The sequence below is a fragment of the Methanobrevibacter thaueri genome, from assembly GCF_015062915.1.
Taxonomy (GTDB): Archaea; Methanobacteriota; Methanobacteria; order Methanobacteriales; family Methanobacteriaceae; genus Methanocatella; species Methanocatella thaueri_B.
Genome location: NZ_SUTJ01000003.1, coordinates 115,343 through 173,013, shown reverse-complemented (window position 1 = coordinate 173,013; position 57,671 = coordinate 115,343). Strand labels below are relative to the sequence as shown.

General features: G+C 37.8%; 59 protein-coding genes and 1 tRNA gene (2 of these 60 running past the window's edge). 28 read left to right on the top strand and 32 right to left on the bottom strand.

Annotated features, from left to right (window positions below):
- The 8 genes from argJ to E7Z78_RS03355 all read right to left on the bottom strand — a co-directional run.
- On the bottom strand, window positions 1-358 hold the beginning of the coding sequence (gene argJ, locus E7Z78_RS03390; RefSeq protein WP_303723778.1) for a bifunctional ornithine acetyltransferase/N-acetylglutamate synthase. 866 nt of this gene lie to the left of the window's left edge; 358 of the gene's 1,224 nt are visible here — the first part of the coding sequence; its start codon is at window positions 356-358; its stop codon lies off the left edge, out of view.
- 15 nt (window positions 359-373) lie between these two features.
- A complete protein-coding gene (locus tag E7Z78_RS03385; RefSeq protein ID WP_303723777.1) occupies window positions 374-796 on the bottom strand; it encodes a hypothetical protein in 423 nt (140 codons plus the stop codon).
- Window positions 797-820: 24 nt separating this feature from the next.
- Entirely contained in the window at window positions 821-2,023 is a 1,203-nt protein-coding gene (locus E7Z78_RS03380; protein ID WP_303723776.1) for a hypothetical protein, read from the bottom strand.
- Window positions 2,016-3,041, bottom strand: a complete 1,026-nt coding sequence (locus E7Z78_RS03375) for a Zc3h12a-like ribonuclease (protein WP_303723775.1) — start codon at window positions 3,039-3,041, stop codon at window positions 2,016-2,018. Before E7Z78_RS03375 ends, E7Z78_RS03380 begins: the two co-directional genes overlap by 8 nt.
- A 67-nt stretch (window positions 3,042-3,108) precedes the next feature.
- Window positions 3,109-3,852: a metallophosphoesterase gene (locus tag E7Z78_RS03370; protein ID WP_303723774.1), complete on the bottom strand. Its 744-nt coding sequence runs from the start codon at window positions 3,850-3,852 to the stop codon at window positions 3,109-3,111.
- 5 nt (window positions 3,853-3,857) lie between these two features.
- Window positions 3,858-4,208, bottom strand: a complete 351-nt coding sequence (locus E7Z78_RS03365; protein ID WP_303723817.1) for a nascent polypeptide-associated complex protein — start codon at window positions 4,206-4,208, stop codon at window positions 3,858-3,860.
- Window positions 4,209-4,272: 64 nt separating this feature from the next.
- On the bottom strand, window positions 4,273-5,415 hold the full coding sequence (locus tag E7Z78_RS03360; RefSeq protein WP_303723773.1) for an aldo/keto reductase: 1,143 nt from the start codon (window positions 5,413-5,415) through the stop codon (window positions 4,273-4,275).
- 17 nt (window positions 5,416-5,432) lie between these two features.
- Entirely contained in the window at window positions 5,433-6,518 is a 1,086-nt protein-coding gene (locus tag E7Z78_RS03355) for an acyltransferase (protein ID WP_303723772.1), read from the bottom strand.
- A 61-nt stretch (window positions 6,519-6,579) separates the two neighbouring features.
- On the opposite strand from E7Z78_RS03355, the gene E7Z78_RS03350 reads away from it, so the two are divergent.
- On the top strand, window positions 6,580-7,116 hold the full coding sequence (locus E7Z78_RS03350; RefSeq protein ID WP_303723771.1) for a DNA-3-methyladenine glycosylase I: 537 nt from the start codon (window positions 6,580-6,582) through the stop codon (window positions 7,114-7,116).
- A 54-nt stretch (window positions 7,117-7,170) separates the two neighbouring features.
- Here E7Z78_RS03350 and E7Z78_RS03345 read toward each other — a convergent pair whose 3' ends face one another.
- From E7Z78_RS03345 to modA, 3 genes are all read right to left on the bottom strand, one after another.
- Window positions 7,171-8,205, bottom strand: a complete 1,035-nt coding sequence (locus E7Z78_RS03345; protein WP_303723770.1) for a sulfate/molybdate ABC transporter ATP-binding protein — start codon at window positions 8,203-8,205, stop codon at window positions 7,171-7,173.
- Between the two features lie 17 nt (window positions 8,206-8,222).
- Complete coding sequence (gene modB, locus E7Z78_RS03340; RefSeq protein ID WP_303723769.1) at window positions 8,223-8,897, bottom strand: molybdate ABC transporter permease subunit; 675 nt, start codon at window positions 8,895-8,897, stop codon at window positions 8,223-8,225.
- 90 nt (window positions 8,898-8,987) lie between these two features.
- Entirely contained in the window at window positions 8,988-9,818 is an 831-nt protein-coding gene (gene modA, locus E7Z78_RS03335; protein WP_303723768.1) for a molybdate ABC transporter substrate-binding protein, read from the bottom strand.
- A gap of 329 nt (window positions 9,819-10,147) precedes the next feature.
- On the opposite strand from modA, the gene E7Z78_RS03330 reads away from it, so the two are divergent.
- On the top strand, window positions 10,148-10,555 hold the full coding sequence (locus E7Z78_RS03330; protein WP_303723767.1) for a pyridoxamine 5'-phosphate oxidase family protein: 408 nt from the start codon (window positions 10,148-10,150) through the stop codon (window positions 10,553-10,555).
- A gap of 13 nt (window positions 10,556-10,568) precedes the next feature.
- On the opposite strand, the gene E7Z78_RS03325 is transcribed toward E7Z78_RS03330, so the two are convergent.
- The 4 genes from E7Z78_RS03325 to E7Z78_RS03315 form a co-directional block, all read right to left on the bottom strand.
- Window positions 10,569-11,288, bottom strand: coding sequence for a carboxymuconolactone decarboxylase family protein (locus E7Z78_RS03325; RefSeq protein WP_303723766.1), 720 nt, complete (start codon window positions 11,286-11,288; stop codon window positions 10,569-10,571).
- 91 nt (window positions 11,289-11,379) lie between these two features.
- Window positions 11,380-11,493 carry a symporter small accessory protein gene (locus tag E7Z78_RS09730; protein WP_368660200.1) on the bottom strand — a complete coding sequence of 38 codons (114 nt, stop codon included), beginning with the start codon at window positions 11,491-11,493 and terminating at the stop codon, window positions 11,380-11,382.
- Window positions 11,493-13,103 carry a sodium:solute symporter gene (locus tag E7Z78_RS03320; protein WP_303723765.1) on the bottom strand — a complete coding sequence of 537 codons (1,611 nt, stop codon included), beginning with the start codon at window positions 13,101-13,103 and terminating at the stop codon, window positions 11,493-11,495. The genes E7Z78_RS09730 and E7Z78_RS03320 overlap by 1 nt, the downstream gene beginning before the upstream one ends.
- Window positions 13,104-13,212: 109 nt before the next feature.
- A complete protein-coding gene (locus E7Z78_RS03315; RefSeq protein ID WP_303723764.1) occupies window positions 13,213-14,010 on the bottom strand; it encodes a lipopolysaccharide assembly protein LapB in 798 nt (265 codons plus the stop codon).
- 208 nt (window positions 14,011-14,218) lie between these two features.
- Between E7Z78_RS03315 and E7Z78_RS03310 the strand changes: the two genes are divergently transcribed.
- Entirely contained in the window at window positions 14,219-15,517 is a 1,299-nt protein-coding gene (locus tag E7Z78_RS03310; protein WP_303723763.1) for a phenylacetate--CoA ligase family protein, read from the top strand.
- Window positions 15,518-15,529: 12 nt separating this feature from the next.
- Window positions 15,530-15,961, top strand: a complete 432-nt coding sequence (locus E7Z78_RS03305; protein WP_303723762.1) for an amino acid-binding protein — start codon at window positions 15,530-15,532, stop codon at window positions 15,959-15,961.
- A 76-nt stretch (window positions 15,962-16,037) separates the two neighbouring features.
- On the opposite strand, the gene E7Z78_RS03300 is transcribed toward E7Z78_RS03305, so the two are convergent.
- Genes E7Z78_RS03300 through iorA form a run of 3 tightly spaced genes read right to left on the bottom strand, consistent with a single transcriptional unit; the run spans window position 16,038 to window position 18,854 of the window.
- Window positions 16,038-16,316 (bottom strand): hypothetical protein, encoded by a 279-nt coding sequence (locus E7Z78_RS03300; protein WP_303723761.1) that lies wholly within the window; start codon window positions 16,314-16,316, stop codon window positions 16,038-16,040.
- A gap of 56 nt (window positions 16,317-16,372) precedes the next feature.
- On the bottom strand, window positions 16,373-16,957 hold the full coding sequence (locus E7Z78_RS03295) for an indolepyruvate oxidoreductase subunit beta (RefSeq protein ID WP_303723760.1): 585 nt from the start codon (window positions 16,955-16,957) through the stop codon (window positions 16,373-16,375).
- Window positions 16,958-16,961: 4 nt separating this feature from the next.
- Entirely contained in the window at window positions 16,962-18,854 is a 1,893-nt protein-coding gene (gene iorA, locus E7Z78_RS03290; protein WP_303723759.1) for an indolepyruvate ferredoxin oxidoreductase subunit alpha, read from the bottom strand.
- Window positions 18,855-18,960: 106 nt separating this feature from the next.
- On the opposite strand from iorA, the gene tfrB reads away from it, so the two are divergent.
- From tfrB to glyS, 5 genes are read left to right on the top strand one after another with little or no spacing between them, the layout of a single operon-like run.
- A complete protein-coding gene (gene tfrB / locus E7Z78_RS03285) occupies window positions 18,961-20,436 on the top strand; it encodes a fumarate reductase (CoM/CoB) subunit TfrB (RefSeq protein ID WP_303723758.1) in 1,476 nt (491 codons plus the stop codon).
- Window positions 20,437-20,446: 10 nt separating this feature from the next.
- Window positions 20,447-21,364, top strand: a complete 918-nt coding sequence (locus tag E7Z78_RS03280) for a TrmJ/YjtD family RNA methyltransferase (RefSeq protein WP_303723757.1) — start codon at window positions 20,447-20,449, stop codon at window positions 21,362-21,364.
- Window positions 21,351-22,181, top strand: coding sequence for a DUF362 domain-containing protein (locus E7Z78_RS03275; protein WP_303723756.1), 831 nt, complete (start codon window positions 21,351-21,353; stop codon window positions 22,179-22,181). The genes E7Z78_RS03280 and E7Z78_RS03275 overlap by 14 nt, the downstream gene beginning before the upstream one ends.
- Window positions 22,182-22,208: 27 nt before the next feature.
- Window positions 22,209-22,793, top strand: a complete 585-nt coding sequence (dcd, locus tag E7Z78_RS03270) for a dCTP deaminase (RefSeq protein WP_303723755.1) — start codon at window positions 22,209-22,211, stop codon at window positions 22,791-22,793.
- Window positions 22,794-22,809: 16 nt separating this feature from the next.
- Window positions 22,810-24,504, top strand: coding sequence for a glycine--tRNA ligase (gene glyS / locus E7Z78_RS03265; RefSeq protein ID WP_303723754.1), 1,695 nt, complete (start codon window positions 22,810-22,812; stop codon window positions 24,502-24,504).
- A 9-nt stretch (window positions 24,505-24,513) separates the two neighbouring features.
- Here glyS and E7Z78_RS03260 read toward each other — a convergent pair whose 3' ends face one another.
- Window positions 24,514-25,290 (bottom strand): winged helix-turn-helix domain-containing protein, encoded by a 777-nt coding sequence (locus tag E7Z78_RS03260; RefSeq protein ID WP_303723753.1) that lies wholly within the window; start codon window positions 25,288-25,290, stop codon window positions 24,514-24,516.
- A 185-nt stretch (window positions 25,291-25,475) separates the two neighbouring features.
- Here E7Z78_RS03260 and E7Z78_RS03255 point away from each other — a divergent pair, with 185 nt between their 5' ends.
- Together E7Z78_RS03255 and E7Z78_RS03250 are read left to right on the top strand one after the other, a co-directional pair.
- Window positions 25,476-26,231 (top strand): TatD family hydrolase, encoded by a 756-nt coding sequence (locus E7Z78_RS03255; RefSeq protein WP_369693464.1) that lies wholly within the window; start codon window positions 25,476-25,478, stop codon window positions 26,229-26,231.
- Window positions 26,232-26,237: 6 nt separating this feature from the next.
- Window positions 26,238-27,137, top strand: coding sequence for a TDT family transporter (locus tag E7Z78_RS03250; protein ID WP_303723751.1), 900 nt, complete (start codon window positions 26,238-26,240; stop codon window positions 27,135-27,137).
- Window positions 27,138-27,162: 25 nt separating this feature from the next.
- Here the strand turns inward: E7Z78_RS03250 and E7Z78_RS03245 are convergent, their stop codons facing one another.
- Both E7Z78_RS03245 and E7Z78_RS03240 read right to left on the bottom strand, forming a co-directional pair.
- Window positions 27,163-27,726, bottom strand: a complete 564-nt coding sequence (locus E7Z78_RS03245; protein ID WP_303723750.1) for a cell division protein SepF — start codon at window positions 27,724-27,726, stop codon at window positions 27,163-27,165.
- Between the two features lie 5 nt (window positions 27,727-27,731).
- Window positions 27,732-28,784, bottom strand: a complete 1,053-nt coding sequence (locus E7Z78_RS03240; RefSeq protein WP_303723749.1) for a DUF1611 domain-containing protein — start codon at window positions 28,782-28,784, stop codon at window positions 27,732-27,734.
- A 198-nt stretch (window positions 28,785-28,982) separates the two neighbouring features.
- Here E7Z78_RS03240 and E7Z78_RS03235 point away from each other — a divergent pair, with 198 nt between their 5' ends.
- Together E7Z78_RS03235 and E7Z78_RS03230 are read left to right on the top strand one after the other, a co-directional pair.
- On the top strand, window positions 28,983-29,927 hold the full coding sequence (locus E7Z78_RS03235; protein WP_303723748.1) for a 3H domain-containing protein: 945 nt from the start codon (window positions 28,983-28,985) through the stop codon (window positions 29,925-29,927).
- Window positions 29,920-30,501, top strand: a complete 582-nt coding sequence (locus tag E7Z78_RS03230) for a ZPR1 zinc finger domain-containing protein (protein WP_303723747.1) — start codon at window positions 29,920-29,922, stop codon at window positions 30,499-30,501. Before E7Z78_RS03235 ends, E7Z78_RS03230 begins: the two co-directional genes overlap by 8 nt.
- Window positions 30,502-30,566: 65 nt before the next feature.
- Here E7Z78_RS03230 and E7Z78_RS03225 read toward each other — a convergent pair whose 3' ends face one another.
- Both E7Z78_RS03225 and E7Z78_RS03220 read right to left on the bottom strand, forming a co-directional pair.
- Window positions 30,567-31,004: a hypothetical protein gene (locus E7Z78_RS03225; RefSeq protein ID WP_303723746.1), complete on the bottom strand. Its 438-nt coding sequence runs from the start codon at window positions 31,002-31,004 to the stop codon at window positions 30,567-30,569.
- A gap of 266 nt (window positions 31,005-31,270) precedes the next feature.
- Window positions 31,271-36,118, bottom strand: coding sequence for a hypothetical protein (locus E7Z78_RS03220; RefSeq protein WP_303723745.1), 4,848 nt, complete (start codon window positions 36,116-36,118; stop codon window positions 31,271-31,273).
- Window positions 36,119-36,663: 545 nt separating this feature from the next.
- Between E7Z78_RS03220 and E7Z78_RS03215 the strand changes: the two genes are divergently transcribed.
- Both E7Z78_RS03215 and E7Z78_RS03210 read left to right on the top strand, forming a co-directional pair.
- Entirely contained in the window at window positions 36,664-37,797 is a 1,134-nt protein-coding gene (locus E7Z78_RS03215; protein ID WP_303723744.1) for an adhesin, read from the top strand.
- Window positions 37,798-37,831: 34 nt separating this feature from the next.
- Window positions 37,832-38,515 (top strand): MIP family channel protein, encoded by a 684-nt coding sequence (locus E7Z78_RS03210; RefSeq protein WP_303723743.1) that lies wholly within the window; start codon window positions 37,832-37,834, stop codon window positions 38,513-38,515.
- Between the two features lie 23 nt (window positions 38,516-38,538).
- Here E7Z78_RS03210 and E7Z78_RS03205 read toward each other — a convergent pair whose 3' ends face one another.
- On the bottom strand, window positions 38,539-39,231 hold the full coding sequence (locus E7Z78_RS03205; RefSeq protein ID WP_303723742.1) for a nitroreductase family protein: 693 nt from the start codon (window positions 39,229-39,231) through the stop codon (window positions 38,539-38,541).
- A 76-nt stretch (window positions 39,232-39,307) separates the two neighbouring features.
- Between E7Z78_RS03205 and pyrH the strand changes: the two genes are divergently transcribed.
- From pyrH to E7Z78_RS03180, 5 genes are read left to right on the top strand one after another with little or no spacing between them, the layout of a single operon-like run.
- Window positions 39,308-39,985, top strand: a complete 678-nt coding sequence (gene pyrH, locus E7Z78_RS03200) for a UMP kinase (RefSeq protein ID WP_303723741.1) — start codon at window positions 39,308-39,310, stop codon at window positions 39,983-39,985.
- 10 nt (window positions 39,986-39,995) lie between these two features.
- Entirely contained in the window at window positions 39,996-40,784 is a 789-nt protein-coding gene (locus E7Z78_RS03195) for a TatD family hydrolase (protein WP_303723740.1), read from the top strand.
- A gap of 12 nt (window positions 40,785-40,796) precedes the next feature.
- On the top strand, window positions 40,797-40,988 hold the full coding sequence (locus tag E7Z78_RS03190) for a DUF2116 family Zn-ribbon domain-containing protein (RefSeq protein ID WP_303723739.1): 192 nt from the start codon (window positions 40,797-40,799) through the stop codon (window positions 40,986-40,988).
- A 7-nt stretch (window positions 40,989-40,995) separates the two neighbouring features.
- Window positions 40,996-41,319: a YbjQ family protein gene (locus tag E7Z78_RS03185; protein WP_303723738.1), complete on the top strand. Its 324-nt coding sequence runs from the start codon at window positions 40,996-40,998 to the stop codon at window positions 41,317-41,319.
- A gap of 2 nt (window positions 41,320-41,321) precedes the next feature.
- Window positions 41,322-42,173: a hypothetical protein gene (locus tag E7Z78_RS03180; protein WP_303723737.1), complete on the top strand. Its 852-nt coding sequence runs from the start codon at window positions 41,322-41,324 to the stop codon at window positions 42,171-42,173.
- Here E7Z78_RS03180 and E7Z78_RS03175 read toward each other — a convergent pair.
- Window positions 42,166-42,525 carry a lipopolysaccharide assembly protein LapB gene (locus tag E7Z78_RS03175; protein ID WP_303723736.1) on the bottom strand — a complete coding sequence of 120 codons (360 nt, stop codon included), beginning with the start codon at window positions 42,523-42,525 and terminating at the stop codon, window positions 42,166-42,168. The genes E7Z78_RS03180 and E7Z78_RS03175 overlap by 8 nt on opposite strands.
- A 9-nt stretch (window positions 42,526-42,534) precedes the next feature.
- A complete protein-coding gene (locus E7Z78_RS03170; RefSeq protein ID WP_303723735.1) occupies window positions 42,535-43,344 on the bottom strand; it encodes a sulfite exporter TauE/SafE family protein in 810 nt (269 codons plus the stop codon).
- 39 nt (window positions 43,345-43,383) lie between these two features.
- Between E7Z78_RS03170 and E7Z78_RS03165 the strand changes: the two genes are divergently transcribed.
- The 3 genes from E7Z78_RS03165 (at window position 43,384) to E7Z78_RS03155 (ending at window position 47,711) form a co-directional block, all read left to right on the top strand.
- Window positions 43,384-44,466, top strand: coding sequence for a hypothetical protein (locus E7Z78_RS03165; protein ID WP_303723734.1), 1,083 nt, complete (start codon window positions 43,384-43,386; stop codon window positions 44,464-44,466).
- A 7-nt stretch (window positions 44,467-44,473) separates the two neighbouring features.
- A complete protein-coding gene (locus E7Z78_RS03160; RefSeq protein ID WP_303723733.1) occupies window positions 44,474-45,364 on the top strand; it encodes a DMT family transporter in 891 nt (296 codons plus the stop codon).
- A gap of 451 nt (window positions 45,365-45,815) precedes the next feature.
- A complete protein-coding gene (locus tag E7Z78_RS03155) occupies window positions 45,816-47,711 on the top strand; it encodes an MJ1255/VC2487 family glycosyltransferase (protein ID WP_303723732.1) in 1,896 nt (631 codons plus the stop codon).
- Window positions 47,712-47,802: 91 nt separating this feature from the next.
- On the opposite strand, the gene E7Z78_RS03150 is transcribed toward E7Z78_RS03155, so the two are convergent.
- The 3 genes from E7Z78_RS03150 to E7Z78_RS03140 all read right to left on the bottom strand — a co-directional run bounded on the left by E7Z78_RS03150 (window position 47,803) and on the right by E7Z78_RS03140 (window position 49,921).
- Window positions 47,803-48,762: a transcription initiation factor IIB gene (locus E7Z78_RS03150; RefSeq protein WP_303723731.1), complete on the bottom strand. Its 960-nt coding sequence runs from the start codon at window positions 48,760-48,762 to the stop codon at window positions 47,803-47,805.
- 17 nt (window positions 48,763-48,779) lie between these two features.
- Window positions 48,780-49,067: a Gar1/Naf1 family protein gene (locus tag E7Z78_RS03145; protein ID WP_303723730.1), complete on the bottom strand. Its 288-nt coding sequence runs from the start codon at window positions 49,065-49,067 to the stop codon at window positions 48,780-48,782.
- A 110-nt stretch (window positions 49,068-49,177) separates the two neighbouring features.
- Window positions 49,178-49,921 (bottom strand): RraA family protein, encoded by a 744-nt coding sequence (locus E7Z78_RS03140; RefSeq protein ID WP_303723729.1) that lies wholly within the window; start codon window positions 49,919-49,921, stop codon window positions 49,178-49,180.
- A 434-nt stretch (window positions 49,922-50,355) separates the two neighbouring features.
- On the opposite strand from E7Z78_RS03140, the gene dnaG reads away from it, so the two are divergent.
- The 5 genes from dnaG (at window position 50,356) to E7Z78_RS03115 (ending at window position 54,077) form a co-directional block, all read left to right on the top strand.
- Window positions 50,356-51,603 carry a DNA primase DnaG gene (gene dnaG, locus E7Z78_RS03135; protein WP_303723728.1) on the top strand — a complete coding sequence of 416 codons (1,248 nt, stop codon included), beginning with the start codon at window positions 50,356-50,358 and terminating at the stop codon, window positions 51,601-51,603.
- Window positions 51,604-51,685: 82 nt separating this feature from the next.
- Entirely contained in the window at window positions 51,686-52,288 is a 603-nt protein-coding gene (locus E7Z78_RS03130; protein ID WP_369693463.1) for a biotin transporter BioY, read from the top strand.
- Between the two features lie 51 nt (window positions 52,289-52,339).
- Window positions 52,340-52,726 (top strand): DUF1284 domain-containing protein, encoded by a 387-nt coding sequence (locus tag E7Z78_RS03125; protein ID WP_303723726.1) that lies wholly within the window; start codon window positions 52,340-52,342, stop codon window positions 52,724-52,726.
- A 68-nt stretch (window positions 52,727-52,794) separates the two neighbouring features.
- Window positions 52,795-52,866: transfer RNA gene (locus E7Z78_RS03120), tRNA-Gln, on the top strand.
- 26 nt (window positions 52,867-52,892) lie between these two features.
- Window positions 52,893-54,077, top strand: coding sequence for an ATP-grasp domain-containing protein (locus tag E7Z78_RS03115; RefSeq protein WP_303723725.1), 1,185 nt, complete (start codon window positions 52,893-52,895; stop codon window positions 54,075-54,077).
- A gap of 268 nt (window positions 54,078-54,345) precedes the next feature.
- On the opposite strand, the gene E7Z78_RS03110 is transcribed toward E7Z78_RS03115, so the two are convergent.
- The 3 genes in view from E7Z78_RS03110 to E7Z78_RS03100 are tightly spaced (at most 27 nt apart) and all read right to left on the bottom strand, a layout consistent with a single transcriptional unit that may run on beyond the window.
- Entirely contained in the window at window positions 54,346-55,029 is a 684-nt protein-coding gene (locus E7Z78_RS03110) for a V-type ATP synthase subunit D (protein ID WP_303723724.1), read from the bottom strand.
- A gap of 27 nt (window positions 55,030-55,056) precedes the next feature.
- Complete coding sequence (locus tag E7Z78_RS03105) at window positions 55,057-56,448, bottom strand: V-type ATP synthase subunit B (protein ID WP_303723723.1); 1,392 nt, start codon at window positions 56,446-56,448, stop codon at window positions 55,057-55,059.
- A 2-nt stretch (window positions 56,449-56,450) separates the two neighbouring features.
- Window positions 56,451-57,671 carry the 3' portion of an ATP synthase subunit A gene (locus tag E7Z78_RS03100; RefSeq protein WP_303723722.1) on the bottom strand. It continues 522 nt past the right edge of the window, so 1,221 of the gene's 1,743 nt are visible here — the last part of the coding sequence; its start codon lies beyond the right edge, outside the window; its stop codon occupies window positions 56,451-56,453.

Genomic DNA, 57,671 nt, shown 5'->3' with positions numbered 1-57,671 from the left:
CTATTGGCATTTCACGGCCAATCACACCGGTTGAAGAAATTGCAATTTCATCAGCAGGGACTTTCAAATCCTTTGAAACCAATTCAACCAATGTTTCACAATCCTTAATTCCCTGTTCGCCTGTAAAACAGTTGGCGTTACCACTGTTTACAAAAACTGCAGAGATTATTCCTTTCTTTAAAACGTTTTTAGTATATTTTACAGGAGCTGCCACAACCTTGTTTGAAGTAAAAACAGCAGAGGCAGTACTGTTTGGAGATACAATGATGCTCACACCGTACTTGCCTTCACGAGCTCCTGACACTTTAAGATTTTCAATAACGGAAAATCCTCCATCAAGATCTTTAATAAAGTCCATAAAAATCACAAAAAGTTAGTTATTAGAATTATATTGGCCCTGAACGTTCAGCTGTGAAGTATCATTTGCATTGTAATCCACAGCATCAGTTGCTTTGTCATAGTAAACATCTTCAGTTTCATTTAAATTGGAAGTCATTTCCTTAGTAACATTCTCAAAATGAGGGCCTTCATCAACATTATTATTTTCAAAACTCAATGAAACGCCAATTCCTGCACCGATAACAAATGATATTAATGCAATTATCACGACAATCATTACAGTTTTACTAGATTTCCTTTTCTTTCGATTCTGTCTGTAATGAGGAGTTTGAGGAACCATTGGACGACTGTTAAACCTATTATGGTTATTGTTTCTTCTAATTCTTCTTTTTGAAGAATTATTTTGACGACCATTTCCCGCCCTTAAAACTCTCTTATTGTCTTTTTTTCGTCTCATGTTATTTTTCTCTGTTATAAATTATTAAGCTACTAAAGCATAAACAAGAGCCAAAATGACTCCAATAAAACTAAATGCACCTAAACCAACAATTGATAATAGATATGCAAATATAAATACGAATGCAAATACACCAATTAGTTTAGGTTTCTCATTTTCAACCAAGTTGATTAATGTTCTTGTAAATTCGCTAGGAATATTGTAAGCATACAATCCATTGGCCAATTCGAAAATAACCAATGACAATGGAGCTGCCGCATCAATATCATCAACCATTTGAGCACGTTCACCAGCTTCTCTTCTGCTTCTACCAATTCCTGCCCTGATTTTGGCACCGTTATCCAGTGCAAACCATGCAGCATCCAATCCTGCACGAATGGCCAAATCCTTTGATGGGAATTTAGCGATGAAATCATCTCCACCTTCACGATATCCTTCAAGCTCTCCGTCACATTCGGTTTCGATGAAGCTCTTAATGCCGTTCATCAACTCGACAAGCTGTGTCCTGCCGTTCTTATCGATGAACTTGGTAGAGTCAATTAAATCAATGAACAGGTAATTTTCCAAATCCACTGGTCTTGATTCCTTAAGCAAGAATGGTGAATCAAATACCAATGCATATTCTCCACCTAATTTGGTGAATGCAATGCCTGGAAAGCTTCCAACGTTTTGAGTGTAGTGAATTGCTCTTTCAATAGAAGCCGCACCGGTCATTCCCACTGCGGAAATGACTTGGATTCCTTCGGATAATCCTATTCCGATCAATTCAATAGCTACCCTTATTGCATCGTTTTTGCTCAGCATCCTTGCAACCAGTTCGGTAGCTGTCTTTTCGACAATTTCTCCTTTTTCATTTTGAATGATTTTAACGAATATATCGATTAAGCGTGAAGGGTGTGGAAGTTCAATGTAAAAATAACGGTCACTTCCCATAATGATATTACTTACCAATGCGTATTCCTCGATTCTGTTTTCCGCAGGTTTCAATTCATGAAATGTGTAATCCTTTGGAAGGTTTTCCGCACCGACATCACGAATCAGATTCTGTAGAATTGTATCTGAAGTGATTTCTGCCTTTTCAATCTCAAACAGGATGGTCTGTGTATAGTTAAATAATTCCACATACTCTGTTTCAAGAGAGTTTGTTGGAAAGAACTTAGTTCCCACAGCGATTGGATTGAGCCTTGTTGAGAATTTGATGAATGATTTAGTGAGTGGATTAACCATCCAAGTCTCCTCCTTTTTCAAGTTCTATTTCAAATTCTCCAGGTTTTTCCAAGAGCATGTCTGGTTTGACGGATACGAATGGGAATTTCCAGGATCCTAATCTTCCAGCAATGGTACTTGCAATATTTCTGGAATTTCTTTTAATGAACACTTCATCGTGTTCACTGACACGAACAAGCACATTGTATGGCGCTGCCTGAGTCACCTCATCAGCCAAGAGTATATTCAATTCAAATGTGCCTGGTTTTGTGAATAAGTCGTTACGCACTGCAATCAGAGGTTTTTTCTCAAGACCTAACCTGTCTGCAACTGTAACTGAGATGTTGCCCGCATTCTTTACGGCAACTTTATAATCTTTAGGATGTACTAATACGAAAATCACATATGGAGCTGCGATTTCAACATCATCAACCATCTCTACAATCTTATTGAACATTGGTATTTTTGAAAAGATGTTTTCAAGTTTGGATTCAGCATTGTTTTCATTGTCAATGCGTATGATTGCTTGTTTTGCAATGTTCAATGGGGAAATTTCAAGTCCTTCCTTTCCAGTGTATATTTCCCATTTCTTGAAGTTCAATTCTTTAATGATTTCATCACAGATGTGTTGAAGGATGTTCTTGTCCTTTTTAGGTTTTTTCGGCCTTCCAAATGTGAGTCTGCCATTGTCTATAATGAATGGAATTCTCATGGAAGCTATGTTTCTGAATTCAGCAGCATAATCTCTGAACTTATCATTTGACAAAACTTTAGCTCTTTCACGAGAAGCAATATCTAATATAAAATGATCTGCATCGTTACCTGCAGGAACTTCTTCCACATTCTCATTTTCCAGCAGTTTCAAGAATTTTTCTTTATCATCAATATCATGACGAAGTGATGCATCGGCAATGATTACAAATTCATCTTCACTTTCTTCTAATGCTTTTACAGCAGCAAGAATATTTGACATTTGAGGTTGTCCGTTTTCATTTTTGACATGATGAGCTACATTAGAAGCATCTACGACCACTTTCATAATATCACCTAAAAATATAATTCAATTCAGTATATTATATTTATTCTATTCAATATTTAAATGTAATTTATAATTTATTGCGAGGATATTTTCCAAACAGGAATTTTTCTCCATTGACATCATTTAGATATATTTCGATTTCCTCGTCGGTAATGTTGTATACATTGTATGAGTTTTTGTTTTTGCCCCTAAGCTTAGTGGAACATAGGGAACCTGCATTTACGATTAAGGTATTGTTGATTTTCCAGATGTTTGGAACGTGCTTGTGCCCGGACAGGACCAAATCGACTTCATGGGTTGTCAAGGTCTTCAATATGTCGCCTGCATCTGATAGGACATTGCGTTCCCTTCCGGTTTGCGGAATGGATACGACATGATGATGCAATGCAACAATGGTGAAGTTATCATTAATTACGCACTCGTCTAACTGATGCTCCAGCCACATGTGCTGGGGAGTTCCAATATGCCCCCTATTTTCATCTGGGGAACTGCTGTCCAATCCAATGACGGTGAATTCATCATCCATGGTCAGTTTCCAACTTCTCTCTCCTACAAGTTCCTCAAAGGTTTGGTAACCTAAATTTCGAGAGTCATGGTTTCCGGGAACTGCAAATAATGGTGGCTCAAACATTTCCAAGTATCTTTTGGCTTGTTCGAATTCCACATAATATCCATTGTTTGTTATATCCCCTGTTAGAATGACCATGTCCGGCTGTAAATTGTTGATTTCACCTACAGCCTGCATGAACACTTCTTCATCAAAATCTGATTTTGAAACGTGCAAATCAGAAACATGTGCAATTAAAGACATAGTATCTATTGGTTTAATTTCATTATTGCTTCAGCAAGATCTCCTTTGCATTCTTCAAGAGCTGCTCTTGCTTCATCTTCACTTACATTAGCGGAATTTGCCACCATTTCAACGTCTTCATCTGGAATCTCAATTTCATATTCCAATTCAACTTCACGGGCTTTACCGTCAATTTGGTAAGTTTCTTGTCCCATAACATTCATTAAACTTACGCTAGGCTCATCAATGATTAATTCTTTATCGTCAAAACGGATAATAACTTCACGGACACCTTCAAGGTCTTCCATTTTCATACCCATCTTTTTCATTTGTCTTTCCATCTGTTTCATTTGTTTTTTGTTCATTCCAGGTATCATATCTAAAACCTTCAATATCGTTTAACTATTTGTAAATATATTGTTAATTGTTATTATAATTAACTTAATTTTCAAATCCATAAATTTCAGTTTCGAAAGTTTTGGCAACATCCTTGAGGACTTCCGGAATGTTAATCTGTTGAGGACATTCCTCTATGCAGTTTTCACATTCAATGCAGTCAGAAGCTATTCCAACGCCGTCAAGCTTTGAATAATTTAAGTATGCGTTACCGAATTGAGTCCAATCCTCTTTTTCAAGAAGTTTATGCTTGTTGTATAAGTCAAATATCTTTGCAATGTCAATTTCTTCTGTACATGAATCGACACAGTACCTGCATTTGGTGCAGTCAACGGTAATGTTACTGTTGATGATTTCGGAAACCTCATCAAGAATTGCAAGTTCCTCATCATTTAACGGGTCAGCATTTTTGAACTCTTCAATGTTGCTTTCAAGCTGTTCGAAGTTGCTTGCACCTGTATACACTACGCATACGTCGTCAATGTTGGCTACAAATCTCATTGCCCATGAAACTACTGACCTGTCCGGATTATAATCTTTCATGAGTTTTTCTGCCTCTTGAGGCACATCAGCCAAAAATCCTCCTTTATAAGGTTCCATGATCATTACTTTCTTGTTGTATTTCCTTGCAACTTCCCAGCATTTTCTTGATTCAATTCCCTCATCGTCCCAGTCAAGGTAGTTGATTTGGAGAAGTACAAATTCAAGTTCAGGATGCTCAAATAGGATTTCCTCCAAAAATTCCGCGTTTCCGTGAGTGGATATTCCAATGTGCTTGATGTAGCCTTCTTCTTTTTTCTTTTGGATGAATGAGTATAAGTCAACGTTTTTCCAAGCGTTTTCTGTAAATCCGCTTACATTATGCAACATGTAATAGTCAAAGTAGTCCACACCGCAGTTTTCAAGCTGTTGTGCGAATAAAGGTTCCAGTTGTGACTCCTCATTGATTACGAATAAAGGCAACTTGGTTGAAACCTTGAATGAATCCCTTGGATATCTTTTAACTACGGATTCCCTGAATGCTGCTTCACCCACTCCTTCATGGTAGACGAATGCTGTGTCGAAGCAGTTGAATCCTGCATCCATATATAAGTCCACCATCTTGTTTACCTGTTCCATGTCAATGCTTGTCTGGTCGTTTTCATCAACCAGTGGAAGTCTCATCATTCCCATACCTAATTTAGTCATTATTATCTCCTCTAAAATCATTTTGCTCCAATTACTTTATTGATATATGGCACTTTTTCCAAAATATACATTATTATCATAGAAGTTATGAGAATCAATAATACCATTTCTATAAAAGTACTGCAGTATCCGCAATATGGAACTATGTCCCTATAAATACAAAGGAACAATCCCTGTATTAGATAAATGCCATAACTGTATTTTGCAATCATGAAAATAAACTTTTTAACCATTTTGGTCAATCTTTCACTGAAATTTAAATTAATATTGAATTTATTGAAATTCCTGAAAAGCAGGAAAACCGCCATCACCTCAATGCACAACAGGATGGAATACCTGTCAAAGAGGTACATCTCGGAAGCTGTTGAAAGATATGTCGCTAGAATGACAGTGATTGCTGATGATAAGATCAACAGCACCAATGCGAAGTAAGGATTGGTTAAAATCTTTCTTTGTGTGTGCCTTAAGTAATATCCTGCTACAACCAAACCTATTGGACATGTGAAATAGGATAACTTGATTGGAAAAGTCATGCCTAATGTATTGTCAAAAAGACAGGTTATCAACCAGAAAACCAAAAAGTATTCGGCTTCCACAAGGTCTGAATGCAACAGCCACTTGTTGAATATCGGCATGATGAGGTAAGTTCCCAAAATCATCCAAAAGAACCAGTATGGCTCATAACCTACTGAAGTGGCTAAAAAAACACCCTTAAAGAAATTCAATATTGAATATGTGTCAAAATTGTTGACAAATGGAAATCCATAATAATACGATATGATTACTGCAATAGCACCTGTTACAATCCCCCAGAATACAAAAGGACCAACAATACGAGGGATTCTCTTTCCTAGAAACTCCCTTATCGTCCATACCCTGCCCAATGACAATGCTCCTGCCAACATAAGGAACAAATCAACGCCAATTCTGAAGCAGTTTCCTGTAAATTGTGAAAATATCCAATCAAATGATGGAATAACAGCATAATCCACCATGACATGCATTCTAGTGACTGCATAAACATGAACAACAATAACGCAGATGATTGCAAATGCCCTTAAAGCATCAAAATAGAATATTCGCTTAGATTTCGCAATAGTCATAATAAAATTTACCAAAATAGATTAAAAATATATTTAAATTAAGTTAATGATAAGTATTTTCATGAACACTAACAGATGCAATTGGGCTGGAGACGATGAAACCTACATCAAATACCATGATGAGGAATGGGGAGTTCCAACCCATGACGACAGGGAACTATTTGAAATGCTAGTTCTGGAATCATTCCAAGCGGGATTGTCATGGATCACCATCTTAAAAAAGCGTGAAAACTTCAGAAAGGCTTTTGATGACTTTGATGTTGAAAAAGTTGCCGAATACGGCGAAGATAAAATTGAAGAGTTGCGCTCAAATGAGGGGATAATACGCCATAAGGGCAAAATCACCTCCTCAATCAGTAATGCTCAGGTTTTCATTGAAATACAAAAAGAATTTGGAAGCTTTGATGAGTATATCTGGGGATTTACTGACGGTGAAATAATCAAGGCAGAGTATTTAACTGAATCTGACTTATCCAAAAGCATTTCAAAAGACTTGAAAAAAAGAGGAATGAAATTTGTAGGTCCGACCATAATATACTCCTATCTGGAATCCATTGGTGTGATTGACAACCATCAGGAAGACTGTTTCAAATATTGAATTATGCAATTATGGCAAAATTAAAAAAAGAATATATAAAATAACTCTTTAAAATTATTCTTCCAATAAAATAATGTTTTTAGGATCCACTTTTAAAAACTCAGGAATGTCGAATTCATGGTCACGAATCTGCTTTTCAACCTTCCACCACAAGCCGTTTCCCAATGTCACTTCCCATTCGAAAGGCATTTCCAATTTCTTTGAATTTGCAGCGCTGAACACGTTAACATCATCTTTTGTAGCAGGTGAAAAATCATGCGCCCTTATTCCGATATGAGTGATGTTTGGAGAAATCTTTTCGGAAACTTCAAATTCAAGGCCCCATTCCAAAGCTTTAAGATGATAATCATCAATGACTTCAATCTTTGAAATGTTCTTGCATCCTGTAATTCTGGCGATTTGGACTTTCTTTGGATTTTCAAATATGTCATAGGTTTTTCCTTTTGCTACGATTTTACCTTCATCAAGTATTATGAGCTCATCACAGAACTGGAAGGCCTCGTCACGGTCGTGGGTGACCAGAACGGAAAGTCCATCAAAATCCTTTAGCATGTTTGCAAGTTCCATTTTTAATTTTTCCTTTAATAAAGTGTCCAAAGCACTGAAAGGCTCATCGAACAATATAACGTCAGGACCATATGCCAATATCCTTGCCAGAGCCACCCTTTGCTGTTGGCCCCCTGACAACTGCCTTGGATATCTTTTCTCAAGTCCTTCAAGATGAAAACGCTTGATCATTTCAGATACGATTTTATCATCATCCTTTTCCAAACCCACAGCAACATTTTCTTCAACTGTCATGTTTGGAAACAGGGCGTAATTCTGGAATAAGTAACCTACATTTCTTTTTTGAGGCTTTAGGTTAATCTTTTTGTCAGAATCAAAATAAGTGGTTTGCCCGTTCATGTTTAAGCTTATTATGCCTTTATCCGGGTCGACAATACCTGCAATGGATTTAAGGGTCATACTTTTGCCGCATCCTGAGGGACCAAGAATACCTAAGCAACCTTTTTTCAATTCAAAATTAACATCCAAGTCGAATTCCTTAAGTTTCTTATGGATATCCACTTTCAACAGTTTATTACTCATAATTTTCCCCTATTTATTTATCTCCATTGCTTTTCCTTTCGTATTGAAACATAATCCATGATAAAGATGGCTATGAATGATATGAAAATGATTACTATAACATAATCAAAGGCACTTCCCATATTTCCTGCGGCCACTTCAGAGTAAACCGCCATAGGAAGTGTCCTGGTTTGTCCTGCAATATTTCCTGCAAGCATGGCTGTTGCACCGAACTCACCTAATCCCCTTGCATAAGCGAGTATTCCTCCACTGATGATTCCTGGCAATGCGTTTGCAAATAACACTTTCCAGAAGATTTTCCACTCAGACATTCCCAATGTACGTCCGGCATCCAATAGGTTAGAATCGACCTGTTCGAATGCTCCTCTGGCGGAACGATACATCAATGGAAATGACATGACAACTGCCGCAATGACTGTTGCAGGCCATGAAAATGCAATCTTATAAGCAAAAAATTCTACAAAAAAGCTTCCAATCGGTCCTCTAACACCGAAAATATACAATAAAAAGAATCCTACAACTGTAGGTGGAAGCACTAAAGGTAATGTGAAAATACCGTCAAGCACAATTTTTATTGAATCGTTTTTAATCTTGATGATTCCCCATGCAATAATCAAACCCATAAAAAAGGTTATGAGAATTGACAAGGATGCAGTTTTCATTGAGATTAAAACAGGTGACCAATCCATCATGTGCTATCTCCACAATATTCCTAATAATTCATATAGACAATATGATATTAAAATTTTTTCAAAAAAAATAGTTGTCATGAATAGGAGAACCTATTCATGAAGAGTAAATCCGTAATCAACAAAAACATCTTTAGCTTCTTTGGTTTGTAAGAAGTCCATAAATTTGTTTGTAGCGTCAGTATCGTTGGTGTCTTTAATTGCAGCTATTGGGTAAATAACTGGAGTGTTTAAAGCATCTTCAGGAGCTTCACAGATAACTTTTACGTCATCAGTGGATTTAGCGTCAGTAGCGTATACAATACCACATTCAGCAGATCCTTGAGCTACTTGGTTTAATACTGCAGTTACATCAGTACCTAAGGATAATTTGGATTCAACATCATCCCAAATTCCAGTGTTGTTCAATACTTCTTTAGCGTATTGTCCAGCAGGTACGGATTCAGGGTCTCCGATAGCGATGTTTCCTTCAACATCTTTTAAATCATCGAATGATGAGATGTTGGAGTTGGAATCAGCAGGCACAATTAAAACTACTTTGTTTTCCAAGAATTGGAGGTTGGTAGAGTTGTCGATAATGCCTTTTTCTACTAAAGCATCCATTTGTTTGTTAGCAGCTGACATGAATACATCTGTTTCCAAACCGTTTTCAATTTGGGTTTGTAAATCTCCACTTGAAGCGTAAGTTGGAGTTACTTTTACACCAGGATATTGTTTTTCAAACATTGGTATTAATTTATCATCAAAAACATTTTTTAAACTAGCAGCAGCAGCTAAGTTAACTTCTTTTCCGTCTAAGCTAGTGTCGGTTGAATTAGTGTCTCCCCCGAGGAAGTCAAATAATCCTGCGGAAACTGAACCTACACTGACAATAACTACAGCTGCTAAAATAGCAACAAGTAATAATTTTTTCATTGATCTCATAGTTATTCTCCCTTTGAATGTTACTAACAGACATTATTCCAAAAATTAGGATTAATGGAAAAAATCAATATGAAAATTATTTTAATTCAATGCAATAAATTTTTTCCATCAATTTTTTAAATAACCTAAATTCTGAATAATAAATCATTATTAGCAATATTAACTATAATAACAATGATATATAAATGTTTTCAATTCGATGTAAACCAATTTACATCGAAAAAAATAAGCCAACAACATGATTTTCAATAATTAACTCGAAAAAATAAACAAAACCTTGTAACATTTATATAAGATATGACAAATAAAATAAAAACAAGGTGAAAAAAATGTCAAATATTGAAAAAGTAAATGATATAATCACAAAAGCAGAAGTATTCTACCTTTCAACAGTAGACGGCGACAAGCCAAAAGTAAGACCATTAGGATTCCACCTCTTGCAGGACGACAAAATCTACTTTGGAGTCGGAACCTATAAGGACGTTTATAAACAAATGGAAGCTAATCCTAATGTTGAAATAGCTGCATGGGATGGTGAACACTTCCTCAGATATTACGGAACTGCTGATTTAAGCAAAAACGAAGAAATAGTTGAAAAATGTTTTGAACTCATGCCTGACATTGCCGAAGCATACAAGGCAAACGGCTGGGAAATGGGCATCTTTTTCCTTGACAACGCCACAGCCGAAATCAGGAACATGATGGAAATTGAAGAATCCTATGAATTTAAGTATTAAGGGTGAAAAACCCTTAATCACAAATTTCATTTATTATTGCCAATGCATTAAGACTTCTTGGAAAACCAATATACGGCAGCATGACTGTTACTGCTGAAACTAATTTTTCCTTATCATTGCCAACACTTAAATTGCCCTGGGTATGGCCCCTTAACTGATTTTCACAACCGCCTAAAGTTGCAATGAATGTAAATGTTATCAGTTCACGTTGTTGATCGTTTAAACCGTCACGAGTATAGAAATCACCGAAACAGTAGCCTTCAAGGAATGTGTTGAAGTGTTTTTGCCCTTCAGGAGCATTGTCGTTCATTGCCTGAATCATTTCAACGCCAAAATATCTGTCCTGGATTTCACGGCCTTTTTGATACCTGTCTTCAGCGTTTGTGTTTGATCTGTTTTCTAAAGGCATTTCAATTCCCTTTTTGTCGAATACCTTAATGACAACACCGAAGAAATTGTGTGCACGGCCAAAGCCGACATATGGAACGGATTGGTAAAGCAATTCCTTAACTTCTTCAGGAGTTATGTATTTGTTGATTGCTGATAATAATATCTTTTTAAACGCTTTAGGAGATTGGCATGCAATTAATGATGCTAATGTCACTAAAACAGAATCTTTTTCATCTAAGGTAGAATGCTTGTAGACTTCATCATATGCGAAGTTTTCAAATATCTCATGAAATTCAGGATCATTTTTCTCTATTCTTCCAAAATTATCGAATAATTGTCTCATTATATCACTTATATCATACATTTGTAATAGGAGATATTTAAATGTTGAGTATTACAACAATTAATGATTTAAAAAAAATAAAATAAAGGAGTTAATCTCCCTTATTCCAGTTTACAATACCATATACAATACATAAAAGTGTGGATAAGATAATTCCAACATAAACTCCCCAAATCAATGGGTCTTCTATTCCTAAAACCATCATTATGCATCACTTCCTTTTGTATCGATGTTTTTAAATGCTTTGTCAATTACCTCATCAGCAGGAGGTTTGGTAAGTAAACTTACTACGATTGTGAATATTGCAGAAACCGGCACTGCTATCAACATTACATCAATGAACGGCCATGGAGCAGCCGGAAGTAATGTTTCCATACCGAATATGAATTTACAAATTCCAATGCCCACTGCAGTTTTCTTGAATACGAAAAACAACCAGAACAGGCTTACGAATGTTCCAGACAATATTCCTGCAATTGCACCAAGTCTTGTAATTCCTTTCCAGTAAAGAGCTCCCAAGAACACTGGCAGGAATGCTGCAGCACAAATTTCAAAGAACAGGCTTGTTCCGAGTGCAACCACACTTCCCGGAAGGGAGAATGCCATTACCAATGCCAATATGATAGCTATCAGGATACCTACTCTTGAAATGCTGACTTGGTCGAGTTTTTGTTTGGATTTGTCTCTTATTGTACCGTAAATGTCCACACCGAATGCAGTACCTTGAGTGTGCAGTTGTGAGGATATTGTTGACATTGCAGCTGCAATCAGGGACAATAGGAAAATGTATACAAACCATTCAGGCAATGCCATTGTGATGAATGTCGGAATAATCTTATCGATGTTTCCTCCAACAACGTCGACTGCAATCTTGCCTAATTTATCAAAGAAGTATACATTGGACAGGGATCCGACAATGTATGCTGTTGTTGGCATGATTGCGATGAATATTCCGCCAATTAAAACTGATCTGTTGAGTTCCTTATCGGATTTCACAGTCATGAACCTTACGATTAATGAAGGTTGTGCGAGCACCCCAATACCTACACCGATTAATGTAGAGGATACAAGTGACCACCAGAATGGTGTTCCGAACTCCGGAAACGAAGTCCAACCCGTTCCGCCCGTTGCCATGGCATCTGCCGGGTACAGATGACCCATGTTGGTAAGTGCAACGTTGGCTGTGTCGACTCCTCCAAGCAACCAATATACAAATACAAGCAGGAACAGCATTGCAACAACCATGATGGTTCCTTGAAGCGCGTCTGTATACATTACACCACGGATACCACCGAAAAGCACATAGAATGTGATGATAATGGATAAGATTAACAATGCGATACTGAAATCAATCAGCAATGAAGATTCCAAGAATCTTGCAGCACCAATCAATACCACTGCCGCATAAAGGGGCATTGCACAGAAAATGATTAATCCTGAAACGTAATGGATGAATTTTGAGTCAAAACGTTTACCTAAAAATTCCGGAAATGTCAAGGATTCCAGAGCGTGTCCCATACGACGAGTCCTTTTTCCTAAAAATACAAATGCTATAAATACACCAATAATAATATTTAAAAATGCTAGCCATAATACACTCATTCCATATTGGCCTGCAACTCCACCAAAACCTACGATTGCTGCCGTTGAGATGAAAGTAGCACCATAACTCATTGCCATGATGAATGGGTGAGTGTCCTTACCCGCAATCATAAAGTCTTCAGAGGAATTGGTTTTTTTGTAAGCGTAGTATCCCACGAATACTAAGGCAAATATGTAAACAATAAATATTATTGCCAAGATCATAACGTTCATAAATAATTACCTCTAAAAAAATATTAAATTACTTTAATATTACAATAATTATTTTAATGAAAAAGTTATATAAAGATTACTATAATACATCGATGTACTTTTTTGTACATTATAATATGAAATACTGAACCCCCGCAATTTCCCCGTCAGTCTTTCCGGTCTCAACAAAGTCAATCAATGCTCCGAGCGCATCATCAATTGATAAGTTTTCCTCATTAACCACCAAAAGGGCCACACTGTGCTCCCTACAGATTTGATTGTAGACAATGCCCTTAAGCATTCCAACATGCTCCTCATCGAACTCATTCAAATCGCTTTTTTCTATCAAGTCCACACAGGCCGCATAATCCTTTGAAAACAGCTTAAGCAGGAATGCAGGCATCAGACTGAACAGGTCACTGTCTGAAAGACCCAAAAACTTCTCTGAAATCTCATCCAAAGCCTTTGAGTCATCATTTCTCATTGCTATAAATGATTTTTCATACAATGCCTCCCTAAACTCCCCATCAATCTCCAAGGCCATGTTGCAGTACCTCAATGCATCATCATAGCAATGCAGTAGTTTGTATAGCTTGGCGAGAAAGACAAGATCATACTTGTCACCCATGTCCACGACACTGATGACATCATCCATAATGTTTAGCGCATTCTGTTCATCATCGGAGAAGATATAGCACAGTACCTTATTAAACCAGGCCAGCTTATTATATGGATTTTGCAAAATCAAAACGTTAACTATTTTAAGGGCATCATCATATCTTTTAAGCTCCATTAGGCAATTTGCGCAGAACAATTGAGCGTACCCATAAAATTCATCATCCTCACCAACATTTTCAAAGTGACCTAACGCTTTCTCATAATTGCCATTATTAAACTCTTGTTTACCTTTGATAATTTCATCATTCACGATTATCACCAAGTAAAACTACTATTGAAAGCCATTTAAATAGTTTTATCAAGCAATAAGTAATTATTGATTACAGTTTGTTATTTTACGTGCTTAACTCAATATTTATGTTAACGTGAAGTGAAAAATTAAACAGTATGACAAAGTTTTAAATAAATTAACTACAAAAGATAAACACGTTAAAAAAATTTTTATATATAGGGATACTATGTTTTGGAATGAGAAAGCAGAATGTATGAACAAAGAAGAGAAAGAAGAACTTCAACTTAAAAGACTACAAGAAACTGTGAAATTAGCATATGAAAATGTTGAATTTTACAAGAAAAGATTCGACGAAGCTGGTTTAAAACCAGAAGACATCAAAACATTAAAAGACATCGAGAAAATTCCATTCACAACAAAAAGTGACCTAAGAGAAGCATATCCATTAGGATTACTTGCAGTTCCTCGTGAAGAAATCGTAGAAGTGCACGCATCCTCTGGAACAACCGGAAAACCAACAGTTACCGCATACACCCAAAACGACTTGGACATTTGGGGAGAATGTATTGCACGTGGACTTAAAATGGCTGATGTTGAAGAAGACTACATCATTCAAAACGCATATGGATACGGATTGTTCACAGGCGGATTCGGTATACACCACGGTGGAAACAAGATGGGTGCAATTACAATCCCTATTTCAGCCGGAAACACCCAAAGGCAACTTGACACAATGGTTGATTTCCAAAGTGAAGTGTTAACATGTACCCCTTCCTATGCAATGTATCTCGGAGAGTCCAGGGAAAAGGCTGGAATTCCACTTGAAGACATTAACCTAAAAGCTGGAATTCACGGAGCTGAAATGTGGACTGATGAAATGAGAAAAAGAATCGAAGCATCATTAGGCATAAAAACCCACAACATTTACGGATTAACCGAAGTAATGGGTCCTGGTGTTGCACAAGAATGTAACGAGCAAAACGGAATGCACATTCAAGACGATCATTTCTACCCAGAAATCATAAACCCTGAAACCGGCGAAACCTTAGATTACGGTGAAAAAGGAGAACTTGTATTAACATCATTAACCAAAACCGGAATGCCTATCTTAAGATTCAGAACCAAAGACCTGACCTCACTAATCGGTGAAAAATGTGAATGTGGAAGAACCACAGTAAGAATGACAAGAATCACAGGTAGAAGCGATGACATGCTTAAAATCAAGGGAGTTATGGTTTTCCCATCCCAAATTGAAAAGGCATTGCTCAAAGTCACAGGCGCAAGCCCTAACTACATGATTCATGTAACCAGACCGGACATTTTAGATGAAGTGGAAGTTAAGGTAGAAGCATCCAAAGAATTGTTCTCAGATGAAATGAAGGAAATGGAAAGAGTTGAAAAACAAATCCAAGCATCAATCAGATCCGAAGTCGGAATCAGAGTTGATGTAACAATCTGTGAACCTGAATCACTCCCAAGAAGTGAAGGTAAAGCTGTTCGTGTAATCGATGAAAGGAACTTATAAAAAGGTGATAAAATGACCGTGAAACAAATTTCAATTTTTGTAGAAAACAAGGAAGGAAGAATTAAAAAGGCAATTGATGCATTAGCAAAAGCAGGCATTAACATCCGTGCTTTATCAATTGCAGACACAACAAAATATGGAATTTTAAGATTAATCGTTTCTGACAATGAAAAAGCAATTGAAGCACTTGAAAAAGATAATTTCATTGTAAAGGAAAATGAAGTAATCGTTTTAGCAGTTCCTGATGAACCTAACGGATTGAATTCCACATTATCAATCTTTGATGAACAAGACATCAACCTTGAATACTTATACGCATTTGTAAGTAGCAACAGCGATGAGGCTATTGTGGCAATGAGATTGGAAAACATGGAAAAAGCTATCGCAGCACTTGAAGGCAGCAATGCTAAAATCTTAAATGAAAACGATATTAAAAACTTATAGAAAAGAGTAACATCTTTTCTAAACTACTTTTTTTTTGAAAAATATTTAAAAAAATAAGAAAAAAGAATTGAAATAGCTAGAATTCTTTTAATAATTTAGCTATATCTTCTCTTGAATAACCTAAACGTACGAAAAGGCTTTTTAGTGGTTCATTTTCCGGAATGACACCTAATTCTCTCCAGCTTTTGAAATCATTTTTAAGGATACCATTAATTAAAAGTTGAAGGGTAATCAAATCGTCACTTTTAACAGCAATAAATGCATCTTCATCCTTGAAAACGTTTTCCGGATCAATTAATGTTACTCTACCATTCCTATCTTTTTTTACAATAGCATTGTCAATTCTGTACGCCATAATACCACAACTCAATTATTAATTATATTTTTAGTTTAAATATTATTTAAATATATTTAACCTCTGATAGATTTGTATCCACTTTCAATTGCCTTTAAATTCATGTCATGGAACTTAGGTTTTAAATTGTTTTTCATCGCTTCAATGACTGATTCCTTTGTGAGAGGGAACTTGTCATCAGCTGTGACCGCACCAAGAAGAACCATGTTCAAAGCAAGAACGCTTCCGGCATCAATGGCCAATTGTGTTCCATCAATCGGAAGAACATGCTTGAAATTCTCCTTCAATGTTTTTGTAATGCTGTCAACACTTGGATAAGCCTTGTTTGTTGATGAAGGAATAATCGGATGTGTATTGTAAACGATTTTGGTTTCAGAGTTTACCTTATCCAATCCTCTTATTGTTTCAATCGGTTCAAAGGAAAGCAGCATGTCTGCACCCTGTTTTGGAATGATTGATGAATTGTATCCTCCAATCTTCAATTCTGTGGAAACTGATCCTCCTCTTTGAGACATTCCGTGAATTTCACTCATCACTACATCCAAGCCCTGATTCATTGCAGCTTCTCCGATGATTGTGGAGGTTTTGATGATTCCTTGGCCTCCAACACCACAAATATAAATACTATAATGATTATCCATTTTTTCACCTACCTGCCTCTAATGCGCCATATTTACATACCTGAATACATACGCTGCATCCGTCACATTGCGCTGTGTCAACTGTGATTTTTCCATTGATTTTTGAAATCGCAGGACATGCCAATTCGCTTACACACTTATCACAGTTATTACAGTTTCCTTCAATAAATTTAACTGGAGGTTTTTTCTCCAATCCTTTGATTAATGTACATGGAGCTTTTGAAATAATTACTGCTGTATCATCCCTCTGCAAAGCTTCCTTATAGGTCTTGACAACCTGATCAAGGTTGAATGGATTAATTACACGCACATAATCACATCCGCAGGCAAGAGCCAATTTACGAATGGACACTTCAGGTGCCTCGTCACCCATTCCATCCACTGGAATTCCAGGGTTAGGCTGACCACCGGTCATTGCGGTAATCCTGTTGTCAAGAACTGTCAGTACGAAGTTGTGCTTGTTGTGAACAGCATTGATCAATGGTGAAACACCACTGTGGAAGAATGTTGAGTCTCCAATGTAGCTTACAACCTTCTGGTCTGTTGAAACTGAAAATCCGCATCCGTCACCTACGCTGGAACCCATTGACAATAGATAATCAGCTGCATTGTAAGGTGGATTGATTCCTAATGTGTAACATCCAATGTCTGATGCGAATACTACATCGGAAGGTTTCAAGCCCAATTCCTCTATTGCAAGGTTTACACCGTAATACATTGCCCTGTGAGGGCATCCTGCACACAGTACTGGTGCACGTGAAGGAATGTCTTCCTGAAGCTTTTCAAGGCTTGCGGAGAACTTAACGTCTTTATCCTGCTTGAAGCCCAATACCTTGTTCAATCCGTCTGCAACAACATCTGAGTTGAACTCATGGTATAATGGGAATGTGCCGTCAAGCTTACCGTGAACGGTAACGTCAAGCTTTTCACTTCCCACAACAGCAAGTGTGTCCCTTTCGATTATTGGGTCGACTTCCTCTACGATGAACACTTCATCCAAGTCCTTGAGGAATTCAGCTACCTTGTCGTTTGGGAAAGGATATGAGAATCCTAGTTTTAAAATGTTAATGTCTAATTCATTGAATTTGCAAACGTCATGAGCATAGTTAAATGCACTGCTTGATGAGATTATACCATATTTCTTTTCACCGGACAATTCAATTTCACGGTTGAATTCTGTTTTGTTGGTTATTTCCTGAATCTTGTGAATCTTATCCCATAATCTTACGTGCATTTCTCCTGCAAATGCAGGTACTGGAACATATTTGGACGGATCCTTGTTGAAGTGGCCTCTCTTCCAGTGGTCATCTCCTTTTGATGAGTTGTCTGCCACGTCTCCAAATTCGACTATTCCTCTCATGTGTGATACACGGGTTGTTGTTCTTACTATTACTGGTATTTTAAACTGTTCTGATAACTCGAATGCATATTTGACCATGTCCTTTACTTCCTGACAGTTGGACGGTTCTAAAATAGGCATGTTTGCCAATTTTGCATAATTACGTGTATCCTGTTCATTTTGAGATGAGAAAAGTGATGGGTCGTCAGCTGACAAGATAACCATTCCGCCATTAACTCCAGAGTAAGCGGTAGTCATGAAGGAATCTGCAGATGCGTTCAATCCCACATGTTTCATGAATGTGAATGACCTTAATCCTGAAGCTGCAGCAGTAGCTGCCACCTCCATGGCCACTTTTTCATTTGTTGAAAATTCAAAATAGATATTGGCGTCTTTAGCCAATACTGATAAAATATTTCCGATTTCTGATGAAGGAGTTCCGGGATATGTAGCTGCAATTGAAACGCCTGCCTCTATCACACCTCTAACAGCCGCCTCATTACCTAGTAAAAATTGCTTTTCACCAGACACTCCTGTGACTAATTCTTTTAAATTCATTATATTTTCCTCAAAATAATCATTAATACAATATATTATATAATACTTCAAACTATAAATATTATATTATAATATTTTACAAGCTTATACTTTTGGAGGGGAAATAATGATTAAAGTTTATGTTTCAAGATTTAATAGTGAAACTGACGCAGAACCTCATTTAGAGTGTTATGAAATTGAAAAGACACCACATATGAAAGTTCTTGACGCACTTCAGGCTATTAATGAAAAATATGATGCTGACATTAGCTTTAGAAGCTCATGCAGGGCAGGGCAATGCGGATCCTGTGGAATTCTTTTTAAGGGAAACGGTGCGCTTGCATGCCAGAAAGAGATAAAGGACGGAGCAATCATTGAACCCCTTAGATTTCCAGTAATCAAAGACTTGATAGTTGACAAGTCAAGCATAGAAGCCAAAGTAAAAGACCTGGAATTGTCCCTCCAATGCGACCATAAATGCGAAGGCATTGATGAAAGCATTACCAAAGCAGATTCAAGCGAAACCAAGAAGGTGAGAAGTTGTATCGAATGTTATTCCTGTCTTTCCACATGTCCGGTTGTAAATATTGCAACCGAAGAGTTCGGAGGACCATACCTGATGAGGTACATCTCCAAATTCGAAAGCGATCCAAGGGATAACTTTGACAGGCTTGTTGAAGCATTGGATGAAGGATTATACAAATGTACCAGTTGCGGAAAGTGTTTGTCAGTTTGTCCTAAAAACATCAACACCTTCGGCGATGCCATTGAGCGCATGAGAGCCATTGCCGTTGCAAACGGTTCAGGACCTCTCCCAGAACATGTCGTATTCAAGGAAAACATCCTGGAAAGCGGAAGGTCCATCAAGACAGACAAGCCATCATTCATTGAAGAGGCTGAAAATGAAACCGGTTCCAAAGTTGCTTTCTTTACCGGGTGTATGGTTGACTATAAATTCCCTGAAGTCGGGCATAAGCTGGTTAAAATATTAAAAGAAAATGGAATAGACATTGATGTTCCTGAGGGTCAAGTCTGCTGCGGTTCACCACTTTTAAGAACCGGTCAGGTTGATATCGTTCAGGACCTTGTTGACAAGAACAAGGAAGTTTTCAAGGATTATGATACTGTAATTACAATTTGTTCCGGTTGCGGATCCACATTAAAGAACAATCACCCTAAATTCGGCTCCAAACTTAATGTGATGGACATTAGCGAGTTTCTGGTTGATAAGCTTGACACATCCAAGCTGAAAGAGGTTAATATGAAGGTGACCTACCATGACCCTTGTCACCTGGGCAGAGGTCAAGGCATTAAGGACCAGCCAAGAGAAATTATTGAAATGATTCCTGGAGTTGAATTTGAGGAAATGCAATATCCTTGCCAATGCTGTGGCGCAGGTGGAGGAATCAAGTCCGGAAAACCTGAAATAGCTCTTGATTTGTCCAAATCAAAGGCTGAAATGATTGAAAAAACAGGTGCAGAGGCTGTGGTTACAATCTGTCCGTTCTGTGAATTGAACCTTCAGGACGGTTTGAATGCAATCGGAAGGGAAGACATTAAATCAATGCATGTTCTTGAATTATTAGATAAAGCTTACGAATAATACTTTGGAGTTGATTAAAATAGGAGATACTGCTGTAAGTGAAGAGAAGATAGTTGAAACCACAACTATGGCTTCACCCGAAGAGAAAGAGGAGAGCAAACCCGAAAAAAAATCAACATCCACCAAAAAGGCCACCTCTACAAAGCAAGCCAGAGGTACCGGAAGAGTCAAGCTTGTTCGTGAAAAGGAAGACGAGGAAGTTAATCTCTTCAAAGATAACATTTATATTGTTTTTGTCGAATGCGAAACTGCTGGAAACGTAGGATTTCTTGCTAGAACAATGGCAAACTTCGGATTAAAAAATCTGGTTCTGATAAATCCCACTAAATTGACAAACGAGGCATATTATCAGGCAACACATGGAAAATACATTGTGGAAAATGCAAAGATTTACCCTACCCTCAATGACTTTTACCAGTCCCAGAGAATTGATTTCAAGGTTGCTTCAACAGGAACTGTTGGGGGAAGTTATAACCTCTCAAGAATTCCTATAAAACCAGAAGAGCTTGGAAAATCAATCAATGTTGAAAACAAGATTGCAATTCTTTTTGGAAGGGAAGGTGATGGACTTTCAAATAAGGAAATAGGAGATTGCGATATCTGCGTGTCAATACCGACCGACCCGACCTATCCGATCATGAACATTTCCCATGCAGCCGCAATAATATTCTATGAGTTATTTAAGAATAAGCATGAATTCGGAGTTGAAGGCCTCAGCGAAAGCAGTACACTTGAAAAGGAATATCTTCAAAAGGATATGGATTCCCTGATAGATTCCCTGGACATTCCTGAGCATAAAAAGAGAAACGGCAAAAAGACATTCAACAATATTATTTCACGTGCATTCATTACCGGGCGTGAAGCCCATACATTTAAAGGAATTTTAAGAAGATTAAATAATAAATTGGTGAACAATGAGAAAGATTAGCTTTGCAGACATTAGTATTTTTGTCCTTAAATACATTTTCAACTGGAGATTTTGGATAGCTGAAATCACCAAGAAATCAAAGGCATATAGAAAAATCATCGACAAGCTGCTTTTTGAGGACGATGAAATCGTTGTTGTTCCAAATACAATTAATATCAATAAAAAAATAGAATCAGAAGGTTCAGAATTCCTACCAACTCAAGTTATAAAGGATGTTGTCAAACGTTGCGATGACATCGTCATCATGAACAGCTGCCTTTGCAGAAGTTCAAACGACTGTCAGGATTATCCAAAAGACATCGGATGTATCTTTTTAGGGCCGACAGCCAGAAAAATCCCTAAAAATATAGGACATCTTGCAACCGTGGAAGAAGCCTTTGAGCAGATTGACCGAGCAGACGCTGCAGGATTGAGCCACATTATCGGAAGAAATAAAATCGATACCGTGTGGATGAATGTAAGGCCTGGAAAAGGATTATTAACCATCTGCCACTGCTGTCCATGCTGCTGTCTGTGGAAAGTGTATCCTAACCTGGATGAAAGCATCAGTGACAAGCTGGAAAAGCTTGACGGAGTGACCGTGACACTTAATGAGGACAAGTGCCGAATGTGTAAAAAATGTCTGGATGAAACCTGCATGTTTGACGCCATCAGCCTTAAGGATAACAGGATATCCATTGATTTTGACATCTGCAAAGGATGCGGATTATGTGTCAATGCATGTAAGTTCGATGCAATCACAATAGACTACAGTGACGAGACAATAGATAATGTGGTCAATAGAATGGACAATTTACTTGAAATCAGAGAATTATAATACTTATTAATTTACTTGTGTGAAAAAATGGCAATTTTAAGCGATAAAGATATAAAGAGATATTTGAAAGAGGACAAGATAGCAATCGAACCTCTCAAAGACGAAAAGCAGATTCAACCGTCTTCCGTGGATATGAGATTAGGGGATGAGTTCAAAGTATTTAAAGTAATCAGAAAACCTTTCATTGACCCTAAAGATCCAGAAGACATTGCATCTTACATGGAATCAACAACCGTTAAGGAGGGTGATGCATTCATTATTCACCCAAATGAATTCGCACTGGCAACCACCTTGGAATATGTCAAGATACCTGACGACCTTGTTGCAAGGGTTGAAGGCCGTTCAAGTATGGGCCGTTTGGGCGTTACAATGCACGTTACCGCAGGTTTCATTGACCCTGGTTTTGAAGGGAAAATCACCTTAGAAATATCCAACATCGGTGCAATGCCTGTTGCACTGTATCCGGGTCAAAGAGTGTGTCAGATTGTATTTGAAACCATGACCTCACCTTCAGAATTGCCTTATGGACACCCTGACAGGAACAGCAAGTACATGGGTCAGACTCGCCCTGAAAGCAGCAGAGTCAAATTAGATTATGAATTGAAAAAATAAGAAGGAGTTAATTTTTATGAATCATGACAAAATGAGCAACATCAGTGCTAAAAGAGGATTTTTATGGCCATCATTCGAAATATATTCCGGAGTGTCAGGTTTTACTGACTACGGCCCTCTTGGAGCAAGCCTTAAGAACAACATTATGCAGAAATGGAGAAAACAATACGTTTCCGGTGAAGGATTCTACGAGATTGAAGGACCTACCGTTATGCCTAAAGAAGTCCTGAAGGCATCTGGACACGTTGACAACTTCACAGACCCAATGTGCAAATGTGAAAAATGTGGTGAAGTGTTCAGAGCAGACCATATCATTGAAGAGGTAATCGGAGAAGATGTGGAAAGCCTTGAAAACGAGGAACTTGACCAAATCGTAATCGACAACAACATTGTATGTCCTGAATGTGGCGGAAAACTTTCAAACATCTGGAACTACAACCTGATGTTTAAAACCGAAATCGGTGCGAAAGGAGATAAAGTAGGGTACATGAGACCTGAAACCGCACAGGGAATATTCATATTGTTCAAAAGATTAGAAAGATTCTTCAGAGGAAAATTACCATTTGGAGCTGTTCAGCTTGGAAAAGCATACAGGAATGAGATTTCCCCAAGACAAGGAGTTATCAGACTTCGTGAATTTACACAAGCAGAAGCTGAAATCTTTTTAAACCCTAAAGACAAGACCCATCCTAAATTCTCACAGATTGAAGATGCGGTATTGCGCCTAAACTCACAGGAAGTTCAGGAAAACAACCTTGAACCTTTGGAAATCACAGCTCGCGAAGCATTGGATAAAGGCATTGTCGCCAATGAAATGCTCATCTACCAATTATACCTTGCACGCAAATTCCTTACTGAAATCGGTATTCCTGAAGACGTGTTAAGATTCAGACAACACTTAGCAGGGGAAATGGCTCACTATGCCCTTGACTGCTGGGACGTTGAAGTGAAAACCGACAAGTACGGTTGGGTTGAAATCATCGGAATTGCCGACAGGGGAGATTATGATCTGTCTTCACACTCCAAGTTCAGTAATGATGAATTGAACGTCTTTGTTGAGTATGATGAACCTAAAAAAGTTCAAAAAACAGTTGTAAAACCTAACTTGTCCAAATTCGGACCGGTCTTTAAAGGAGATTCTCCTAAAGTCAAACAGGCCATTGAAGATGCTGATGTGAATGAGGTTAAAGCTGCACTTGAAGCTGACGGCAAATTCACCGTTGAATTGGATAAGGTTTATGAAGTCACCGAAGACTTGCTTATCTTTGAGGAAGTTGAAGAGGAAATAACCGGTGAAAAGATCACTCCTCACGTTATTGAGCCATCATTCGGTATTGACCGTATCACATATTCAGTATTATTGCATTCCTTTACCGAAACCGAAGGAAAAGACTACTTCAAGTTCAACAAGTCAGTTGCACCAGTGCAAGTCGGTATTTTCCCACTTGTAAACAAGAAAGGATTACCTGAAGTTGCACAGGAATTAACCGAAACCTTAAGAATGGAAGGTTTCACCGTTGAATACGATACCACCGGTACCATCGGTAAAAGATATGCAAGAGCTGATGAAATTGGTATTCCTCTTGCAGTAACCGTTGACTTCGACACTTTAGAAGACAATCAGGTTACAGTTAGGGATAGGGACACCGAAGAACAGGAAAGAATTCCTATTTCCGATTTAAAAGAATACCTTGAAAAGTATTATAAATGAGTTTAACACTCATTTATCCAATTTTTTAAAATATCTAAACAGGTTATTGGCCCATTTCAGGGAGTCCTTACCTGTTGAGATAACCAACCTATTTTTATCAAATATACCATCATTTCTGAAAAAACCCAGTATCATCATCTTGTCGGTGATGATTAAAAGGAAATTGTTCTTGCCACGGAATGTGGAGATGTATTTTACCCTTGATCTATTGTTGTAGATGTTTGAGAGTTTTTTAGAAACCAAGATTTCAACGAACTTGCCGTCATCAGCCAATTCGTTGAGTTTTAAGTTTATTCCTTCTGAGTATACCGGCAGAATGCAGCGGGCACTGTTGGCTTCACCAATGTTGTTTTCAATCAGATTATCGATCATGTCCGCATTCACACCATCTGACTCCACCATAAGAGAACCGTCGAGCATGTGCATTTCAAGAATTGACTCTAACGGTAGCTTATGGACGATGTGACCTTCAATGATGTTGAATATCTCATCCAACAGGTTTATGATGATTGACAGTTGCAATATGTTTTTCATCTGCAGTTTCAATGAGCTTGCAAGGTAGTACCTGTTTGAATTGCGGTATACCATGTCCCTTAGCTCCAGCTTGTGCAATGTGCTTGATATGGAGCTGTAGCTTAAATCTGTTTTATGTGTTAACTCTTTCATATTACTTGGATTTTCATATAATGCTTTCAATACCCTTAATCTAATTAGGGAATTGGATACGAACTTTATATCTTCTGATACCTTATTGTAGTGTCTTACATGATTTTTTGTTCTGTTCAAATTGACCACCTAAATAGTATTACATTTAAACTAATTTTTATTACTGAAATAATATAAAAGATTTTAAAGTGAACATGTGCTATAAGTTGCACTTGCACAAGGTTTAAAAGCAATATGTTTTTTAGGCAAATTTTTTAAAAATGAAAAATATAATAGGATTAGATAAAAGTTCAAACAGTGATAAAATGATTGATACCCATATGCATGCAGATGCCAGAAGCGGAGAGGACTTTGAAAAAATGTTTTTAGCCGGAATCGATACTGCAATAACCTGCAGTTACTATCCATACAAGATTCCTCATGAAATGATTCTTTTAAATCATCTCAATAGAATTCTAGAGCTTGACACCAAAAGGGCGATGGAACATGGCCTTGAGTTGAAGGTTGCACTTGGAATCCATCCGACAAACTCAAATGTCAATCCTGAAATCATATTCGATGAATTATACAAGTGGATAGAAACCGATCAAATTGTGGCAATCGGTGAAATCGGACTTGAGGATTTGACCGACAGTGAGATAAGCGTCTTTGAAAGGCAACTGGACATTGCAAATGAAACCAAATCCAAGGTAATCATCCACACTCCAAGAAGAAACAAGAGGGAAGTTCTCAAAAGAATCCTTGAAATCGTTCCGCAGCACATTGAGGAAAGTCAGGCAGTGATTGATCACATTAATCCAGAGGTTGTTTGTGATGCAATTGACAGTGACTGCATGCTCGGATTGACAGTTCAGCCGCAGAAGATGGATGAGTTTGAGGCAATCTCCATTTTGGATGAATATGGATTTGACCGCTTCCTTTTAAACAGCGACATAAGCAACAAGCCTTCAGACCCTCTTTCCGTTCCCAAAACCGTTCGTGAACTGGTAAGAAAGGGATATGAAAATAAGGAGATTGAAAAGGTCTCATCTCTAAATGCAAAGGAATTCTTTAGATTATAGATTTTTATGAATGTCATTGAAAAGTTGCCCCTGCCCGTTTCAGGTTTGGTTCTTGCATTATTCTCACTAGGGAATCTGGTTCAGGATGTCCATCCCTATTTGAGATATCTATTTGGAAGCATTGGAGGAATATTTTTAGTCCTGATACTTTTGAAATTAATATTATACCCTGAAACCATAAGAAGGGACTTGAAAAATCCTATCATTCTCAGTAGTTTCGGTACATTTCCAATGGCAGTGATGCTTTTATCTACATATCTTAATACATTCATGCCCGCCTTTTCGTATGGTGTGTGGATTATAGGAATTGGCCTTCATATTTTGCTAATGATTTACTTCACCTATCGTTTCGTCATACGTGAATTTGATATAAAGACAGTCTATCCAAGTTGGTGGATTGTGTATATTGGAATCACCATGGGAGCGATAACCGCAAATGTCCATGGACTAAACGATATCGATTTCATATTCTTCATGATCGGATTCATCTCAATGCTTGTGACCACTCCAGTCGTATTCTACAGATACATCAGGTATCCCAATAATCAGGACATGAACAAGCCTTTGATATGTATTTTCACAGCATTATTCAGCATACTTATTGTAGGATATTTGAATTCCGCTGAAAGCGTGTCATATGAATTTGCAATGGGACTCTATCTGATTGCATGCATATTCTACATTTTCGCACTGTACAAGTTCATTGACTATCGCAATATTGGCTTCTACCCAAGTTTTGCAGCATTCACATTCCCATTTGTAATCAGTGCACTTGCAACAAAAGGAATTGTGGGAAATGTGGCCTCCAATATGATATTAGACAACATCCTAATTATGGAAACGGCAATAGCATTGATTCTGGTGATGTATGTACTAGCGAGATATTTGGTGTTTTTAAAAAAATAGTTGAAAAGTAGAAAATCAATTCTACTTATCCTTTATTGACGACTTTTACTTTTTTAGGAGAGATGATAATCAGATTCTTGTCTTCTGTACGGGAAAGCAATAATGCCTGTGCACCGTATCTTGATCTCATCTGCTTAATCTTATCTCCGGCCAACTTGTAGTTTGGAGCACTTTCCTTTTCCAAAAAGGACAAGTCCAAAATGACAGGATTTCTCTCTTCAATGACCTGATCAACTACATAGTTGATGTCATCGATTGTTTTAGGCCTTATTAGGACAATCTCATAATAGGACTGTTCAGGGATGATGACAAAGTCATTAGGATCCTCATATCTTGGAGTTGGTTTTGGTACAGTTCTTGGAGTAGCACTTGGAGTAGGTCTAGGAGCTTGCCTGTATTGTGCTTGAGTATTTGGCCTGTACTGTTGTTGTGGTTGTTGACTTGAACGATTTTCCTGTGGCTTTAAAACATCTTTGATACTGCCGACAATGTTGGATAACTCATTAGATAATTCGCTTTTAGGTTTGTCCTTGCTGCCTTCAGTTTCTTCAAAGCCTAAACTCTTTTTAAGTGTATCTGTGAAACTCATTTAAATTACTCCTCTAAGTATTCGAAAATAGCATCCAGTAATTTGGAAGCGCCGTTGTTGTAGACGTCTTCAGCAGGCAATCCGAAAGTGGATTCGAAGTATTCCGGACATAAATCCAAATCGGCGTTCTTAAGGTTTACTGAGAGTCCAACTACTTTTGTAGGTTCAACTGCTTCAATAGCTTTGATTTCTTCTTCAATACCTCTAGGTTCCCTGTATGGGTGATTTGGCCTGTGTCCAACGATGACTGCGTCAGGAGCTGCACCGATTAAGATTGCAGCTGACAATCCTCTTGGGTGAGGATTTCCTTTTTCGGTCAGGCTGGATTGACCTTCAATGAAAATGATATCTGGTTTTTTGGTTTCTTCAACATATTTTATAGCGGATAATACTGCAGATGGTACATCCATTGCAGATAGGCTTCCTGCTCTAAAGTTAAAATCAGTAGGTTCTTCCAAACCCATTTCATCAGTGGATATTATTGCCGGATTCAATCCTCTCTCAGCACTTGCCAAACCGAGCATCTTTGTGGTTGTCCTTTTTCCACATTCCTGAGAGGTCCCTCCAACGAAAATCACTGGTGCTTTTGGTTTATAAGATATTTTAGGTAAAACTTCACATGATTTTTCAGGGGCTACACCAGCTATTTTCTCTACAACATCCAGTCTTGGACTGATTTCCTTGATAACGACATTTTTTGCATCAGCAAATTTCTTTAAAGACAAATTCTCTTCAATTGACAGTGATCTGAATGATGTGATTACATTCAATCCCTTGTCGATTGCCTGAACAGCGTATTTCAATGCTGCGCCTTCAGCACCAATCGGCAACATAATAACCAATGATTTTGCTTCTGGTGCGTCTTTAAGACATTCGTCAAGACTTCCAGAGATGACACATCCGCAATATGATGTTCCTTGCTTTTTGACATTATCATCTATGAACCCTATGGCCTCAACTCCTTCGAGATTGGAGAATTTCTCTCCTCCACCTCCGCAACCAACTACAATGAATGGATTTAAATCCTGAATATCTTTAACTGATTTAACTGAATACAAAAAATTCACCCCTTTATTCTAATAATTTATAACTTATAACTAATCATGTACCTATAAAATTTACTTTTTAAAAAATAATTTTTAAAAAAATGTTATATTAATAATTATTGTTTTTCATATTTATAAAGTATAATGTTTTATAAGATTGAAATCACATATATAGAAGATAATTGAAAAAACATTTTTGGAGAGATTGGCATGAGCAAACCTTATGTTATACTTATTGGAAGCGCATCAGGGATTGGAAAATCCACCATTGCCGCTGAACTTGCAAGGACATTGAACATTAAGCATTTGATTGAAAGTGATTTCATAAGAGCAGTGGTGAGAGGAATAATCGGCAAGGAATATGCACCTGCACTTCACAGCTCCTCCTATGATGCATACAAGCACATTAGAAACAAGAACCGTTTCAACAGTTATGATGAACTGGTGGCAGCGGGTTTCGATGAGCATGCATCATATGTCATACCTGGCCTTGAAAAGATAATCCAAAGGGCAATCACAGACTATGACGACATAATCATCGAGGGAGTCCACCTGGTTCCGGGACTGATTAATGTCGAGCAGTTCGAGGATGATGCAAACATCTACTTCTTTGTTTTAAGCTCCGAAGAGGAATCACACAAGGAACGCTTCGTCAAAAGAGCCATTGAAATACATCGTGGAGGAAAGCAGCTTGATTTCTTTAGGGAAAACAGGATCATACATGACCACCTGCTGTCCCAAGCGGAAGCCAACAATGTCCATGTCATAAACTCCGAGACAATTGAAAAGACACTTGAAAAGATACTGTCAATCATAAACCAGTCAACAGCAACCGTGAAGCTGGTGAATGATGTTGATGAGTTGGCGGATGTCATAAATATTATCATTAACAAGAACAATGGAAGCCTTGACAAGATCACATACAACATCAAAGGATTCAAGGAGCCTTTGGTTAGAAACATCAATGTCAACGACAGCGAGGATGCACAAAAGTTCATAGACAACATCTCAAAGGATTCTGACAAGAAAGAATACTTGAGTGAACTGTATAAGCTTTCCGAGTATCGTGAAACCACAATATCCGCTTCCAGCCAAGCAAAACTAGATGAAATTATTGAAGAATTGAAAGAAAAAGGATATGTTTTAAATGAATGATGAAACCATTAACGAAATGATTATCAAATGCCCAGCCTGCGGAATTGAAGGCGTGGCAAAATCAATTATGAAAGAGCTTGAGATACCTCACTTCGGCAAGGTAATGGAGACAACCCTCCAATGCCCATCCTGCGGATTCAGGCACTCCGACGTACTTGCCTTAGAGCACAAGGACCCTGCAAAGCATGTTATTGAAATCAGCAAGAATACCCTGTCCGTGAGGGTTGTAAGGTCACAGTCAGCAACCGTTATGATACCAGAAGCAGGTATAAAAGTGGAGCCTGGTCCAAAATCAGAAGGATACGTCACAAATGTCGAAGGTGTCCTGACACGTTTTGAAAGTGCTGTTATAAGAGCATTGAATCTTTTTGATGATGAATTGTCACAGAAAAACGGTAAAGGCACACTTGAATTCATTCAGGAACTTAAAAAAGGAAACGGCACCGCCACATTGATAATGTTGGATCCATTTGGCCAAAGCAGCATCGTCAGTGATAAGGCAGAAGTCTCTGAAATTCCTGAAGATGAACTTAAAGGTTTAAAAACAGGTTTTAGTATTATTGAAGACGAATAATACTTTAACAATTTTTCTTATTTTGAATTTTAATTATATAAAAAAAGTAAAGAGAATTAGAAGAATTATTCTTCTTCCTCTTCTTCATCGTCAATTGCTGAGAAGCTTGTGAATGAGTCTTCTTCAACAACATCTTTTAATTTTAAGGTTTTTTGTACATCCATAGCTAATGCGTTACAGTCCGCTTTGATAGCTTCTAAATGTAATAAGATTCTTTCTTTTTCTTGGTTGATTCTTTCGATGTTTGTGTATGGGTAAGTGGATTCTTTAAGCATTTCATACTCAATGGTTGTGTATGGGTAATCGTTTAATTGCTTACATACGTTTTTCAAAACATCTCCTAAGAATTTGTTCATTTCAACTTTCACTCTTTCCCTGATCATTTTGTCGTCATCAAGGTTTTCTTTCATTAAACGTACAACTTCAGCTTTAGCGAAAGGTAATTTTTCTTCATCTTCTTCAGTGAACTCTTCATCTTGATTAATAATTTCTTCTTCAGACATAATTACACCTCTTTTGTGTCTTTAAAATATTGAGTCTATCTGTAATTTTTCCAAAAAAATTATAATTACATCAATATCTACTTATTACTTTATTGGAGGTTTTATATAAAGGTTTTGTTTATATTGAAGAAATGGAGCATTATATGGCCAGTTTTTACACTAACTTATAAAATAATTAATCATGAAATTAAGTATTCGAATACTTGCGAAATTTTGAAAAATCGTTTTGAAAAAAATAGGAAAAGTAGCATTTCTGCTACTTTAAACTATCTTCTCTTCAATATTCTTCCATCCAAAAATATCAGGGAAATTACAAGAGCAACGATTAAACTCCAAAATGGATTTGAAGTTGGATGCTTTTGAAGAATACTTACGGTATGTTTATCAATCTTGTCTTTAACAACTGATATGTTATCTGATGGAGTATTTACCGGCTTTTCAGTCACATTGACAACGGCATAGTCTTGGTTATTTTCCAAATTATAATCGAATGTGTCTGATGTTACATTGACGGTATTGTTCAGGATTCCGGCTCCTGTTGCAATGGCCTTGATGTACAGCATTGCTGACTTGCCATAGCCAAGCTCATCGATTGTCCATGTCATTAATTTTTTATCAAACTTGCCCATTGTGGCTTTAAATGATTTTAGTTTAAGCAAATCGTCTAAAACCTCACTGACCTTGATATTGATTGCAGTATCCGGACCATTGTTGACTATTTCAATGGCGTATTCCACCACATCACCGACATGGTAATTGTACTTGGATGCAATTTTGGTTATTGAAAGGTCACTGGCCTTTCTAACGTCAATTGTTTCCTCATCGTAGTTGTCATCAGGATTTGGGTCATGCTCATCGCTTGTGACTGTTGCATAGTTGAGGAAGTTTCCGGTTGCATTCACCTTGCATGTGATTTTAAGCACTCTTTTCTCATTGACATTCAGGTTTCCAACGCTCCAGACTCCATTCTTATAGTTTCCGTTTGATTTGGCAAGAACCAATCCTTCAGGCAAGAAGTCTTTGACAATGACATTTGTTGCCATGTTCGGTCCGTTGTTTGAAACTGTCAATATCCATGTCACAGTCTTTCCGTAGCTTGGAGACGGATTGTCGACACGTTTTTCTATTGAGAGGTCTGCCACTGCCTTGACATTAACCATGGAATCGTCATGATTGTTGGACTCATTCCAATCGTGTTCCTCTGATTTGACGTCAACTTTGTTAATAATCTTGCCCAGTGCATTTGAAAGTGTGGAGACGTTTAGATATTGTGTCTCTCCAACGTTGAGTGAACCTATATCCCATTGGCCATTGGAATATGATCCTTTAGTTGAATTGTAGTCCACAAATACCAATTCGTCCGGCAATATTTCATTCAAACGCACATTGGTTGCATTGTCCGGCCCGTTATTCACGACAGCGATTGACCATATGACCTCACTTCCAAAGAGTGGATTTGGATTGTCGACATTGATTGTGACTGCAACGTCAACTGCTGGTGGAACATCGATTGTCTCGTTATCCTGATTGTTTGCAGGTTCTGGATCATACTCGTCAGCATGAATAACTGCAATGTTAGTGGTTTTACCAGTTTTATTGATTCTTGTGATAATTTCCAATCTTTGCTCCTCTCCTTTTTCAAGACAGCACATTACCCATAGGCCATTATCGTAAAAGCCTTTGGTTGCAGTGTAGTTGACATATATTAAACCTTCCGGCAATGCATCCTCCACACGTATTTCAGTTGCCTTATCCGGACCATTGTTTGAGATGATTAATGTCCATGTGATAAGTTCATTGTATTTCGGTGAAGGATTACTTACCAGTTTTGTGATTTTGACATCTGCAGATTTTTCCACTTCTATTGTCTCATTGTCCTCATTGTTTGTGAGATTATAGTCATGCTCTGTGCAGTTTACGGTTACGTTGTTTTGAATAGTGCCTGTTAGATTCACCATGCATTCAATGTTCAATTCAAACTCTTCCCCAACCTCTAATGATTCAAGTGTCAGCTCACCGGTTAAAGGATTGTACTTGCCTGAACTGTCATCATCGAGCCATACCAATCCATATGGAAGGATATCCCTGATTTTGACATTGTGTGCAGTGTCGGGTCCGTTGTTTGTTACTGTTATTGTCCATGTGACATTCTCGTGATATTCTGGGTTTTCCTCATCAACGCTTTTGGATACGCTCAAGTCGCTTGCCGGATTTACCTTAATCGGCTCGTCATCCTCATTGTTGGTCAAGTCATAGTCATAGCTGTCGCTTGTAACGTTTGCAACGTTTACAAAGTCCCCTGTAACGTTGACTTTTGAAACAAGCTCGATTGTGATTACCTCGCCTACATCAACCTTCTCGATTTTGAACTCATTGTCATCATACGGAAGTGTTGAACTGACATATGTAAAGCCATTCGGCAATGAGTCACATATTATGACGTTTTCAGCTGCGTCAGGTCCGTTGTTTGTTATTGTCAATGTCCATTTGACGGTATCTTGATAGTTCACGTTGCTTGCATTAACTGTCTTTTCAATGGCTAAATCGCTTGCCGGATTAACGTATATTATCTCCTCATCATGGTTGTTTGTCAGGTCATAATCATAATCGGAGCCGTTTACTGAAACGTTGTTCTGTGCAAGGCCTGTTCTTATGACTTGGCATGTGATTGTTAATGTTATTGACTTGCCGCTTTCAAGTGTGCCAATTTCCCATTTGCCTGTTTCAGCATCATAATCCCCGCCACAGTCAATGTATTTTAGGGATTTTGGAAGCAAATCAACGACGTACACATCATGTGCTGTGTCGGGACCGTTGTTTGTTACTGTTATTGTCCAGTTCATATTGTCAAGGTAGTTAGGATTCCTGTTTGATGCTGTCTTGACGACTGCCAGATCCGCTGCAGGATCCACATTGATGACTGCCTCATCAAAGTTGTTTTCCATATTGACATCGGTTTCCTTGGCTGTGACATTTGCCCTGTTTATGATTTCACCGGTCTTGTTAACGACTGTAACCACAGTATAAGTCAATTTTTCACCGACATTCAAATCGCCAATGTCTAGTTCGCCGGTTTGGGGATTGTACTTGTCGCCGAATGTGTGACCTATCACAATCAAGCCTTCAGGAATGAGATTGTATGCTACAACCTCAGTTGCATTGTTTGGACCGAGATTGGTAATGTTTATGGTCCAAACCACAACATCCTCGTACTTGAATGTTGAGTTTGTGGTTGTTATTGTTATCTTGTTGTCAACTCTTGGGGAGACATTGAATGTTGTAACGTTGGTTATTCCCTTATAATATGTGTCCTCGAAGTGTTTTGCTGAGACATAATACTTTCCAGGCTTCAAGTTGTCCAGTTCAACATTGATTTCACCCAGATAGCTTGTGTTTGCTGATGCATTGTAGATGAGTGTTCCGTCCTCGTGTGTGACGCTCAGCAATACCCGCATGTTGTATTCACGGGCATCCTGATAGAGTCTGCCGTCATCTGTCGCTCCTGAAACAGGGATTTCTGAGTCGACTTCGATTTTGTCATGTGATGCTGCATTATAAATGGCATTTGAAACCGCAAGATTGTTGTATTTTGCAATGTTGTTTCCGCCGTAGAGAATTACCTTGATTTTCTCTGTTTCACCGTACACTATATCATTTGAGTGTATTGGAAGCTGATAAACCCATGCCTGGTTTTCAAAGAGGATGTTGTTCATCAATATGAAGTCCTCTCCCTTTTTGTCATAGTATATTGCGCTTCCGTTTCTTGCTGTGTTGTATTCGAACCTGTTTGAGAATACAGTTGTTGATGTACTGTTGACATATATCGCTCCACCTAAACCGTCATTGAACCTGTCCTCATCGGGAACCGCATGGTTTGAGACGAATGATGAATCAGCCACAATAGTGTTTACGCCGTTTACGTATACCGCTCCACCGTCAACCTCAGCGACATTGCCTGTGAATCTGGAGTTGTCCACATTAACGTTTTCAGCCACTATGTTTACCGCACCACCGCAGTTTGTGGCATGATTGTCTGTGAAGTTTGAATCAATCAGATTGACGTTCAATCCTATTGCCTGAACCGCCCCTCCATCGGGAGCCTCGTTTCCCTTAAAGTCACATTCTATTATTCTTAAGGTCATTGTTTCATACAGGTAACCTGTAGAGATTGCACCTCCAAAGTAATCCGCAGTGTTGTTGATGAAAGTGCAGTTTATAATGTCACCGCTTGCGTGAAAGGTCAATGCTCCTCCCTGGCTTGCAGAGTTGTTTATAAACAGACAGTTAGAGTATGTCACTCCATTCCTGACGCAACCCGCTCCCCCATGGGAGTTATTGTCCGGAGCTATCACCCGATTGTTCCTGAATATGCATCTGTCCACAAGCCCATAGTTGTCAGGCACATCCATTCCAATCTGAAGCGCACCCCCAAAGCTTGTAAGCTCTCCTTTAATCCAGTTTGAATCGAATATACAGTTTATTATTTGAGAACCATTTGAATATGCTCCAACAGCACCTGCCGAGGAATAGTTCGAGAAGTCATCCCGGTTATCATGATTGTTTGTGAAATTGCAGCTTATTATCTTCAGGTTTTCACTTTTGTTTACATGATATGCGCTTGCAATTGCACCTCCCCCTCCTACATATGCTTGATTGTTGTCAAACAAACAGTTTTCAATGGTCGCATCTTTAGCCAGGACACGGATAGCTCCACCTGCCACGTCCTTTCCGTTTATGAATTTCAGATTAGTTATTACCACGCCGGCAGCATTCACCCTGAAAATCCCGGATATTCCCTTTCCGTCAAGGGTTGCTCCTGTTTTGGATGTTATTGTCAGCTTCTTGTTCACATTAACAAATGATGTGTTGTCGCTTGCTGCATATTTACCGGACAGCACTATTGTATCTCCATCTTTTGACTTGTCTATGCATGTTTTTATGTCTTTGAATGTATGTCCATCTGGGGTTCTCTCCTGAGCCTGTAAAACATTGTCCTGAGAGCTCACCTCCATCAGTTCGTTGTCTTGAGAATTTATTAGTTTATCATTAATATCAGATTCAACTCCCAGCTCATCAGCATCACCGTCAATGTCGCCTGCATAGGAATCCTCCATGATCACTCCAAATGAAGTGAACATCAGGCAGATGACGCAAATGATTATTAGGAGATTTTTGCTAATATTTAACTTAAAATTATTTTTTATCATTAAATCACCTTTTTGAGGACGATTTTCACTTATTAATTAACTAAAAGCTATTAACTAGCAATTAACCTTTTTATTCCAGTTTTTGATTTGAAAAGAATAATCAGGACCGATAAATTTAATGACAATCACTAAATTTTCAGGATGATTATTAATTAATTGCCTGCCACAGAATATTTTCAGCAAATAAACTGACCAAATTCATTGATTATCCCAATTTGTCGGTTAAATCAGAATTTTCCAAAGCAAAATTCAACTCAAAATAAAAGATAATCTTTCTAAATCCTCAAAATGACTTTATAATTAGTTAATATTTAAAACTATGTACTCAGATATTTCAAAATTAAAAATAAAGCATAATACTTGATTTTCATATCAATATTGAAAGGAGTGTAAAAAAATATTTTATTCATAAAGATAAAAAATAGAATATAACAAAAGTTTAGGTTAGAGATATGAAAAAACAGATTGCAATATTGATCATGGCCCTACTTGTTATTGCCCCTGTCATTCAGGATGTGAGTGCGGCAAAAACCGTTTTCATCACATCAGACAATATTGTAGACCATGATACAGATTTAAAAGTATTAAACTCACTTAAAAGTTATATAGAAGAAATAAGTGGAGGAGAACTCCAGGTAATTGTTGACAACCAGGCTCCTGCCGCAGGAGAGGGATGGAGAGCCATCGAGGTTACAAGTGACGTGAGCATATGTTTGGCCGCATCAGATGCCGGAAACTACCTGCAGCTGGTCACATCCACACTGAACACCAACAAGCAGATAGTATTCGTCAATGTGGGAGATTATGACTTGGATAACCATACCAATTTCCTTAGAAGAGCATGGGACGACAACTACTCCAACGAAAGCCTTGCAGGAATGCATGACCCAGGAACATTCCTGAAAAATGGAGGAGTCTACTATGTCCAGCCTGCAAAGGAATTCCCTGAAAACACTGACGATGGAATCCTTGACAGGTATGACGAGAACATGAACAAGCAGATTGCACAGGAGATTGTGGACATCGTAAATACCCATGGAAACGACACAAAGATTTACAGTGACTCACTGGTCACCCACAACATCGTAAAGCCTGCAGTCATGGCAAACGCAAGCAAGGCCCTAATCAGCAGCGGCGATAAGGAAATGAGCGGAACCTACGGTAACTATACTGCTCCGCAACTATTATACCAAACCAGTTCATACTTGAATGGAAACGGACTGGACATTCCAAAGGCATATGACGGACCTGAAGATCCAATGGGCGTTTCATTCATGGCAAAGGACACATATTCAGTTTACGATTACTTCAAGATGGCCGGTATCGTCAGAGATTATATGGACCAGAATGGCAGAGCCCCTGATTCAATTGAATATGATGGAGCACACATCGGCTATTACGACTTATTATACAACTTTGCAAAGATTACACAAAATCATACAGATGTTAAGCATATGGGCTTTGAAAGTGAATATCACTTCGATAAAGTTAACGATTCAATATTACTACACATATTCCCATTCGTATTAATATTATTCGTTTTATTCCTTGCATATTTACTTTACAAAAGAATAAGAAGGTTTTAAATAAAAGACAATTAATATTATTTGAGGTAAACTTATGAAAAGATATATATCAGAATTAATAGGAACAATGGTTCTTGTGCTGTTCGGTTGTGGAAGTGCAGCCGTAGCAGGTTCCGTTTTAGGAAATTTCGGAATTGCAATGGCATTCGGATTATCCATAATTGCAATGGCTTACGTCATTGGTGACATCTCAGGATGTCACGTAAACCCTGCAGTCTCAATCGGTATGTGGATTGACGGCAGGCTGGAAGCAAAAGACTTAGTATCATACATAGTATTCCAATGTATCGGTGCAATAATTGGTATTGCCCTTTTAGCAGCAATCATTAACTGCGCTCCAAGCCTTGGAGGATACACTGCAACCGGACTCGGTCAAAACGGTTTCGGATCAGCATCCAGCGTTGGTCTAAATGTAGTGGGAGCAATACTTGTAGAAATTATCCTAACCTTTGTATTTGTATTCACCGTGCTTGGTGTTACTAAAAAAGCGGAAAATGGAGCGGTTGCCGGTATTGTAATCGGTTTAACCCTTGCATTCGTGCACATCTTAGGAATTCCATTAACCGGAACATCCGTCAACCCAGCACGTAGTTTAGCACCTGCACTATTCCTTGGCGGTCAAGCTTTACAGCAAGTTTGGGTATTCATTTTAGCACCAATTGTCGGTGCAGTGATTGCAGGAATATTATTCAAAGGTTTAACAGCAGAGGACGCGTAAAATCCTCTAACCTTTTCTTTTTTTTAAATTTTAATGCTGCCAGTGTAAGTGTAGCCCTTAACGTTTTCAAAATCAGTTTTTTTATAAAATTCAAATGTGTTTTCATTGGCCACGTACATGTGCGCTAAGGCAATTCCAACATCAATTGGGTTCCAGTTCTTAAGAACCTGGTGCTTGAGGATATTCTGTTTTTTCTGATAGACATCAAAGCCACCATCCACATGCTTGAAGTACCATGGCTGTGAGTTGATTGCAGATGGTGCAAGACGGGCAGGAATCAGCCTTTCATCTTCCATGTCAGATATCTTCATTAATGATTTTCTCTTAAATCGACTTAAGTCCCTTGTAATATCATCAGACCTTCCAAAGGATATTGTTATTATGAAATTATCAGACTTGACCTTAGGTGAAGCCATGCCGACCCAACAGCTGCCTATACCAATACTTTGAAGGTAAAGTGAAAGTTGCTGAAATACAAAACCAATGTTTTCCATGTAATTTCCTTTCTTTTCACTGTACAATGCCAGATAGTATGGTGCAGACCATCTGGTGCGTATATTGACTTCATCCGCATTCAGTATGTCATAGCGATAATCGATTGAATCATCCAATGGCTTAACTTTTGCCATGAAATCATGAATGATGTTCATGTCAATTACATCATCTGAATAATTCCTGCAGGATTTTCTAAGATAAATTTGTTCTTCTAAACTCATTGAAGTTAATTATTATTCTTTTCCTTATTAAAACTTATATAATATCTAAAAGATACATTACATATAAGGTGAATATATGAAAATTGTTGTTGCAATTGGAGGATCAATTTTACTCAAGGAATATGATTGTAAAAAATTCCAGGAATACAGTGCAATCCTTAAGGATTTGGCCACTGAACATGAACTGTTCGTTGTTGTGGGTGGAGGAAAACCTGCAAGGGAATACATCAGCGTAGTGCGTGACTTAGGCGCTGGTGAAGCTCAATGTGATGACATAGGTATTGAAGTTACAAGAATCAATGCTAAACTGATGTTATCAGCACTTGGTGATGCAGCATATCAAAGAGTTCCTCATAACTTCCAGGAAGCTTTGGAATTCTCAGCTACCGGAAAAATCATTGTTATGGGAGGAACTGAACCTGCACACAGTACAGATGCAGTGTCTGCAATACTTGCAGAGTACATTCAAGCTGACAAGCTCATCAACCTTACATCAGTTGACGGAATGTATACCAAAGACCCTAACAAGTTTGATGATGCTGAACTTGTCCCTGAAATCACCGCAACAGACTTGTTGGAATTCTTAAGCGGAAAGGACGTTAAAGCAGGAACATATGAGTTCTTCGACACCACCGCTGTTCAGATGATTAAAAGATCCGATTTGGAAACAGTCATTACCAACGGATTTGAACCTGAAAACCTAATCAAGGCGGTCAACGGGGAAAACATCGGAACCAGAATCATTAACGAATAGGTGATTGTCAGTGGATAATTTAATCGATATTGGTTTGAACTTGATGCACAAGTCATTCAGAAAGGATCGTGTTGAGATAATCGAGGAAGCAAACAAGGCTGGCGTGAATCAGTTCATCATCACAGGAACCAATATCCATTCAAGTCAAATGGCTGCAGAATACGCTTCAAATTATCCTGGAGTTCTGTTTTCAACATCTGGAGTTCATCCTCATGATGCAAAGACATGCAATGGACACAGCATGTTTGAACTTGAAAAGATAGCTAAAAATGAAAGCGTTGTTGCCATTGGAGAATGCGGTCTTGACTACAACAGGAACTTCTCACCTCAGGACCTTCAGAGAAAATGGTTTGAGGCTCAAGTGGAACTTGCCGAAAGGCTCGACATGCCATTGTTCCTGCATGAAAGGGAAGCACATAAAGACCTGTATTCCATATTGGAAAGACATGATAACATCATTGAAAAATCAGTCGTTCACTGCTTTACAGGAACAAAGGCTGAAGCTCAAAATTATATTGATTTAGGCTGTTACATTGGAGTTACCGGATGGATTTGTGATATGAAAAGGGGAAGAGACCTGCAGGAAGCAGTTAGTGTCATTCCACCTGAAAAACTAATGATTGAAACGGATGCTCCATTTCTGATACCTAAAAATTTTGACAAGAAACCTAAAAAGAACAGAAACGAACCTAAATATTTACCTCACATCCTCGAAACAATTGCATTATGCATGGGAATTGATGCTGAAGAGTTAGCAATTCAAGTTACTAAGAATACTAAAGAATTTTTTAAAATATAAGGAGATGATAAGATGGCAGTAGAACCACATAAACATTGCCCGATTTGCGGAACACCAATACCATTGAACGAACTTGTATGCTCACCGGATTGTCAAAAGGTCTGGGACGCTAGATTAAACCAAAGAAAAAGATCTCAAATTATCTTATATGTAGTTATTGCAATATTTTTAATTATCTGGGCAGTAATGACATTCTTGAAATAGTGATATAATGATTTTAACCTCATCCAACACTCTTGAGAATAAGGAAATTATAGAATACAAGGGATTAGTTACAGGAGAATCCCTAATCGGTGCCAATATCTATAAGGACTTGTTTTCAGGAGTTCGTGATGTTGTGGGTGGCAGAACATCAAGATATGAAGAGGAAATACAAAAGGCCCGTGACATTGCACTTGACAGTATGATTGAAAAGGCTGAAAGCCTTGGTGCAAACGCCATTATCGGGCTTAAAATCGGATATGACAATCTTGGAGGTACCATGGGAAACACCATACTCGTTACCGCCTATGGTACTGCTATAAAATTCGAATAACCATGAAATTAAAATATAAGGAATACGATATCGAATTCCGTCGAAAGGCCATTCTTTGCATTGCATTAGGTACTGCTGTGGGACTTATTGTATACGGAATTTTCTTATTTTTCCACATTGACATTTACGGATGGAATCTCGGCCTTATATTCGCACCATTGGCTGCAGGATATGCTGAAACCATTATTGCAAACAGAATGCTTAATGAAAACCTGGGGGCAATAAGTGCATTTATCCTTTTCATTGATACAACAATCTACAGTTTTATTTTAAAAAATCCTACATTGGGATTCAATTTAATCACAGCAGGATCAATAATTGTCATACTACAGGCTGCCTTTCCGACATTGGTCAACTATATCCTTCTGGTTGTTCTTGGAGGAATCATATCAGGATTTTTAAAACATTTAAGATATCTTGCAAGGCGCATTAAAAAGGCAATTGACAACAGGCCAATATTTTTCTGGGACAGTTCAAACCGGGAAATCAAAACCATTGTTGTGCCTTATTTTGATGAGAAGGAAAGCAATGAGAAATTGAACAGCCTTGATTTCTTTTTCATTACAAGCACAGACATGAAAAACAGACCTCATGAGATAGTTGGCATTTATCAAAGTGAGGTTATCCTTGAAAAGGACACCAGCCTGGTGCAGCTGGACCCTAAGCTTATAGAAAAAAAGAAGCTTAAAAACATTAAAGAAGGAAAAGATAAATGTCTAATTAAACTGGCCAGACAGATTAAGGATGACGGAGGAAATGGAGTTATAGACTTATCCATCAATTACTCCCTAATCGGACTGGGCGGAGACAATATACAGATTACTGCAATGGGAATGGGAATTAATCTCATTTAATCTGATTAAGTCTTTTCTTGAACTCTTCATTCTTTTTGCAGTTGCTTATAGCTTTTTTTAAAAGGTCTTTTTCGGCTTCAACATCACCCTGCTTTTGATATATGTCCATTAATGCTTCATATGCCTTTGAGGAGTCTGGCAATGTGAAGATTACTTCATTATATAATTTTATGGCTTCATCATATTTGTTGTCCTTTACAAGAAGCTGAGCTTCCTGCATTATATAAGTGATGTTGTCAAACTTGCCGTCCCTTTTTGGCTTTATTTTTCCTTCAACATTTCTCAATTTGTCAAAGATGCTGTCCGCTTCGCCAGCATCGAAGTTTTCACCGACTTTTCTCTCTTCACTCATGTTATCACCTTAAGGTAGTATACCCAACATTTTCAAACCCATATACAATACCAAAATGGAAAAGATTATCTTCAACTTTTTTTGAGGCACCCTATGCGCCATTTTTGCACCGACTGATGCCAACGGCACTGAAAAACAGGTGATCAATGCAAAATTAATCAGACTGACATAACCTATTGAATATGGGAATGTGCTTACGCTCCAACCTGAAACCACATAGGACAGGAATCCTCCAATTGCTGTGAGGCTGATGAAAATGGATGATGTGCCTATTGCCTCAATCATGGAAAATCCAAGAAGGGCTGTGAGAATAGCTATCATGAACACTCCTCCACCAATGCCCAGAAGACCTGATAAGAAACCGACAATCAATCCGATTATGCATGTTGAAGCAATATTTAATGGAATTCTAGCCTCTTCCCTTTCCTTGTTGATATTTGCTATATTGTTGAATGCAACGAAAAGCAACAGGCATCCGAACACTATCTCAAGCACTCTTGACGGCAATCCGGAAGCCACAAATCCTCCTACAACACCTCCGATGATTCCAAAAATCCCCAATCGGATTCCAGGAGTTATGATTCCATCCATTTGACGAGTGTGCCTATATGCCCCGCTGAGGGATGTTGGAATGATAATGGCCAGGCTTGTTCCTAAGGATAACAACATTGCAAGGTTGGATTCCACACCAATGTACTGGAGCAGGAAGTACTGAAGGGGAACTATCAGGAATCCTCCACCGATTCCCAAAAGCCCTGATGCAAATCCTGCGACAATTCCTATCAGGATTAGTCCTATGAAAAATTCTATTGGAAACATAAATATCTATTTAAAGTATTAATGATTATATTATTGTTAATGAAGATTAATAAAACTATACTAATTGGATTGGCATTCATCATTTTTGCAGGTTTAATATTCATAACCGATGCATTTAATCCGATTATCAGACCAATTACCTATCTATTTCTAATGGGATCATCAAAAGGCAAGGACATAATATTCTTTGGTCTTTTAGGCTTGTTTTTAATATTGCCCCAACTCATCAATAGGGAAATCGACACTTCAAAATATCTTAAGATTTCCATTGTGATAGGTGCTGTTTTATTGATTTTGGGAATCATTCTGGAAGTGGTGTTCAGGCTGCAGATGGGCATTGGACTCAACACTGTTTTCTGCTCCATGACTAACGGCATGAGTTCCACAAGCATCCTGCACACTCACCTGTTAAAGTCCATTTTGGGAGAGGTTCTAAGTAAAATAATGGGACCGTTCATTCAAAGCAACATCAACACAGGAGTCGGCCTATATGCATACCTTCCAAGTTTTGCATTTTTAGTGATTTTACTGATTCCCGTATTGTTTGCAACAATTGTGCTTTCCACACAGAAACGCCCATGGCTTACCAATTTCCTGATAGCATTCTTTTCAAGCTGCCTTTTAATCGGCATCATTGACGGAGGAATGTTTGCTACACCCTCCTATGTAGGAATATTCGGCCTTTACCTGGTGTACAGAAATGGATATTACCTAAATTATATCGTAGGGTGCGTCCTTAGAGACGAGGAATTGCTTGAAAAAAACGAATTGATACAGCCAGTTTACAGAAATCGTGGATTCGGCCAATACAGATTCCTATTCAATAGGCTCCTTGTCTACATTGCAGTGATTTTGGTGATATTTTTAAGATTCACAATAGCCTTTGCAGGTGCTGAACCTGACTATTATACTGTTGATGTGGCAAATCCTAGTGAAAATCTTGATTTGGGCAACGTAAGTAGTGAAATCATAAGCCATGAGAACAACAGTGCCCTGAACAAGACTACATTTCATATTGACCCTAGCTATAACGAGATGAAATTGATCAATGACCTGAAATTCCCATTGAAGAATTCGTGCGAGTACTATACAGTTTCCTGGAACATTTACTCTTATATATAGTGATATCATGAAAAAGCTCTATTTGATTTTACCCATACTAGCCGGTTTTATGTTTGGATCCAGTGGCGTTTTTGTGCGTACACTGACACAGAACGGAATAGATTCAACAACATTGCTGTTTTTAAGGTTTTCAATAGCAATCCTCCCATTGATGATAGCCATTCTTTTGACAGACAAGAAACTGCTTAAAATAAATTTAAAGGACATTCCACTGTTTTTAGTGTGTGCAATGTGCATCGTTGGGTTGAACCTGTGCTACAATGAGTCAATGAACACCGTTCCACTGTCACTTGCAGCGGTGTTACTGTCAATAGCTCCGATTTATGTGCTGATTTTTGCATACATCCTCTTTGGAGAAAAAATCACATCCAAAAAGGTGATCTGCATGCTTCTTGCCATTTTCGGATGTGTGCTGATGACTGGAATGTTAGAGGGAGACATGTCAAACGTTCCCCTATTTGGAATTCTTTCAGGAATAGGTGCGGGACTGTTTTGGGCAATATACCTTATGGCCTCAAAAAAATCAATTGAAAACGGAAGCCATACATATACAATACTGATTTACTCAATAATCTTCATTTCACTGGCATTGCTGCCTTTTACAAACTTCAGTCAAATCAACAGTTTCGTAAACATCAATCCGTTGCTTACAATAGTCTTTTTAATAGTGCATTCCACATTTTCATTTGCATTGCCATATGTCTTCTCCACATTGAGCCTGAATTACATGGACTCTGGAGTCTCATCAATCTTCCTTTCAGGGGCCGAGCCATTTGCCGCATTGATTTTCGGATTCCTGATTTATACAGAGATTCCAACCCCATTAATGTTTTGCGGATTCATACTGACAATCATTGCAATGATGATGCTGAGCAGACAGGACCATGTTAAAAATTAATTACATAACAGAGAGATATATTTCAACTGTAAACACTTTATTTTAAAAAATAAGTTAAAATAAGTGATTTTTAGGAAAATGAAGCATTTTAAATCTTAATATATAAAACAATCATTACCACTCATGATAAATGGGAAATGTGTGAAAAATCAGGAGTTACTCGGAAAAAATTTTCATACTGTAACTGAACCAAAACATTTAAAATCAATAATAATCGATTTAGCAAAACATTAAAATTAAAATGAACGATTTAGAAATTAATCATAATGAATAAACAATGTTTAATTGAAACATTAACATAACTCGATTTTTCAGGAATTATTATTTTTAATCATTTTCATACATGTATTGGAAGAAAAACCTGTTCAAGAAATTAATTATAAAGGTTTGAAATTAGAAATAACCCTCAAATTTACAAAAATATATTAATTTTAAAAATATATCTTAACATATGATTTTCAGCATTATCATACCTACCTACAATGAGGAAGAGTACCTTCCAGTACTGCTTGACAGCATCAAAATGCAAAGTTTCGATGATTATGAAGTGATTGTGGCTGATGCCAACTCAACCGATAAAACCAGAGAGATTGCTGAATCATACGGTTGTGTAGTGGTTGATGGAGGTCTTCCGGCAGTGGGCAGGAACAAGGGTGCTGAAGTTGCAAAAGGGGAATACCTACTATTTTTGGATTCAGATTTGGAGTTGACTGAGGACTATTTGAGAAATGTGCTGTATGAATTCAGGATGGAGCATCTTGGAATAGCAATCACAAAGATGAAACCATTATCCGACAAGGTCGAGGACAAGATATTCCATGATTTTGCAAATTACTTCATGATCGGCGTTGAAAAAATCAAGCCGCATGGTGCGGGGTGTTACGGAATAATCGTGAAAAAGTCCCTGCATGATGAAGTTGGCGGATTTGACGAGTCATTGACATTCGGTGAAGACACAGATTATATTGAAAGAATTGCTGAAAAGGAACGTTTCAGAGTGCTTAGAAATGCTGAAATTGGTGTTTCCACAAGAAGGCTTGAAGAAGAGGGAATCGTGACTTTAATCCAACAGTATGGTAAAAGTACCGTCAATGACTTTTTAGGAAAAAGAACCGATGCTGAAGAGCTGGACTATAACTTTGACCATGGCCGTGAAAGATTAACCACCACACAAATGGAGGGCATCTCCAAAAGGACAGAACAGTTAAATAAGATGAAAAAGAACTATGACAAGTCTGTCGAAAGGGTGAAAAGCATTCAGGACAACCTTAAAAAGTCACATGTAAGAGACAGGAAAGTTGTGTTTTATTGTGTCTGCGGTGAGGGAATGGGCCATTCAATCCGTACAGGAGTTATTGTCGAAAGACTCATTGAAAAATATGACGTTTACATTTTCACTTATGGAAATGCATACGATTACCTTAATTCCAAATTCGACAACGTCCATGAGATAGGCGGTTTCAACACAGTCTACATCAACAACAAGGTCGATAATTTCAAGACCCTTGTAAGTGCCCTCAAGAGAAATCCTCATAACCTGAAATCTAACTATGAGGAACTGTATAAGAAGGCAAAGGAACTGTCCCCGGATGTTATTGTAACCGATTTTGAGATATACTCAACATACGTGTCCAAGCTTCTCAACATTCCATTGATAAGCCTTGACAACATGCACATAATCACACAGGCCAATATCTCATATCCTCAAAACCAGAGGCTCGAGATGCTTAAGGCAAAGGCTGTGATAAAGACCTATGTCGTCAAGCCGAAGATACACATCATAACAAGCTTCTTCTATCCGAAGGTCAGGGGAAACCATCATGCAGTGATTTACCCTCCAATCATCAGGGATGCCATTTTGAAGTTGAAGCCGACAGTTGAAGATCACATTATTGTATATCAAACAAGTAAGGAAAGCGGAAAACTTGTTAAACGCCTTAAGGCATTGAAGGATGAGAACTTTATCGTTTACGGATTCAACAAGGAAGAGGTTGACGGCAACCTGACATATAAGATGTTCAATGAGGATGTCTTCTATGATGATTTGGCCAGTGCGAAGGCCGTTGTGTGCAATGGAGGATTCACATTCATTTCAGAGGCAATCACACTTAAAAAACCTATATATTCAGTTCCGGCCAAAGGTAATTTTGAACAGATTCTTAACGGTTATTATGTCCAAAGGCTCGGCTATGGGGAATACCATGAGGTAATGAGTGCAAAAAGACTTGAAAAATTCTTGAAAAAACTTCCTAAATACCAGGAGAAACTGTCAAAAGTTAAAAATTACAATAACGATGGAATCATTAAGGAACTGATTTATAGAATTGAGCAATACTCAAAAAAATAGATTAAATCGTTGCATAAACACTGCACCATCAAATTACAATGTTTTAATTTTTAAAAGAATATTATAAAAAAAGAAAAGGTTAAATGGGTAACTATAAAGTTACACCCATTTCTAGTTGTTCTGTTAATTCCTTGTACCTGTTACGGATTGTTACTTCAGTAACACCAGCAATGTCTGCCACATCCCTTTGTGTTTTTCTCTCACCGAGTAAAACGGATGCAATGTATAATGCAGCTGCTGCCACACCAGTAGGTCCTCTACCGGAAGTTAATCCTTTTTCCATTGCCTTTTCAATGATTTCAATGGCCTTGGATTGTGCTTCACCAGACAGTCCAAGTTCTGATGCGAATCTTGGCACATAGTCAACAGGTGAAGTTGGCGGTAATTTAATGTTCAGTTCACGGGTTAGGAACCTGTAGGTCCTTCCAACCTCTTTTTTGGTTACACGTGAAACATCCGCAATTTCATCTAGAGTACGTGGAACGTTACAACGTCTGCATGCCGCATATAATGATGCTGCCACTACTCCTTCAATACTTCTTCCTCTGATTAACTTGTTGTCCACTGCACTTCTATATACCACACTTGCAGCTTCCCTTACGCTTCTTGGAAGTCCTAATCTTGAGGAGTCACGGTCAAGTTCACTTAAAGCGAATGCAAGGTTTCTTTCTGTAGCTCCGGAAATCCTGATTTTCCTTTGCCATTTTCTTAGTCTGTACCATTGAGCCCTGTTTCTTGCAGGAATGTCACGACCGTAGATATCCTTGTTTCTCCAGTCAATCATGGTACTTAAACCTTTATCGTGAATGGTGTATGTAATTGGTGCTCCCACCCTTGTACGTTTGTCTCTTTGTTCATGGTCGAATGCTCTCCATTCAGGACCCATGTCTACAAGGTTTTCATCAATAACTAATCCACAACGGGAACATACTACTTCTGCTCTTTCATAGTCACCAATTAATTCTGTTGAACCACATTCAGGACATACTGTTTGTTTAGAATCGTCGTAAACATCACTTGATCTTCTATTTTCGACTTCTGATTTGCGCACTCTTTTAGGAGTTTCTTTTACTTTCTGTGGCGTGGTCTCATCCTCCTTTTGTTATGTTTTTTAGATTTTGGTTTTGATACAAATAGTTTTTCACCACTATTCTTTTGAATCTCATCCCTATTCGCTGACTTGAATAGGCGAATGGAGATATATGGTTTTTTTGTAGGTCCGAATACATAGCTGACCTTTCCTATCTTGTTTTTCTTGCTGTCAAAAACAATTCCACCTGGTGAAGGTGTTTTATCAGATCTTGCTATCAATTTACCTGAGTTTGCTACATGCAAACTGTTACCTAAAAATTTCATAAAATCAAACTTAAAATCAAATCTGTATCATTTATATAATTAGAAATAGGTTATATATAAATGTATCGATATATTTATATATAAAAATTGATTTCTATTTAAATGTTTTTCTATTTTTTCGCAAGGCCAACTATCTCTGCCAGAGTCTTGCCGTCAGCGATGTCGCTGATGATATTTGATTCCTTGATCTTTACTGCAAGGCTTGCGGCCATGGTCTTTGCAAACAGTTCCTTAGGTATGATGACAATGCCTGTTTCATCACCGAAGAAGAAGTCTCCAGGATTTACCTTAAAGCCGTCAATGTCAATGGATTCATTAAGACTGCCCAGTCCCAAAGCGGAACCTGCATTCGGACAGAATTCACTTGCAAAAATCGGATAATCCATGTATAACAATGCGTCAAGATCACGGGCTGCACCATATATTACGGTGGCCTTGATTCCATTGTCCCTTGCGCATGTGGATGCAAGCTCTCCCCAAATTGCCTTGTCATCACCGTTGACCTTGAAAAACAGTATGTCTCCAGGGCTTGCAGCATCGATTGCAAGGGCAGATGTTCCCCAGTCGTCGCAGTCGGTTTCGGCAGTGAATATTGTTCCCCAAACCTTTTGGTTATTGATTGGTTTTATTGATTGGATGACGCCTGACCTTCTTGTAAATCCGTTGAATGCATCGGATATCTGGCAGGCGGATAAGTTTTCGAGTAAGGATTGCAGATTAATATATTCGTCGTAATTTTTTCCATTGTACTGCAAATCGTCAATGGTCACATTATCTATGTTAATTTTATCAATGTTGACACGTTTGTTTAAATTTTTATTTCTATTTAAAACATCACTTGGACTTATTGACATAATTCATCACTTCATTAATATATTATCCTCCAATATTAAAATACATTTCACATATTTTATATATTAGTTTATCCAAAATATTATTTGGAGTATTGAAAAATATACTTAAAATCATTATATGCTCATAGAGTTTATTTACATTTATTCAATTATTTATAATTATTATTATTAATTAATCAAAAGACAGGAGAAAAATTTATTATTAAGGCAAAATCAAGTTATAAAAATTATATTATTCAAACCAAAAATAGATAAAAATAGTAATACCTTAATAGTAACAATCTCCAAATGTATTAACTCTTTTTAGTGTATAAAAGGTCAAAAAGACCAAAAAATTATCGTATAATTTATGCAAGTTACTCGCCTAAAAATAATTTATATTTTTAGTTTATTACATAAATTATCCCGATTTTATAAGCTTAGGAGGCTTAAATATGGGAAAAGGTGAAGAATTAACAACAACAAAATATTTAATCCATGCTCAAATTACTGCCAATGGTATTGTTGAAAAACCAGATGTTGTTGGTGCAGTATTTGGGCAAACTGAAGGTTTACTTAGTAACGATTTAGATTTAAGAGAACTCCAAAGAACTGGAAGAATCGGAAGAATCCAAGTCAACATCCACTCCAACAGTGGAAGGGCAAAAGGAGAAATCGTAATTCCTTCCAGTTTAGACAGGGTTGAAACTGCCATACTCGCTGCATCACTTGAAACCATCAACAGGGTGGGTCCATGTGAAGCAGAAATCCACACTTCAAAAGTTGAGGATGTAAGAGCTGTCAAAAGGGAGCAAGTCGTCAACCGTGCAAAAGAAATCTACAAGAACATGGTTGAAAGCGTTGGTCCAACCAGCATGAGAATGATTGAGGAAGTAAGGGAAGCAATGAGAGTTCATGAAATTTCCGAATACGGTGAAGACCGCCTTCCAGCTGGTCCAAGCATACACACTTCTGACGCAATCATTGTTGTGGAAGGACGCAGCGACGTATTGAACCTCCTCAAATACGGCATTAAGAATACCGTTGCAGTGGAAGGAGTAAGCGTTCCTAGATCCATTGGAGAGTTAAGTAAAAAAAGGACCACAACCGCATTTGTAGATGGAGACAGAGGCGGAGAATTGATCCTAAAAGAATTGTTGCAAATTGGTGATGTGGACTATATCACTCGCGCACCTAAAGGAAAAGAAGTTGAAGACCTTGAAAAGGACGAAGTTCTTGTTGCGCTTAGAGACAAAGTCCCTACAGCACAGTTCCTTGCATCAACCAATATCTTGAACGACAACAATAACAACAACAAGAAAAGAGAAAACAATAGGAACAACAGGAAAAACCAAAGGTACAACCGCAATAATAAACAGCACCAGCCTGTAAAAGAACCGGAACCTGTCATAGAGGATGATGAAGTCAGCCTCATGAAAGACATGCTTAAAGAATTTGAAGGAACAGGTTGCGGAGCTATCTTGGATGAAGCATTGAATATGACCAAAGAGGTGGAAGTCGAAAACATCTATGAGGAAATCAAGAATATTGAAGGCACCGCCGATACCGTAATATTCGATGGAGTCATTTCACAAAGATTAGTTGATGTTGCATCTGAAAAAGGAATTAACAAATTGGTTGCTTTCAAATCAATGAACATTGTTAAAAAGCCACAAAACGTTAAATTAATAACTATTCAGTAAACATTGAACTATATGAAATAATAAATATCATTATTAATTAAATGATTAATTGGGATTCAAAATTGGAGGAGAATAAATGAATATAAATATGGAAAATTATTATAGTACTAGGAAAAACGTTTTTGAAAGAATTCAAGATGCTAGTACCGCCACCAAGATTTTAATGTCATTGATGATGGCATGCTTTACTGGTATAATGGCTCAAATCATTATCCCACTCCCATGGACTCCAGTTCCAATTACTGCCCAAACATTTGCAGTATTATGTTCTGGACTATTCTTAGGTAAAAAATATGGATGCCTAAGCCAAATCTTTTATGTTGTTTTAGGTGCTGCATTCATCCCTTGGTTCGGTGGAATGACCGGAGGACTTGAAGTATTATTAGGTTCTACTGGAGGATTCCTTTTAGGATTCGTTATTGCATCTTACTTTGTTGGATTAATTACTGAAAAGTATGCTCATGCACGCAGCTTTAGAAAAATGGTTGTAGTCATTGCAATCGCAAACTTCGCATTGATCTACATTCCTGGTTTAGCAGGTCTTGCATTATTCCTTGCATCACAAGGAACCAGTGTCGGAATCGTTGACCTTTTAATGATGGGATTAATTCCATTCATTGCTGGAGACATTGTAAAGATTGTGGGCGCTGCATCAGTATCCAAAGTATTTTTACCAAAAGACTAAAAAAAAAGTTTTTAAACTTTTTTTCTTTTTTTATTATTTTTACTGATTTTAATGAAACTTGTTTTAAGAGGTCATCACCTGTTGTGCCTTAAGGGCTTTCAGGGTTATGGCTATGATGAAAACTTCACCCGAAACATGACTGAAGTCAATAGGCTTAGAAAACAGCCTGGAACAGTCATCTCATTGACATCCTCACCTGATGACATCTGTGCTGAATGCCCAAACCTTAAGGATGGTCTTTGTGAAGATGAAAAGCAGAACAAAAGAATTGTTCATATGGATGAGGAAGTGCTGAAACATCTGGACATTTCCATGGAATACGACTCAGTTGAACTGTTTGAGAAAATTGATGAGATTTTCACAAGCAAAAAGAGCGTTTCTGAAATATGCACCAACTGTTTATGGCATGAGCAATGCCTATTTTATCAAAAGTTGTAAAATTACCGATAAATTTAAATACTACATAATAAAGATATATTAAATGTTGTACACAGTACAATTACGATAGTCCCGTAGGGTAGTGGTAATCCTTCTAGGCTTTGGACCCGGAGACGGCGGTTCGACTCCGCTCGGGACTACTAAAAACTTTTTTTACTGATATTTTATGGAAAAGCTATTACTTATTGGAATTGATACAAGAAGTATGCTTAACAGTGCATTAAAACTAGATTACGATGTGTATTCCACCAGCTATTTTTCAACTTCAGACACACCAACCATTGAAAACCAAAAGATCATATTGAATGAAAGTGACGGTGAAAGCTGCGGAGTGTTTGAAGATCAGTTCAACCCAGAAACATTACTGGAAGTGTCAAAGGACTACCTTGATGAGGTTGACCATATCATTCCAATTTCAGGCATATCCCCAACAGACTTTCCAAAACGTCACCAAAAAAAGATTCTTGGAAACACTGACATTGGAAATATTGAGGATAAGTATAAATTCTATAATGAAATCAAGGATGAATTTCTAACTCCTATGACTTTTAGTGTGAATGATATAGGTGAAGCCATTGAGATAAATAATTCTCATCCGGAAAGTCAATTTATTTTAAAACCCCTTCAAGGAAGTGGGGGTTATGATGTAAACCTACTGAATAATGATAGTGACTTTGAATTTAATGGTAGAGAATTTATCCTTCAGGAATATGTTGATGGAATTAGCCTAAGCTCATCAGTGCTTGCAAGCAAAAGTGATGCAAAGGCCATAACACACACCAGACTATTGACAATGAATGACTTTGAACACAACAGCAGTTTCGTGTATGTGGGAAACATCCTCCCCTTGACTGAAAAGTCAATCATGGCAAATGTTGGAAACCTTGATGAGATCATAACCCTCATGAAACACACAAGTGAGAAACTGGCTGAAAAATTCAATCTGCTTGGATCAAATGGTGTGGATTATATCCTGAATGAAAATGGATTGTATGTCATTGAGATAAATCCGAGACTTCAGGGAACATTTGAATGTGTTGAAAAATCATATGGAATCAACATGCTCGAGGCACACATCAAGGCATGCCAGGGTGAAATAATAAACATTCCAAAACCACAATATTATTCCTATAAAAAAATAATCTATTCACCAAATAGAAACATGTATGAAAAAATCGACTTGGACAACATCTATGACCTGCCGCACATGGGATCCGTCACCGAAAAATCAGAACCTTTGCTTACAATCATAGATAATGATAAAGATTTTGAAAAATTATGTAAAAAAGTAGAATTATCCAGTAAAATAGTTAATGAAGCATCTATAAAATGCCAACTAGATAAAGAATAAACAATATTACTCCAATTGTTATCATAAAAGTAGTAATAATCATTGCACGAGTCATCCAGATAAATACTTTGGCCTTATTATCCGGGTCCTTCATATATTGGTCAATTGGATTTCTTTTCATTTTAAACACGTTTTCAATAATTTTCTAGTAAAAAAAATTTTTACAGTAACTAAGTTAAAATAATTTTTTTCAAGAATAAATCAATATTTTAAGTTTAATTAAAAAAATAATAAAAAATAAAAGAAAATGAGAAGAATTAAGAAAAATCTAAGCTTCTGCATTTTCAGCTTCTTTAGCTGCTGCAGCCTTTTCATTTTTCTCAATTGTAGACCTAATCATTTTCAATCTTACAAAGTTTTCCCTTTCCATTTCTTGGAGTCTCATATCAATATACTTTTCAGTATTTTGGAATCTTGGAATCATAATGTGCTCTAAAGCGTTTACTCTACGTTTAGTAGCTTCGATTTCCTCAGCAAGTAAGAAAATAGTTTTTTCCACTTCACCAAGTTCAATCAAGTACTTAAGAGATTCCTCGAATTTCTTTGCAGCTTCGTCTAATTGTATGGTGGTGTCAGAAAAGCCGTAACCCCTGTCAATGATGGATCTTTCTTCCATGTGGACATTGGTAACAGGCACTGCAACACCCATAACGCTCCTTGATGTGATTTCCACATCAATGGATTCTTTAACGGATAATGCTGCTTTTCTTACAGCCAAATCACCCATAGCAATTTGAGCTTCAACTAAAGCTTCATTTGCTTCTTTAAGACTTAATTCTGCATTTTCACGAATACCTTTGACACGATCCAAGATATCAAAAAACTCTTTGATTAATGCATCCCTTTTTTCCTTGAGTAAACCATGCCCTTTTACAGCTAGTTTAGTCCTGTTTTTAAGAGATAATAATTCCATACGAGTTGGATTAATTCCATCTATAATATCTTGTGCCATTTAATCACCTACATTACTGTAATGAGATTAGTCATCTTTTGGAAGGTATTGTTCAATAAATTCTTCTTTAACCCTTTTGAGTTCAGCTTTAGGTAAGATTTTAAGTAAACTCCAACCAAGGTCTAATGTTTCGAAGATAGTCCTGTCTTCATCTTTACTTTGAGTAATGAATTGGTCTTCGAATGCTTGAGCAAACTCTAAGAATTTTTGGTCTCTTTCAGTAAGAGCTTCTTCCCCTACAACCGCAACGAGGTCTCTTAATTCACGACCTTCTGCATATGCAGAATAGAGTTGGTCAGATACTCCACTGTGGTCATCACGAGTTTTTTCTCCACCGATACCACCACTCATCAAACGAGAAAGTGAAGGAAGTACGTCTACAGGAGGGTAAATACCTTTCCTTGAGATTTCCCTACTTAATACTATTTGTCCTTCGGTAATATAACCGGTTAAGTCAGGAATTGGGTGAGTAATATCGTCTTGTGGCATAACTAAGATAGGCATTTGAGTAATTGAACCTTCTTTACCGTCAATACGTCCTGCCCTTTCATAAATACCTGCGAGGTCAGTGTACATGTAACCAGGGTAACCTCTTCTTCCAGGTACTTCTTCTCTTGCTGCGGAAATTTCCCTTAATGCTTCACAGTAGTTGGTCATATCTGTTAAGATAACCAATACTTGCATACCTAATGTGAATGCGTAGTATTCAGCAGTGGTTAATGCCATTTTTGGAGTTAAGATCCTTTCAATAGCAGGGTCGTCTGCTAAGTTCATGAATACTGTTAATTTTTCTAAAGCTCCAGTACGTTCAAAGTCTCTCATAAAGAAGTTTGCTTCTTCGTTGGTAATACCCATAGCAGCGAAAATTACTGCGAATTCGTCGTCTGCTCCTAATACTTTAGCTTGTCTTGCAATTTGCACAGCTAAGTCGTTGTGAGGTAAACCAGATCCTGAGAAAATAGGTAATTTTTGACCTCTTACTAATGTGTTCATTCCGTCAATGGTAGAGATACCAGTTTGAATAAATTCTTCTGGGAATTCACGGGATGCAGGGTTCATTGGTGCCCCGTTAATATCTAATTCTTCATCAGGAATAATTTCAGGTCCGCCGTCAATAGGTTTACCGATACCGTTAAAGATACGTCCCATCATGTCTCTGGATACACCGATTTTTGCGGTTTGACCAGTGAATCTGGTTTTTGTATCTTTAGTGTTTAAATCATTAGTTCCTTCGAAAACTTGAATAACAGCAACATCTTTAGTTACTTCTAGAACTTGTCCACTTCTTTTTTCACCAGTAGGTGTTTCAATATCTACAATTTCATTGTAACCAACGCCTTCTACTCCTTCAACAACCATTAAAGGACCTGAGACTTCAGATACAGTAGTATATTCTCTAGTTTTAATATTTGTATTCATTTTTAAGCCTCACTGCATTGTTTAGTAATTGCGGATTGAATTTCTGCGATTTTTGCATCAAATTCATCTTGTGGAATATATTTCATTTTACCGATTTCTTCTTTAACAGGTAATGCTACAATGTTTGCGATTGGAGCTCCTCTGTTAACTGCTGCAAGAGATTCTTTGTAGAATAATAAAATGGTTTTTAACATTTTGTACTGTTTGTCAGGTGCACAGTATGTATCTACATCGTCAAATGCGTTTTGTTGTAAGAAATCTTCTCTTAACATACGGGTAGTTTCTAATGTAGCTTGGTCAGTTTCTGGTAATGCATCAGGACCAACTAATTGTACAATTTCTTGTAACTCTGATTCTTTTTGTAATAAACTCATAGCTTGGTCACGAGTTGCTCTCCAATCTGCTGCTACATTTTCAGCCCACCAGCCTTCAATACTGTCTACATATAATGAGTAACTTTGTAACCAGTCGATTGAAGGGAAGTGACGTTTATCTGCGAGAGATGCATCTAACGCCCAGAACACTTTACAGATACGTAAGGTGTTTTGAGTAACAGGTTCGGATAAGTCCCCACCAGGAGGTGATACTGCTCCAACTACTGAAATAGAAGCAACGTTTGGTTCAGTTCCAATAGTTTTTACTCTTCCTGCTCTTTCGTAGAATTGTGCTAATCTGGATGCTAAGTATGCTGGGTAACCTTCTTCCCCTGGCATTTCTTCTAATCTTCCAGAAATCTCCCTCATAGCTTCAGCCCATCTTGAGGTTGAATCTGCCATGAGCGCTACGTCGTAACCTTGATCACGGTAATATTCTGCAATAGTAATACCAGTGTATACACATGCTTCACGAGCTGCTACCGGCATGTTTGAAGTGTTAGCAATAAGAACGGTTCTGTCCATCAATGGGTTACCAGTCTTAGGGTCGTCGAGGAATGGGAATTCGGTAAGTACTTCAGTCATTTCGTTACCACGTTCTCCACATCCGATGTATACAACGATGTCTGCGTCTGCCCATTTAGCTAATTGTTGTTGGGTAACTGTTTTACCTGATCCGAAAGGACCTGGAATAGCAGCTGCCCCTCCTTTAGCTACGGAGAAGAAAGTGTCTTGTGCCCTTTGTCCAGTTACTAATGGTACGTCTGGATCTAATTTTTCGATGTAAGGACGACTTCTTTTTACAGGCCATTTTTGGAGCATTTGGATTTTTTCTCCATCAACTGCTGC

Bases quoted from the DNA above. Each gene is read 5' to 3' on its own strand.
- E7Z78_RS03385 (WP_303723777.1), bottom strand. From the start codon at position 796: ATGAGACGAAAAAAAGACAATAAGAGAGTTTTAAGGGCGGGAAATGGT.
- E7Z78_RS03380 (WP_303723776.1), bottom strand. From the start codon at position 2,023: ATGGTTAATCCACTCACTAAATCATTCATCAAATTCTCAACAAGGCTC.
- E7Z78_RS03375 (WP_303723775.1), bottom strand. From the start codon at position 3,041: ATGAAAGTGGTCGTAGATGCTTCTAATGTAGCTCATCATGTCAAAAAT.
- E7Z78_RS03370 (WP_303723774.1), bottom strand. From the start codon at position 3,852: ATGTCTTTAATTGCACATGTTTCTGATTTGCACGTTTCAAAATCAGAT.
- E7Z78_RS03365 (WP_303723817.1), bottom strand. From the start codon at position 4,208: ATGATACCTGGAATGAACAAAAAACAAATGAAACAGATGGAAAGACAA.
- E7Z78_RS03360 (WP_303723773.1), bottom strand. From the start codon at position 5,415: ATGACTAAATTAGGTATGGGAATGATGAGACTTCCACTGGTTGATGAA.
- E7Z78_RS03355 (WP_303723772.1), bottom strand. From the start codon at position 6,518: ATGACTATTGCGAAATCTAAGCGAATATTCTATTTTGATGCTTTAAGG.
- E7Z78_RS03350 (WP_303723771.1), top strand. From the start codon at position 6,580: ATGAACACTAACAGATGCAATTGGGCTGGAGACGATGAAACCTACATC.
- E7Z78_RS03345 (WP_303723770.1), bottom strand. From the start codon at position 8,205: ATGAGTAATAAACTGTTGAAAGTGGATATCCATAAGAAACTTAAGGAA.
- modB (WP_303723769.1), bottom strand. From the start codon at position 8,897: ATGATGGATTGGTCACCTGTTTTAATCTCAATGAAAACTGCATCCTTG.
- modA (WP_303723768.1), bottom strand. From the start codon at position 9,818: ATGAGATCAATGAAAAAATTATTACTTGTTGCTATTTTAGCAGCTGTA.
- E7Z78_RS03330 (WP_303723767.1), top strand. From the start codon at position 10,148: ATGTCAAATATTGAAAAAGTAAATGATATAATCACAAAAGCAGAAGTA.
- E7Z78_RS03325 (WP_303723766.1), bottom strand. From the start codon at position 11,288: ATGAGACAATTATTCGATAATTTTGGAAGAATAGAGAAAAATGATCCT.
- E7Z78_RS09730 (WP_368660200.1), bottom strand. From the start codon at position 11,493: ATGATGGTTTTAGGAATAGAAGACCCATTGATTTGGGGAGTTTATGTT.
- E7Z78_RS03320 (WP_303723765.1), bottom strand. From the start codon at position 13,103: ATGAACGTTATGATCTTGGCAATAATATTTATTGTTTACATATTTGCC.
- E7Z78_RS03310 (WP_303723763.1), top strand. From the start codon at position 14,219: ATGTTTTGGAATGAGAAAGCAGAATGTATGAACAAAGAAGAGAAAGAA.
- E7Z78_RS03305 (WP_303723762.1), top strand. From the start codon at position 15,530: ATGACCGTGAAACAAATTTCAATTTTTGTAGAAAACAAGGAAGGAAGA.
- E7Z78_RS03300 (WP_303723761.1), bottom strand. From the start codon at position 16,316: ATGGCGTACAGAATTGACAATGCTATTGTAAAAAAAGATAGGAATGGT.
- E7Z78_RS03295 (WP_303723760.1), bottom strand. From the start codon at position 16,957: ATGGATAATCATTATAGTATTTATATTTGTGGTGTTGGAGGCCAAGGA.
- iorA (WP_303723759.1), bottom strand. From the start codon at position 18,854: ATGAATTTAAAAGAATTAGTCACAGGAGTGTCTGGTGAAAAGCAATTT.
- tfrB (WP_303723758.1), top strand. From the start codon at position 18,961: ATGATTAAAGTTTATGTTTCAAGATTTAATAGTGAAACTGACGCAGAA.
- E7Z78_RS03275 (WP_303723756.1), top strand. From the start codon at position 21,351: ATGAGAAAGATTAGCTTTGCAGACATTAGTATTTTTGTCCTTAAATAC.
- dcd (WP_303723755.1), top strand. From the start codon at position 22,209: ATGGCAATTTTAAGCGATAAAGATATAAAGAGATATTTGAAAGAGGAC.
- glyS (WP_303723754.1), top strand. From the start codon at position 22,810: ATGAATCATGACAAAATGAGCAACATCAGTGCTAAAAGAGGATTTTTA.
- E7Z78_RS03255 (WP_369693464.1), top strand. From the start codon at position 25,476: ATGATTGATACCCATATGCATGCAGATGCCAGAAGCGGAGAGGACTTT.
- E7Z78_RS03250 (WP_303723751.1), top strand. From the start codon at position 26,238: ATGAATGTCATTGAAAAGTTGCCCCTGCCCGTTTCAGGTTTGGTTCTT.
- E7Z78_RS03245 (WP_303723750.1), bottom strand. From the start codon at position 27,726: ATGAGTTTCACAGATACACTTAAAAAGAGTTTAGGCTTTGAAGAAACT.
- E7Z78_RS03235 (WP_303723748.1), top strand. From the start codon at position 28,983: ATGAGCAAACCTTATGTTATACTTATTGGAAGCGCATCAGGGATTGGA.
- E7Z78_RS03230 (WP_303723747.1), top strand. From the start codon at position 29,920: ATGAATGATGAAACCATTAACGAAATGATTATCAAATGCCCAGCCTGC.
- E7Z78_RS03225 (WP_303723746.1), bottom strand. From the start codon at position 31,004: ATGTCTGAAGAAGAAATTATTAATCAAGATGAAGAGTTCACTGAAGAA.
- E7Z78_RS03220 (WP_303723745.1), bottom strand. From the start codon at position 36,118: ATGGAGGATTCCTATGCAGGCGACATTGACGGTGATGCTGATGAGCTG.
- E7Z78_RS03215 (WP_303723744.1), top strand. From the start codon at position 36,664: ATGAAAAAACAGATTGCAATATTGATCATGGCCCTACTTGTTATTGCC.
- E7Z78_RS03210 (WP_303723743.1), top strand. From the start codon at position 37,832: ATGAAAAGATATATATCAGAATTAATAGGAACAATGGTTCTTGTGCTG.
- E7Z78_RS03205 (WP_303723742.1), bottom strand. From the start codon at position 39,231: ATGAGTTTAGAAGAACAAATTTATCTTAGAAAATCCTGCAGGAATTAT.
- pyrH (WP_303723741.1), top strand. From the start codon at position 39,308: ATGAAAATTGTTGTTGCAATTGGAGGATCAATTTTACTCAAGGAATAT.
- E7Z78_RS03190 (WP_303723739.1), top strand. From the start codon at position 40,797: ATGGCAGTAGAACCACATAAACATTGCCCGATTTGCGGAACACCAATA.
- E7Z78_RS03185 (WP_303723738.1), top strand. From the start codon at position 40,996: ATGATTTTAACCTCATCCAACACTCTTGAGAATAAGGAAATTATAGAA.
- E7Z78_RS03180 (WP_303723737.1), top strand. From the start codon at position 41,322: ATGAAATTAAAATATAAGGAATACGATATCGAATTCCGTCGAAAGGCC.
- E7Z78_RS03175 (WP_303723736.1), bottom strand. From the start codon at position 42,525: ATGAGTGAAGAGAGAAAAGTCGGTGAAAACTTCGATGCTGGCGAAGCG.
- E7Z78_RS03170 (WP_303723735.1), bottom strand. From the start codon at position 43,344: ATGTTTCCAATAGAATTTTTCATAGGACTAATCCTGATAGGAATTGTC.
- E7Z78_RS03165 (WP_303723734.1), top strand. From the start codon at position 43,384: ATGAAGATTAATAAAACTATACTAATTGGATTGGCATTCATCATTTTT.
- E7Z78_RS03160 (WP_303723733.1), top strand. From the start codon at position 44,474: ATGAAAAAGCTCTATTTGATTTTACCCATACTAGCCGGTTTTATGTTT.
- E7Z78_RS03155 (WP_303723732.1), top strand. From the start codon at position 45,816: ATGATTTTCAGCATTATCATACCTACCTACAATGAGGAAGAGTACCTT.
- E7Z78_RS03145 (WP_303723730.1), bottom strand. From the start codon at position 49,067: ATGAAATTTTTAGGTAACAGTTTGCATGTAGCAAACTCAGGTAAATTG.
- E7Z78_RS03140 (WP_303723729.1), bottom strand. From the start codon at position 49,921: ATGTCAATAAGTCCAAGTGATGTTTTAAATAGAAATAAAAATTTAAAC.
- dnaG (WP_303723728.1), top strand. From the start codon at position 50,356: ATGGGAAAAGGTGAAGAATTAACAACAACAAAATATTTAATCCATGCT.
- E7Z78_RS03125 (WP_303723726.1), top strand. From the start codon at position 52,340: ATGAAACTTGTTTTAAGAGGTCATCACCTGTTGTGCCTTAAGGGCTTT.
- E7Z78_RS03115 (WP_303723725.1), top strand. From the start codon at position 52,893: ATGGAAAAGCTATTACTTATTGGAATTGATACAAGAAGTATGCTTAAC.
- E7Z78_RS03110 (WP_303723724.1), bottom strand. From the start codon at position 55,029: ATGGCACAAGATATTATAGATGGAATTAATCCAACTCGTATGGAATTA.
- E7Z78_RS03105 (WP_303723723.1), bottom strand. From the start codon at position 56,448: ATGAATACAAATATTAAAACTAGAGAATATACTACTGTATCTGAAGTC.